Origin of the sequence: Streptococcus sp. 3613 (genome assembly GCF_013277375.1) — a bacterium.
Taxonomy (GTDB): domain Bacteria; phylum Bacillota; class Bacilli; order Lactobacillales; family Streptococcaceae; genus Streptococcus; species Streptococcus pseudopneumoniae.
The window spans coordinates 1-57,671 of record NZ_VMMV01000040.1 but is presented as its reverse complement, the minus strand read 5'-3'; the positions used below and the strand labels follow the sequence as shown (position 1 = coordinate 57,671).

The window sequence follows — 57,671 nt, the reverse complement described above, 5'->3', positions numbered from 1 at the left end:
GAAGTTAGTGCTTCTTCAACACCAGTCAGCTTGCCATCAAAACGATATTATCCAATTCCCGATTCGTATAACGTAACATCGCAACCATCTACTCCTACTCAGCCAGACCAAGGAGCTACTGAGACTCCAACAGCTCCATCTGAGCCAGCTCCACAACCGTCTCAACCAACTGCTTCGGGTCAACCTGCAAGTCCTGCTCCAGCTCCGACTCAAGCACCTAGAGCGGCAGCAAGTCCTTCAGTTAGCTCAACGAGCACGCAAGCTCCAGCTCAAGAGCAAGTTGACAAGTCTGAACTTCGTGCCTTGACTCAAGAGTTAGACCAACGCTTGAAAGCTTTGGCAACAGTATCTAATCCGAAAATCGATGCAGCCAAGGCGGTCCTCCTAGATGCTCAAAAAGCTCTGGAAGATAGTGCCTTGACAGAGCAAGGTCTACGTACTGCAGTAGAGTCTGTGAAGGCTGCCTTGGACTCTCTCAAAGATGTGAAAGCAAATGCTAGCGACAGCAAGCCTGCACAGGACAAGAAAGATGCCAAACAAGGAACGGAAGATAGTAAGGATTCAGATAAGATGACTGAAACAAACTCAGTTCCAGCAGGAGTGATTGTAGTCGGTCTACTCGCCCTTCTAGGTGTGATTGCCTTCTGGTTGGTTCGCCGTAAGAAAGAGTCAGAAATCCAGCAATTAAGCACGGAATTGACAAAAGTTCTTGGACAGCTAGATGCAGAAAAAGTAGATAAAAAAGTCCTTGCTAAAGCCCAAAACCTTCTCCAAGAAACCCTTGATTTCGTGAAAGAGGAAAATGGCTCAGCAGAGACAGAAGCTAAACTAGTAGAGGAGCTTAAAGTAATCCTTGCCAAACTCAAGTAAAACTTGATTTATGAAATGTCAGATCTAAAAGACATTTTCGTTCACAAAAGCAGCGACGAGTAACCCTTGTCGTTGCTTTTTGGCTATTTTGGGGGATAAGATCCGCCTTGACTAGCAAAAGAAAAGATTGGTCCAGTAGTGCCCGATACGATTTTGCGTAGCAGAAAGCATACAAATGAAATTGAATATAGTAAAATAGGATTAGAAATCTTAAGAAAGTTGGTTCTTTATTGGAAACGATAGTATTTTCAATTTCCGTTTTTTTAGCAGGGGTCTTGTCCTTCTTTTCTCCCTGTATTTTTCCTCTTCTGCCAGTCTATGCTGGGATTTTATTGGATGATCAGGAAAGCGCAAAAAGCTTTTCTTTATTTGGGAGAAAGGTTCTCTGGTCAGGCTTGATTCGAACACTTTGCTTTATCGCAGGTATTTCACTCATTTTCTTTATTCTAGGCTTTGGTGCTGGTTACTTTGGTCATATTCTCTATGCAAATTGGTTTCGATATGTTATGGGAACAATTATTATCATTTTGGGACTTCACCAGATGGAAATTTTTCATTTTAAGAAATTAGAGGTTCAAAAAAGCTTTACTTTTAAGAAATCAGAAGCCAATCGTTATTGGTCAGCCTTTTTACTCGGTATTACCTTTAGCTTTGGTTGGACGCCTTGTATTGGTCCAGTTTTAAGTTCTGTTTTAGCGCTTGCGGCTTCTGGAGGCAATGGAGCTTGGCAAGGTGCTATCTATACTCTTATTTACACTCTGGGGATGGCTCTTCCTTTCTTGGTCTTGGCTCTAGCTTCAGGTCTAGTCATGCCTTATTTTAGTAAAATCAAACGTCATATGATGCTAATGAAGAAAATTGGTGGTTTCCTCATTATTTTAATGGGAATTTTGTTACTATTAGGACAAGTAAATGTTCTAGCTGGAATTTTTGAATAAAGGAGAAAATGATGAAAAAAGTAATGTTTGCTGGCTTAAGTCTCTTGTCATTAGTTGTATTGATAGCCTGTGGTGAGGAAGAAACTAAAAAAACTCAAGCCCCACAACAGCCAAAACAAGAAACGCCTGTACAGCAAATTGCTGTTGGGAAAGATGCTCCAGACTTCACCTTGCAATCCATGGATGGTAAAGAAGTCAAGTTATCTGATTTTAAGGGTAAAAAGGTTTACTTGAAGTTTTGGGCTTCCTGGTGTGGTCCATGTAAGAAAAGTATGCCTGAGTTGATGGAATTAGCTGCAAAACCAGATCGCGATTTTGAAATTCTTACTGTCATTGCACCAGGAATTCAAGGTGAAAAAACTGTTAATCAATTCCCACAATGGTTCCAAGAACAAGGATATAAAGATATCCCAGTTCTTTATGATACTAAAGCAACAACCTTCCAAGCTTATCAAATTCGAAGCATTCCTACAGAATACCTAATTGATAGTCAAGGAAAGATTGGAAAGATTCAATTTGGTGCTATCAGTAATGCGGATGCAGAAGCAGCATTTAAAGAAATGAACTAGAATCGATAAAAATCTGATTACAAGATGTAGTCAGATTTTTTTTTTAGAAAAATATTTTATAAATAGTCACAAATCTCCTATATTTATGGTAAAATAGAATCATCATTTTATTTGGAGAAGAAATATGAATATATTTAGAACAAAGAATGTAAGTTTGGATAAAACGGAGATGCACAGGCATTTGAAGTTATGGGATTTGATTTTGCTGGGTATCGGAGCCATGGTAGGGACAGGCATCTTTACAATTACAGGTACTGCAGCTGCCACACTTGCTGGTCCAGCCCTAGTGATTTCAATCGTCATTTCTGCCTTGTGTGTGGGATTATCAGCCCTCTTTTTTGCAGAATTTGCTTCACGAGTACCTGCTACAGGTGGTGCCTACAGTTATCTCTATGCTATTTTAGGAGAATTCCCAGCCTGGTTGGCTGGTTGGTTAACCATGATGGAGTTCATGACAGCCATATCAGGCGTAGCTTCGGGTTGGGCAGCTTATTTTAAAGGCTTGCTCTCTCAATACGGGATAGCCCTTCCTCAGCCTTTAAATGGTACCTTTAATCCTCAAGCAGGGACATTTGTTGATTTATTGCCTATTCTTGTCTTGGTCTTGGTGACCTCGCTTGTTTTACTCAATGCTAAAGCAGCCTTACGCTTTAATTCTATTCTAGTTATTTTGAAATTCTCGGCTTTAGCTCTCTTTGTTTTAGTAGGAATTTGGCATATCAAACTTGATAATTGGAGTAATTTTGCTCCTTATGGTTTTGGACAAATCTATGGTGCTAGTACTGGTATTATGGCTGGTGCCTCCTTGATGTTCTTCGGTTTTTTGGGATTTGAATCCATCTCTATGGCTGTAGATGAGGTCAAGACTCCTCAAAAAAATATTCCTAGAGGGATTGTCTTATCGCTTTCTATCGTAACCATTCTCTATGCCTTGGTGACGCTTGTTTTGACTGGTGTGGTTCACTATAGTCATTTAAATGTCAATGATGCCGTTGCCTTTGCCCTTCGTAGCGTTGGGATCAGTTGGGCAGCCAACTATGTGTCATTAGTGGCTATCTTGACCTTGATTACAGTTTGTATCTCGATGACCTATGCCCTATCGCGTATGATTTACAGTTTAGCGCGCGATGGCTTAATGCCTGCCGCCTTTAAAGAACTAACGAAGACTAGCAAGGTACCAAAGAATGCTACTATTTTAACAGGTCTAGCTTCAGCAGTAGCAGCAGGAATCTTCCCGCTAGCTAGTATTGCAGCCTTCTTAAACATTTGTACCTTGGCCTACTTAATCATGCTGGCTTACGGCCTGATTCGCTTACGGAAAGAAAAAGGGATGCCAAAAGCTGGGGAATTTAAAACACCCTTGGTACCCCTGTTACCGATTTTATCAATCATCATTTGTTTATCCTTTATGTTACAGTATAATATGGAAACTTGGATTGCTTTCCTAGTTGCCTTGTTAGTAGGAAGTATTATTTACTTCACTTATGGCTATAAGCATTCTACCATAGAAGAATAAAGTAAAAGTCTGTTGAGTTGTTGAAACTCAGCAGATTTTTATATGTGAAAGAAATTTCAAATTTTTTCTAAAAATATCTTGACAGATTAAGTTTTTAGGAGTAGAATGTTTACTAGTTAATTAAACAGTTAAGGAGTTGTTCATGAAGAAACAAAATTTATTTTTAGTCTTGTTAAGTGTCTTTCTTTTATTGCTAGGAGCCTGTAGTCAAAAGGAAAGTCAGACAGGAAAGGGGATGAAAATTGTGACCAGTTTTTATCCTATCTATGCTATGGTTAAGGAAGTATCTGGTGACTTGAATGATGTTCGGATGATTCAGTCAAGTAGTGGGATTCACTCCTTTGAACCTTCGGCAAATGATATCGCAGCCATCTATGATGCAGATGTCTTTGTTTACCATTCACATACGCTCGAATCTTGGGCAGGAAGTTTAGATCCCAATCTAAAAAAATCCAAAGTGAAGGTTTTAGAGGCTTCAGAGGGAATGACTTTAGACCGCGTCCCAGGGCTAGAAGATGTAGAAGCAGGGGATGGAGTTGATGAAAAAACGCTCTATGACCCTCACACTTGGCTAGATCCTGAAAAAGCTGGCGAAGAAGCTCAGATTATCGCTGATAAGCTTTCGGAGGCGGATAGTGAGCATAAAGAAACTTACCAAAAAAATGCGCAAGCCTTTATCAAAAAAGCTCAAGAATTGACTAAGAAATTCCAGCCTAAATTTGAAAAAGCGACTCAGAAAACATTTGTAACACAACATACAGCCTTTTCTTATTTAGCTAAGCGATTTGGACTCAATCAACTTGGTATTGCAGGTATCTCTCTGGAACAAGAACCAAGTCCAAGACAACTAACAGAAATTCAGGAATTTGTTAAAACCTATAAGGTTAAAACGATTTTTACAGAAAGTAACGCTTCTTCAAAAGTAGCTGAAACTCTTGTCAAATCAACAGGTGTAGGTCTTAAAACTCTGAATCCTTTAGAGGCAGACCCACAAAATGACAAGACCTATTTAGAAAATCTTGAAGAAAATATAAGTGTTCTAGCAGAAGAATTAAAGTGAGGAAAAAATGAAAATCAATAAAAAATATCTAGCAGGTTCAGTGGCAGTTCTTGCCCTAAGTGTTTGTTCCTATGAACTTGGTCGTTACCAAGCTGGTCAGGCTAAGAAAGAGTCTAATCGAGTTGCTTATATAGATGGTAATCAGGCTGGTCAAAAGGCAGAGAACTTAACACCAGATGAAGTCAGTAAGAGAGAGGGAATCAATGCTGAACAAATTGTTATCAAGATTACGGATCAAGGTTATGTGACTTCTCATGGAGACCATTATCATTACTATAATGGCAAGGTTCCTTATGATGCCATCATCAGTGAAGAGCTCCTCATGAAAGATTCGAATTATCAGTTGAAGGATTCAGACATTGTCAATGAAATCAAGGGTGGTTATGTCATTAAGGTAAACGGTAAATACTATGTTTACCTTAAAGATGCGGCCCATGCGGATAATATTCGGACAAAAGAAGAGATTAAACGTCAGAAGCAGGAACATAGTAGTAATCACGGTGGCGGTTCAAACAATCAGGCGGTAGTTGCAGCCAGAGCCCAAGGACGTTATACAACGGATGATGGTTATATCTTTAATGCCTCTGATATCATTGAAGATACAGGCGATGCCTATATTGTTCCTCATGGCAATCACTTCCACTATATTCCTAAGAGTGATTTGTCTGCCAGTGAATTAGCTGCTGCCCAAGCCTTCTTATCTGGAAAAGGCGGTCAATTAAGTACGGTTGAATATCGTTCTAGCAGGGGAGAAACAAGATCTAGTGTGAGAACGAGTCCATCTGAAACTCCTCAAAATCTTACAACAACTCCTGAGAGTCAAAATGAGGATTTAGCTAGTCTCCTTCAAGAATTGTACGCTTTGCCACTTAGCCAACGTCATGTGGAGTCTGATGGATTAGTATTTGACCCAGCACAGATTACAAAACGTACTGCAAATGGTGTGGCAGTACCTCACGGAGATCATTTCCATTTCATTCCTTATTCGCAAATGTCTGCCTTGGAAGAAAAATTGGCTCGAAATCTACCAATTGGAGGTCAGCCAGTTCAAAAGCATTCTGATAATACGAAACCAAGCAGTCCTGCGAAACCAAGTTCAGCCATTAAAGCAAACTTTAATCTCAATACGCAGGCACCGAATAGAGCAACTGGAGGAGCCTATACAACGGATGATGGGTATGTCTTTAGTCCAACAGATGTGATTGAAGATACAGGTGACGCTTTTGTTGTACCGCATGGAAATCATTTTCACTATATTCCTAAGAGTGATTTGTCTGCAGGAGAATTGGCTGCAGCCCAAGCCTATTGGAATGGGAAGCAGGGGTCTCGTCCTTCTTCAAGTTCTAGTCATAATGCAAATCCAGCTCAACCAAGCTTGTCAGAGAACCACAATTTGACTGTCACTCCAACTTATCATCAAAATCAAGGGGAAGACATTCCAAGCCTTTTACGTGAATTGTATGCTAAACCCTTATCAGAACGCCATGTAGAATCGGATGGACTAGTATTTGACCCGGCACAAATAACAAATCGTACAGCTAATGGTGTTGCTGTACCGCACGGAGACCATTATCACTTTATCCCTTATTCACAAATGTCACCTTTGGAAGAAAAATTGGCTCGTATGATAGCTATTAAGGGACAAAATGGTGCAGTCTTGCCGGGAATGAATTATTTGAAACCAGCACCAAAACCGCAAGCTCAACCATCAACTGAGAAAAAACAAACTGATTTTACAGTAGAACAGGTTGTTAGAAAAGTTGGGGAAGGATATGTTGTGGAAATTGCTGGTGTCAGTCACTATGTTTTTGCTAAAGACTTGGCTAAGGATAAGATTGATGCTATTGAAAATCTCTTGTCTAAGAAAACTCAAGAGACACATGCTCTAGTTGCTAAAAAAGAAAATGTCGCTTCTCGTGACCAAGAATTTTATGATAAAGCCTACAATCTGTTAACCCAGGCTCATAAAGCCTTGTCTGAAAATAAAGGTCGCGTTTCTGATTTCCAAACTTTAGACAAATTAGCAGAGCGCTTGAATGATGAATCTTCTAATAAAGTAAAATTGGTAGATGATTTATTGGCATTCCTAGCACCAATTACCCATCCAGAGCGACTTGGCAAACCAAATGCTCAAATTGCCTATACAGACGATGAAATTAAATTAGCGAAATTAGCAGGTAAATATACAACAGAGGATGGCTATATCTTTGATGAGCATGATATTGAAAGTGATGAAGGAAATGCCTACGTCACTCCACACTTGAACCATAGCCACTGGATTAAAAAAGACAGCTTATCTGAAGCTGAAAGAGCAGCAGCTCAGGCTTATGCTAAAGAAAAAGGCTTACAAGCTCCAAATTCTACTGAAGCAACAGAAGCAAAACCAGAGGCAACAGGGACAGAAGCTATCTATAACCGCGTAAAAGCTGAGAAAAAGGTACCATTAGAAAAAATACCGAATCATTTACAGTATACTGTAGCTGTACAAAATGGTCACTTTATAATTCCTCACTTTGATCACTATCATAACCTTAAGTTTGCATGGTTTGATGAAGGACTTTACTCAGCTCCTGAAGGCTATACCTTAGAAGATTTATTTGCGACAGTGAAATACTACGTTGAACATCCTGACCAACGTCCTCATTCAGATAATGGTTGGGGTAATGCTAGCGACCATGTTCGTAAAAATAAGGCAGACCAAAACGGTAAACCTGATGAAGATAAGGAACATGATGAAGTAAGTGAGCCAACTCATTCTGAATCTGATGAAAAAGAGAATCACGCTGGTTTAAATCCTTCAGCAGATAATCTTTATAGACCAAGCACTGATGCGGAAGAGACAGAGGAAGAAGCTGAAGATACTACAGATGAGGATGAAGTTCCACAAGTAGAGCGTTCTGTTATTGACGTTAAGATAGCAGAGGCGGAGACCTTGCTAGAAAAAGTAACAGATTCTCGTACTCGCCAAAATGCTATGGAGACATTGTCTGGTCTAAACAGCAGTCTTCTTTTCGGAACGAAAGACAGTAACACTATTTCAGCAGAATTAGATAGGCTCTTGGCTTTGTTAAAAGAGAGTCAACCGACTCCTATATAGTAGTAAAAAGAATGAAGCATATTTTATGGAGAAGTAACCTTTCGTGTTGCTTCTCTTTTTTAGAAGAAAGTAACAGAAACTTGACAGAAGTATAATAGATTGAATCTAGAATAGTACACCTTGACTTCTAAAATATTGTTAGAAATTGATTTGACTGTCCTGATCAATTTGTCCTATTCTTATTTCATTTCTCTATAATTTTAAATAGTAAACTATTTACTGGTTAATTAAATGGTTAAATAAGCGGTTTAGAAAAATTGTTTAACCGAGAAAAAAGAAGTTAAGAAAAAGTTTCATCATTTATTGAAATGAGGGATTTATGAAATTCAGTAAAAAATATATAGCAGCTGGATCAGCTGTTATCGTATCCTTGAGTCTATGTGCCTATGGACAAAACCAGCATCGTTCGCAGGAAAATAAGGACAATAATCGTGTCTCTTATGTGGATGGCAGCCAGTCAAGTCAGAAAAGTGAAAACTTGACACCAGACCAGGTTAGCCAGAAAGAAGGAATTCAGGCTGAGCAAATTGTAATCAAAATTACAGGTCAGGGCTATGTAACGTCACACGGTGACCACTATCATTACTATAATGGGAAAGTTCCTTATGATGACCTCTTTAGTGAAGAACTCTTGATGAAGGATCCAAACTACCAACTTAAAGACGCTGATATTGTCAATGAAGTCAAGGGTGGTTGTATCATCAAGGTCGATGGAAAATATTATGTCTACCTGAAAGATGTAGCTCATGCTGATAATGTTCGAACCAAAGATGAAATCAATCGTCAAAAACAAGAACATGTCAAAGATAAGGAGAAGGTCAGCTCTGATGTTGCTGTAGCAAGGTCTCAGGGACGATATACGACAAATGATGGCTATGTCTTTAATCCAGCTGATATTATCGAAGATACGGGTAATGCTTATATCGTTCCTCATGGAGGTCACTATCACTACATTCCCAAAAGCGATTTATCTGCTAGTGAATTAGCAGCAGCTAAAGCACATCTGGCTGGAAAAAATATGAACCGAGTCAGTTAAGCTATTCTTCAACAGCTAGTGACAATAACACGCAATCTGTAGCAAAAGGATCAACTAGCAAGCCAGCAAATAAATCTGAAAATCTCCAGAGTCTTTTGAAGGAACTCTATGATTCACCTAGCGCCCAACGTTACAGTGAATCAGATGGCTTGGTCTTTGACCCTGCTAAGATTATCAGTCTTACACCAAATGGAGTTGCGATTCCGCATGGCGACCATTACCACTTTATTCCTTACAGCAAGCTTTCTGCCTTAGAAGAAAAGATTGCCAGAATGGTGTCTATCAGTGGAACTGGTTCTACAGTTTCTACAAATGAAGTAGTGTCTAGTCTAGGCAGTCTTTCAAGCAATCCTTCTTCTTTAACGACAAGTAAGGAGCTCTCTTCAGTATCTGATGGTTATATTTTTAATCCAAAAGATATCATTGAAGAAACGGCTATAGCTTATATTGTAAGACATGGTGATCATTTCCATTACATTCCAAAATCAAATCAAATTGGGCAACCGACTCTTCCAAACAATAGTCTAGCAACACCTTCTCCATCTCTTCCAATCAATCCAGGAACTTCACATGAGAAACATGAAGAAGATGGATACGGATTTGATGCTAATCGTATTATCGCTGAAGATGAATCAGGTTTTGTCATGAGTCATGGAGACCACAATCACTACATCAAGGTTCAAACTAAGGGCTATGAAGTAGCCTTGAAAAACAAAATTCCAGCCCTGAAATCCAACTATCAGCCTGGGGCCTTTGATGAGAAAACAGTTTTAGCAAAAGTAGATCAACTTCTTGCTGAAAGTCGAAACGTCTATAAAGACGATCCAATCAAACAAAGACAGATTGAGTTAGTTTTAGGTCAGTTTACTGAAAATATGAAGAAACTAGCAACTAACTAACTCTACAGCAGGTTATCTAAAAACACTTGACCTCTTTGATAAGCAATATATCCATATTGATGAAAGTGTCAAACCTGTTGAAACAAGTGCTTTAGATAAGAAATATCAGGCCTTGATTGATAAAATCAATACGCTAGATACAGATACTTATGGACTTCCTAAGAAAGACCTTCTCGTTCGACTCCAGGAAGCTAAGTTGGCTAAAGATGAGGCTGCTTTAGCAGCGGTTGAATCACAACTTCAAGCTCTTCAAGACTTTAATGACCGTACTGGTGATACAACAGTGGAATACATCAAGTACTTCTATGAGCATGTAAACGATGGTCGTTTAAGTGATGAGCTTCGTAATAAAGTAGCTAATTTGACTTTTACTTTATATCAATCTCAATCCTTCCGTAAGGCTGTGGACTTGAATAAACTGTTCCCAAGCATTTACCAAACAAAACAAGAAGTAGAAGAGGCTTTGAAAAATCAGCCAGCTACTGCAAAAGTAAATGAAACAGTTTTAGATAAAGAAAAAGTTGATAACCAATCTGCTAAGCAAGCGATTTATGAATTTTTGAAAGATCTTTATCCTGATCTTAAAAAAGAAGAATATGTCAATCATGTCAGCAAGGAAGAAGTAGAAAGTCTTTTGAACAAGGCAAATCAACTCTTGGAACAAATCCATGAAGAAGGAATCAGACAATCCTTGGCAGAAGAAGTAGAAAATCTAAAAGCTGCCACAAACAAGGCTGATGCAGACTTGGATGAAGTAAACAGTCAGGTAAAAGATGTTTTGACTCGTATCGCTAGCGCCCTTCAACAAGAAAAGGAAAATGCTGAGCAAGATTCTCAGACACTTGTACTCTATCAAAAACTCTACGATATTCTCATGTCGCTTCACTCTTATTTAGAAAGTAATAATGGTTCTGATGAGGACTTTGATAAAGTGGATGCATTACTAGATCAACTTTCTGCTAAGAGTAAAGACAAAGCAGCTTTACTTGAATTGACAAAAGCTATTCTAGTTTTGAATCACCAAATCCAGTCAAAAGCTAGCGCAAGTGAAGAAACAAGTCCAGCAAGAAATGCTGAAGCAAATGGTGATAACACCAGTGCTGAGAACCAACCAAACGCAACTACAGAATCTAACAGCGAAACTGCTAGCGACGAAAACAAAGCAAGCAACACAAGAGATTCTAAACCTGCTGAATTAACTTCAGAAAAGGGATCAACTGAATCTACAACAAGCACTGGTAATCAAGAAAAAGCAGTAGAATAAACAGAAAGGCGAAGTAGCTGAGCCACCTCGTCTTTTTAGCCTTTATAAGCTACGATGCCAATGATGGTATCAACTGCACGTTCCATAGTCTGAAGGCTAACGTATTCAAAACGTCCGTGCATATTTTCGCCACCTGCAAAGATATTCGGAGTTGGGATTCCCATAAAGGAAATCTTAGAGCCGTCTGTTCCACCCCGGATTGGTTCGATAATAGGCGTGATACCTAGATCTTCCATAACGGCTTTAGCAACGGTAATTGGAGTCATATCTTTTTCAATGACTTCTTTCATATTGTAGTACTGGTCTGTCAAGTTGAGAGTGACACGGTTGCTCCCAAGTTCTTGATTCATCTTATCAGCGATAGATTGCATGGATGCTTTACGCGCTTCAAAGGCATCTTTTTCAAAATCACGAATGATGTAGCTTGCACGCGCCTCCTCAACACTACCTGTCACATCCATTAGATGGTAAAAACCTTGGTAACCTTCAGTTAACTCAGGTCGGTCATTTTCTGGAAGTTGATTATGAAAATCAATTGCTAGCTGAAGGGCATTGACCATCTGCCCTTTGGCAGTACCAGGGTGGACATTACGGCCTTGGAAATGCAATTCAGCACCAGCGGCTGAGAAAGTCTCGTACTGAAGTTCACCTAGTGGACCACCATCAACAGTGTAGGCAAAATCCACATCAAAATCTTCTGCATCAAATTTATTAGCACCAACACCGATTTCCTCATCTGGACCAAAACCAACACGAATCTCACAGTGTTTGATTTCAGGATGAGCAGTCAGATATTCAATAGCTGTCATAATCTCAGCAATACCAGACTTGTCATCAGCACCTAGCAAGGTTGTTCCATCAGTTGTAATGAGCGTTTGGCCTGGATATTTCTCAAGACTCTTGAAGTCGGCTGGATCCAGTTTAAAACCAGAATTTCCAAGTTCAATCACACCACCATCGTAGTTTTCAATTACCTGTGGATTGACTCCTTCAGCATTAAAATCAGCAGTATCCATGTGGGAGATGAAGCCAATCTTACGTGTTAAAGATGGATCATTGGCTGGCAAGGTTCCAATAGCAAAACCATTCGGTAGATAGTAAACATTTTGCAGTCCAACACGTTTCATTTCAGGAATTAGGACATTTGTTGCGAAGTCAACCTGACTCTGTGTACTTGGAGTAGTAGTAGAGTGTTCATCAGAGCGCGTGTTGACCTTAACGTAGGTTAAGAAGCGGTCCAAGAGATTTGGATAAGTCATAAAAAACTCCTTTTGAATTTATTTTTTCCATTGTATCATAGAAAGAAGAGAAAAACAAAAGACAGAAGTTAGGGCAATCTGCTATGTTAGCGTTTACTTATCAGTGGATTCATGATAAAATAAACTTGATAAAAACATCACAAGGAAGCGATTATGAAAAAAGCAATTTTAATGATGACCTTCGGTTCGCCAGAAGAGATTACCTTTGAAGGTGTAGCTGATTTTTTCACAAATATTCGTCGTGGAGTGAGACCTCAAGACCACGAGATTCAGACTCTCTATGATAATTATGTACGAATTGGAGGCACGCCTCTGCAAAAAATTACCCGTCAAGAGGTTGCCTTGGTAGAAGCTAGGCTGGGGAATGAATACAGTGTCTACTTTGCTAATAAGTTTTCCAGTCCCTTTATTCCAGATGTGATCGGTCAAATGGAAGCAGACGGAATTGAACAGTGTATTTGTTTGATTTTGGAGCCTCATTATTCTTTCTACTCTGTCATGGGCTATGAAAAATTTTTAGAAAGCAAACAAATTCAATTTTTGGTCATTAAGGACTGGTATCAGGAAGAAGCACTTTTAAACTATTGGGCAGATGAAATTGCTAAAATTTTAAAAGAAGAAGTAAAGCAGGATAGCTTTAAAGTCATCTTTTCAGCCCATAGTGTGCCCATTTTTGCCTTGGATTTTGGAGATCCTTATATCGATCAAATTTTCGAAAATAGCAAGTTAGTTGCTGAAAAACTAGGTTTGAGTTCCGATCAATATACAAATACCTGGCAAAGTGAGAGTGATATTGGGATTCCATGGATTAAGCCAGATGTTTTGGAGTATCTCAGAGAACAGACAGAACATCCAGACCATTATATTTTTGTTCCAATCAGCTTTATCAGTGAGCACATTGAAGTCTTGTTTGATAATGATGTGGAATGTTATGACTTGTGTCAGGAATTTGGGGTAAACTACCATCGTCCACCAATGCCAAATACAGATTCTCGCTTGATTGATGCCTTGGTCAATACAGTTAGAGCCAATGAACATCAAGAGTTTAAGGAATTTCTCCCAGAAGAAGAGACCTTTGATGAGTTAGTTCCTTCAGACGAGACGAAAAACATTTTGGCTGAATCTCAAGATTTACAAATGCCGGAATTTGTGAAAAAACTGATTGAGAAAAAAGGGCGGGAGAATGTTAAGATGCCTTATCTTATCAAGAAGATGCTAGAAAAAGCAGGCAAGTTGCCCAAAGAGTAAAGAAAAAGGATTTAGCTTTGTGCTAGATCCTTTTAATCGATTATTTTTTCTCAAGAAGGGCTTTGATTTCTTGAAGGACTTCCAATTCGGTTGGTTTTTTTTCGTCAGTTTTTTCTTCCTTTATACCAGTCAGTTTCTGTGCTTTTTCAATACCCTTGATAATAAAGAAGAGGGCGGTACCCACAAAGATAAAATTGATAATAGCACTTAAAAAGTTACCATAGCCGACTCCATGCCAAGAAAGTTGAGCGATACGTTCGACTTTAGCAGCTTTCAAAGCGGGATTTAAAATAAGAGGAGTGATAATGTCGTTTACAAGTGAAGTAACGATAGCACCAAAAGCAGAGGCAATGACAACACCGACAGCAAGGTCAATAACATTTCCTCGAAGCAAGAACGATTTTAGATTTTTTAACATACTGTTTTCCTTTCAATGTTTCGTGTTTCATTGTATCCTAAATCATTATAGAAGGCAATTAAAAGGCTCATAAATGGAGCATTATTTTCTAAAAATATAGATCTTGCTCAAGATATAATTGATGATAATAATGAGTATTTGTGCAATTATTGTTTCAATTGCATTTACCTTATCAGGATTTTCGTTTACAAATTGCCCTATGATATGAGGGAATTGAGTTACAAAGAGAAAAGTTAAAAACAAGTCTAACAGAAAAGTAGAAAGGCGGGCAAGAAAAAATTTCACTAAACGGATAAGCCGATTCTTCCTTGCTTGCTTAAATACAAGCCTATCATTTGTGATAAAGGCAAATAGGATACCAAATATATTTGCCAAGGCCGTAGCAAGGAGTTCTTTATGGGTTAATTGATAAATGACTAATCTGGATAGAATGGAAACAAGAGTCGTCGCTATACCAAAAAAGAGATAGGCTAAGATTTCATTGTTAAGAAATTTTTGAATACAAATTTTCATGTTTTTAGTATAGCATAAAGCAGGCTATTGTGCTATACTAGTAAGGTTGATTGAATCAACCCTTGGTGCTTAGCTTCTTTCACCAAGCATATTACACGCGGGAAACCGCCAAAGGAGAAAACATGAAAAAATTAACTATTCGTGATGTTGCAGATATTGCAATTGTTGCTGCTATCTATGTCGTTTTAACTGTCACACCACCCCTAAATGCCATCAGCTATGGTGCTTATCAGTTTCGTATTTCAGAAATGATGAACTTTATGGCTTTTTACAATCCCAAGTACATCATCGGAGTTACTATCGGTTGTATGATTGCTAATTTCTTTAGCTTCGGACTACTAGATGTCTTTGTTGGTGGCGGATCAACCTTGGTATTCCTCAGTTTAGGTGTTTGGCTTTTTGCAAAATATAGCAAGGATTACCTCTTTAACGGATTGATTCGAAAAGATCATTTCTTCTTTTCAATCCTCTTTTCAATTTCCATGTTTACCATCGCTGCAGAGTTAAATATTGTAGCAGAATTACCATTTTTCCTTACTTGGTTTACAACAGGAATTGGTGAATTTGCCTCATTGATTATTGGAGCGATTATCATTGGTAAAATTGGTCGTCGAATCGATTTAAGCAAATAGAACAGGACAAGCTAGGTAGCCTTTACCTGGCTTTTTCTTATGGAAAATTTCTAAGAAAACTTGACAAGTTTTTCTGATTATAGTATACTTACTTAAGTAAGCTGATTTAGCTCAGTTGGCAGAGCGCATCCATGGTAAGGATGAGGTCGCCGGTTCAATCCCGGCAATTAGCATGATATGTATAGGGAAACTCTTGAATACGAGAGTTTTTTGTTATACTCGATCGAAAAAATTTCTTATTGACAAAATCAAGTATCTCTAGTAATATAGAATATGCGATGAGTCGATAGGTAGTCTTCGGACTACTATTGAGCATAAGGAGGTCATAACGCAGGAGCGGACCTTGATGAGTTGTGTGAACCTGCTCATCACATGAAGATGCCTCTTAGTCCCTAGTCTAACGACTGGGGATTTTTATTTTCCAAAAAATGATGAAAAAGCTTTGCAATTCATGGAAAAAGTAGTATAATACTTCTATTATAGAAATTTTTAGAAAATTCCGAAAGAGGTTATTTATGGGATATACAGTTGCTGTAGTCGGCGCGACAGGTGCTGTCGGTGCTCAGATGATAAAAATGTTGGAAGAATCAACACTTCCAATCGATAAAATTCGTTTACTTGCTTCTGCACGTTCAGCAGGCAAGACTTTGAAATTTAAAGATCAAGATATTACGATTGAAGAAACGACTGAAACAGCTTTTGAAGGAGTTGATATTGCTCTCTTTTCAGCAGGTGGTTCTACATCAGCTAAGTATGCACCATACGCAGTGAAAGCTGGAGCGGTAGTAGTAGATAATACATCTTACTTCCGTCAAAATCCAGACGTTCCTTTGGTTGTTCCAGAGGTCAATGCTCACGCACTTGATGCCCACAATGGGATCATTGCCTGCCCTAACTGTTCAACAATTCAAATGATGGTGGCTCTTGAGCCAGTTCGCCAAAAATGGGGCTTGGACCGTATCATTGTTTCAACTTACCAAGCAGTTTCAGGTGCTGGTATGGGAGCAATTCTTGAGACACAACGTGAACTTCGTGAAGTCTTGAATGATGGTGTAACCCCACGTGATTTGCATGCCGAAATCTTGCCTTCAGGTGGTGACAAGAAACATTATCCTATCGCCTTCAATGCTCTTCCACAAATTGATGTCTTCACTGACAATGATTACACTTATGAAGAGATGAAGATGACTAAGGAAACTAAGAAAATTATGGAAGATGATAGTATTGCCGTTTCAGCAACATGTGTTCGTATTCCAGTCTTATCAGCTCACTCTGAGTCTGTTTATATCGAAACAAAAGAAGTGGCTCCAATCGAAGAAGTCAAAGCAGCTATCGCAGCCTTCCCGGGTGCTGTTCTTGAAGATGATGTAGCTCATCAAATTTATCCTCAAGCTATCAATGCAGTTGGTTCGCGTGATACCTTTGTTGGTCGTATCCGTAAAGACTTGGATGCTGAAAAAGGAATCCACATGTGGGTTGTTTCAGACAACCTGCTCAAAGGTGCTGCTTGGAACTCAGTTCAGATTGCTGAAACTCTTCATGAACGTGGCTTGGTTCGTCCAACAGCTGAATTGAAATTTGAATTAAAATAGTCATATCGTTTAGGAGTTCAGATGAACTCCTTCTTTGAAATAGAGAGGTGTTTTCATGTCTTATCAAGATTTAAAAGAGTGTAAAATCATCACAGCCTTTATTACCCCCTTCCATCAGGATGGTTCCATCAACTTTGATGCTATTCCAGCCTTGATTGAGCATTTATTGGATCATCATACGGATGGAATTCTTCTCGCAGGGACGACTGCTGAGAGTCCAACTTTGACCCACGATGAAGAGTTGGAACTCTTTGAGGCAGTTCAAAAAGTTGTCAATGGACGCGTTCCTTTGATTGCGGGTGTTGGTACCAATGATACGCGTGACTCTATCGAGTTTGTCAAAGAAGTCGCGGAATTCGGCGGTTTTGCTGCTGGACTTGCTATTGTGCCTTACTACAACAAACCTTCTCAAGAAGGAATGTATCAGCATTTTAAAGCCATTGCAGATGCTTCTGACCTACCAATTATTATCTATAACATTCCAGGGCGTGTAGTTGTCGAATTGACTCCAGAAACCATGCTTCGCTTAGCTGACCATCCAAATATTATTGGTGTCAAAGAATGTACCAGCTTGGCCAATATGGCTTACTTGATTGAGCACAAGCCAGAAGAGTTCTTGATTTATACAGGTGAGGATGGAGATGCTTTCCATGCCATGAACCTTGGTGCGGATGGGGTTATTTCTGTTGCCTCTCATACAAATGGGGATGAGATGCACGAAATGTTTACTGCCATTGCAAAAAGCGATATGAAGAAAGCCGCAGCTATTCAACGTAAATTCATTCCTAAGGTCAATGCCCTCTTCTCTTATCCAAGTCCTGCTCCTGTCAAGGCAGTTCTTAACTATATGGGATTTGCAGCTGGACCAACTCGTCTACCTCTTGTTCCAGCACCAGAAGAAGATGCCAAACGCATTATCAAGGTTGTTGTAGATGGCGACTACGAAGCGACTAAGGCAACTGTAACAGGTGTCTTAAGACCAGATTACTAATAAGACAATAAAATCCATGACCGCAATAACGAGCATGGATTTTTCTTATTTTCCTAAACAGAATTGGCTAAAGAGTTGGGTGATGAGTTCATCTGGAGCAGCATCTCCAGTGATTTCTCCGAGGATTTCCCAAGTACGAGTCAAGTCAACTTGAAGCAAGTCAACTGGCATCCCTAGTTCAAGACCTTGGTTAACAGCTTGTAGGCTTTCAACTGCTTTTTCAATCAGGGAAATGTGACGAGCATTTGACAGGTAGGTTGCGTCTTGCTCAACCAAACCAGCATTTTCAAAGAAGAGGTTGTTGATTCTCTCTTCAATCTTATCGATATTTTGATTTTTAAGGACTGAAATGCGAATGACATCTTCTGGAAGTTCAGAGGTTTCAATAACTTCTGGCAGGTCAGTTTTGTTAAGGAGAATAATTCGGTTGGTTTCTTGGCTGATTTCTAGGAGTTGGCGGTCTTGGGCGGTTAGTGGTTCACTAGCATTTAACACTAGTAGTACTAGGTCAGCTTCCTTGAGGGCTTTTTTCGAACGCTCGACACCGATTTGTTCAACGATATCATCCGTTTCACGAATACCAGCTGTGTCAATCAATTTTAGGGGAACACCGTTGATGTTGACGTATTCTTCAATGACATCACGTGTCGTACCAGCAATATCGGTTACGATTGCCTTATCTTCACGTAAGAGGTTGTTGAGAAGGCTTGATTTCCCAACGTTGGGGCGTCCGATGATGGCAGTGGAAATTCCTTCACGAAGGATTTTACCGCGACGGGCTGTTCTAAGGAGATTGGTTAGTAATTGTTCAAACTCCATTGTCTTTTCTCGGACCACAGCAGTAGTCGCTTCTTCAACATCGTCATACTCAGGATAGTCGATATTGACCTCGACTTGGGCAAGTGTGTTAAGGATTTCTTGACGGATATTGTTAATAAGGTCAGAAAGTGAGCCGTCTAATTGTTTAACTGCAATGTTCATAGCCTTGTCTGTCTTAGCACGGATGATGTCCATAACGGCTTCAGCCTGAGTCAAGTCAACACGTCCATTTAGGAAGGCACGTTTGGTAAATTCACCAGGTTCTGCCAACCGAGCTCCTTCACGGATAGCTAGCTGGAGAATCTCATTGGTCACCGCAATCCCACCGTGAGTGTTAATCTCGATAATATCTTCACGAGTGAAGGTTTTTGGAGACTTCATGGCTCCAACCATAACCTCGTCCATGACCTTACCATTTTGAGGGTCAACGATGTGACCGTAGTTAAGTGTATGGCTAGCAACCTGACTCAAGTATTTTCCTTTAAAAATCTTTTGCGCAATAGCAAAACTTTCTGTTCCGCTCAAGCGGACAATACCAATAGCCCCTTCACCTAGTGGAGTAGAGATAGCAGCGATGGTATCAAATTCTCGTGTAATCATAATGTTTCCTTTAATCAATAACTCTTTTCTTGGAAATTTTTCCAAGTCTCTTTTCAAATTGTAACAAATTTGAACTATTTCTTCAATGGATGCTACTTGGAGATTGAAAAAGCCTAAGCAATTCTGCTTAAGCTAGCTTATTTAGTACGCATTTCCCCTTGTGGGAAGTAAGTTCCTTCTGGCATGTCGTTGATGATGACATGGACAGCAGATTGAGGGGCTCCAGTGTTGCGGACAACTGCTTCCGTTACTTCCTTAGCAAGAGCTTTCTTTTGCTCGAGCGTGCGTCCTTCAAATAAATCGATGCGTACAAATGGCATAATAGCTTCCTCCACTAGTTTTGATTTCTTCCATTTTACCACATTTTGCCGTTTAAAGCTTCAGAAAATTATGATATACTAGAATGTAGCAAAAATTTAGAAATGGACGTGAAGCAAGAAACATGGCACAGTTGTATTATCGTTATGGGACCATGAACTCTGGTAAAACGATTGAGATTCTCAAAGTGGCCTATAACTACGAGGAGCAAGGAAAAGGTGTTGTCATTATGACCTCGGCTCTGGATACGCGTGACGGTGTTGGCTATGTGTCGAGTCGAATTGGCATGAAACGCCCTGCCCTTGCGATTGAGGAAACAACGGATATCTTTGGCTATATCCGAGACCTACCAGAAAAACCTTATTGTGTTTTGGTCGATGAAGCCCAGTTTCTTAAACGCCACCATGTTTACGACCTAGCTCGTGTTGTGGACGAGTTAGACATACCCGTCATGGCTTTTGGCTTGAAAAATGACTTTCGCAATGAATTGTTCGAAGGTTCCAAATATCTCTTGCTTTTAGCAGACAAGATTGACGAAATCAAGACCATCTGTCAGTATTGCAAGAAAAAGGCGACCATGGTGTTGCGAACACAGGATGGACTGCCCGTTTACGATGGAGAACAGATCCAGATTGGTGGTAATGAAACCTATATCTCGGTTTGCCGTAAACATTATTTTGCCCCTGAAATCAATAAGGAGAATGAAGAAAAATGAACATCTATGATCAACTACAAGCTGTAGAAGACCGTTATGAAGAACTAGGAGAATTGCTGAGTGACCCTGATGTCGTTTCAGACACCAAGCGTTTTATGGAGCTTTCAAAAGAAGAAGCTTCCAATCGTGACACCGTAATAGCCTACCGTGAGTATAAACAAGTCCTTCAAAATATCGTCGATGCCGAAGAGATGATTAAGGAATCAGGCGGAGATGCGGACTTGGAAGAAATGGCCAAGCAAGAACTCAAAGATGCCAAGGCTGAAAAAGAAGAATATGAAGAAAAACTGAAAATTTTGCTCCTTCCAAAGGATCCAAACGATGACAAGAATATCATCCTTGAAATCCGTGGAGCAGCTGGTGGAGACGAAGCGGCACTTTTCGCTGGAGATTTGCTAACTATGTACCAAAAGTATGCGGAAGCCCAAGGTTGGCGCTTTGAAGTCATGGAAGCCTCTATGAACGGTGTCGGTGGTTTTAAAGAAGTGGTTGCTATGGTTTCTGGTCAGTCGGTTTACTCTAAACTCAAGTACGAATCAGGTGCCCACCGTGTGCAACGTGTCCCTGTGACAGAAAGCCAAGGCCGTGTTCATACTTCGACAGCGACAGTTCTTGTTATGCCAGAAGTTGAAGAGGTTGAATACGACATTGATCCAAAAGACCTTCGTGTCGACATCTATCACGCCTCTGGTGCTGGTGGACAGAACGTCAACAAGGTTGCGACAGCCGTTCGTATCGTTCACTTGCCAACCAATATTAAAGTTGAGATGCAGGAAGAACGTACCCAGCAGAAGAACCGTGAGAAAGCCATGAAAATCATCCGTGCGCGTGTTGCTGACCACTTTGCACAAATTGCTCAGGATGAACAAGACGCTGAGCGTAAATCAACAATCGGTACTGGTGACCGTTCAGAACGTATTCGTACTTATAACTTCCCACAAAACCGTGTCACAGACCACCGTATCGGCTTGACTCTCCAAAAACTAGATACTATTTTGTCTGGTAAATTGGATGAGGTTGTGGATGCTTTGGTGCTCTATGACCAAACACAAAAATTAGAAGAATTAAATAAATAATGATATTAGCTCAATTATTTTCAGATTTTGAAGAAGAGTTGATAAGACAAGGAGAGGAAGCTGAAAGCCTCTCTTTTGTCTATCGTGGCCTGAAAAATCTTCCTTTCACAGATTTTGTTTTTGCCCTCCAGAAAGAGGTAACAGAGGAAGAAAAACAATTTGTAAAAGGAATTTTTCAACAGTTAGTAGATCATAAACCAGCACAGTATATCATCGGACAGGCAGATTTTTATGGAATGCAGTTAAAAGTTGATGAGCGGGTTTTGATTCCCCGTCCAGAGACAGAGGAATTAGTCGAGCTTATCCTGGCTGAAAATTCTGAAGAAAATCTTAAGGTCCTAGATATCGGGACAGGTAGTGGAGCTATTGCTCTCGCTCTAGCAAAAAATAGACCAGATTGGTCAGTGACAGCAGCAGATATTTCCCAAGATGCTTTAGATTTAGCTAACGAAAATGCTAAAAATCAAAATCTTCAAATATTTTTAAAAAAATCTGACTGTTTTACAGAAATTTCTGAAAAATATGATATAATTGTTTCCAATCCACCCTATATCTCTCGTGAAGATGAGTCAGAGGTTGGCTTGAATGTTTTGCATTCGGAGCCTCATCTAGCTCTCTTTGCAGACGAGGATGGCCTAGCTATTTACCGTAGAATTGCGGAAGATGCAAAAGACTATCTCAAAGATGGTGGTAAGATTTACCTTGAAATTGGATACAAGCAAGGTCAAAGTGTTCCTGAACTTTTTAGGAAGCATCTTCCTGAAAAACGTGTAAGAACGCTTAAGGATCAATTTGGTCAAGATAGGATGGTTGTGGTTGATGATGGACAGGATTAGGCAAGAGTTGGAAAAGGGTGGAGCTGTTGTTCTGCCTACAGAGACTGTTTATGGTCTTTTTGCCAAGGCTCTAGACGAAAAAGCAGTTAATCATGTATACCAGATTAAACGTCGTCCCAGAGACAAGGCACTCAATCTCAATATTGCCTCTTTAGAGGATATCTTGCACTTTTCAAAGAATCAGCCAACTTATCTTCAAAAACTTGTAGAGACCTTTTTACCAGGTCCCTTGACCATTATTCTCGAAGCTAATGACCGAGTTCCCTATTGGGTCAATTCGGGTCTCGCAACGGTGGGATTTCGGATGCCTAGTCATCCCATCACGCTTGATTTGATTAGAGAGACGGGACCCTTGATTGGGCCGTCTGCCAATATTTCAGGTCAGTCAAGTGGTGTAACCTTTGAACAAATTCTGAAGGATTTTGACCAAGAGGTTTTGGGTCTAGAAGACGATGCTTTTCTAACTGGACAGGATTCGACTATTTTGGACTTGTCTGGAGACAAGGTGAAAATCTTACGCCAAGGGGCCATTAAGCGAGAAGATATTCTTGCTCAGTTGCCAGAGATTTCTTTTGAGGAGGAATGAGATGCTAAGAGATTTAAGAGAAACTGATGTGAACGCTATATGTGAGATCAACCAAGAGGCTTTGGGTTATTCTTTTAGTCCAGAGGACACGGCTAGTCAATTTGCTAGACTATCTCAGGATTCCCATCATTTCCTACTTGGCTATGAGAATGAAGCTAGTCATGCCTTGCTTGGATATGTCCACGCTGAGGTCTATGAATCACTTTATTCTAAAGCAGGATTTAATATTTTAGCTTTAGCAGTTTCACCTCAAGCGCAAGGTCAAGGTATTGGTAAAAGCTTATTACAAGGGTTGGAAGAAGAAGCAAAAAGACGTGGTTATGGGTTTATCCGCTTAAACTCTGCCGATCATCGTCTGGGTGCTCATGCATTTTATGAAAAAGTTGGTTATACTTGTGATAAAATGCAGAAACGGTTTATTCGCATCTTTTAGTTTGATTTTCTAATAAGAAAATTAAACTAATGGACTAGTCACACAATAAAAGGAGAAGACCTATGATTTTTGACAAAGATGATTTTAAAGCATACGATGCTGATCTCTGGAATGCTATTGCCAAAGAAGAAGAACGCCAACAGAATAATATCGAGTTGATTGCTTCGGAAAACGTAGTTTCCAAGGCTGTTATGGCAGCTCAAGGGTCTATCTTGACAAACAAATATGCCGAGGGTTACCCAGGCCGCCGTTATTATGGTGGAACGGATGTGGTAGACGTGGTAGAGACTCTTGCTATTGAACGCGCAAAAGAAATTTTCGGTGCAAAATTTGCTAATGTCCAACCTCACTCAGGAAGCCAAGCCAACTGTGCGGCTTACATGGCCTTGATTGAGCCAGGTGATACCGTTATGGGGATGGATTTAGCAGCAGGTGGACACTTGACCCACGGAGCTCCAGTTAGCTTCTCAGGTCAAACCTACAACTTTGTTTCTTATAGTGTAGATCCTGAAACGGAATTATTGGACTTTGATGCTATATTGAAGCAAGCCCAAGAAGTAAAACCAAAATTGATCGTAGCAGGTGCTTCAGCCTATTCTCAAATTATCGACTTTTCAAAATTCCGTGAAATTGCAGATGCCGTTGGTGCTAAGCTCATGGTAGATATGGCTCATATCGCTGGTTTGGTTGCGGCTGGCCTTCATCCAAGCCCAGTACCATACGCTCACATCACGACAACAACGACCCACAAAACCCTTCGTGGACCTCGTGGTGGTTTGATTTTGACCAATGACGAAGAACTTGCTAAAAAAATCAATTCAGCTATTTTCCCAGGTATTCAGGGCGGTCCTTTAGAGCATGTTGTGGCGGCTAAGGCAGTTTCCTTCAAAGAAGTTTTGGATCCAGCCTTCAAGGAATATGCTGCCAATGTAATTAAGAACAGCAAGGCTATGGCAGATGTCTTCTTGCAAGATTCTGATTTCCGTATCATTTCTGGAGGAACAGAAAACCACCTCTTCCTAGTGGATGTGACTAAGGTTGTTGAAAACGGAAAAGTTGCTCAAAACTTGCTGGATGAAGTCAATATTACCCTAAATAAAAACTCAATCCCTTACGAAACCTTGTCACCATTCAAGACAAGTGGGATTCGTATCGGAGCAGCAGCTATTACTGCACGTGGATTTGGTGAAGAAGAAAGTCGCAAAGTGGCTGAACTTATTATTAAAACCCTTAAGAATGCAGAAAATGAAGCTGTCTTAGAAGAAGTGAGAAGTGCAGTTAAAGAATTAACAGATGCCTTCCCATTATACGAGGACTAAAATTTTTATGGATATTTATATTAAGAAAGCTATTATCCATCAGTTTAGCCCGGATGATACCGAGCTGTTTCTAGCGGATAAGTTTCTCAATATCACTCCAAAAATCGAAGAATACTTGCGTAAAAAAATTGAACGTGTGTATTCAGATGAAGCTAAGACTGGGATTTTCGAAGAAGAAAATCCCTTCTTCAATCACATCACAGACGATTTGTTGGAGACATCAGTAACACTGGCTAATCTCTGGAAAGAGGAGTTCAGTATTTCCGAAAATCTCAAGACCAATGACTTGATTTTTGTGCAATTTTCTAAAGAAGGTGTGAAACATTTCGCTTTCTTGAGAATTGCCCTGCGTGAGACCTTGACTCACCTCGGAGGAGAAGTTGATAATCCAATCAAGCTGACTCAGAATAACCTGCCTGGATTTGGAACAGGGGCTGATGAGGCCTTGGTAGTCAATCTTCAGAGCCGCAAGTACCATCTGATTGAAAAACGAATCAAGTACAACGGGACTTTTTTGAACTATTTTTCAGATAATCTTCTTACTGTCGCTCCTAAGATTTCACCCAAGAAATCTATCAAAGAACTAGAAAAAACAGCCCAGAGAATTGCTGAATCTTTTAACACAGATGATTTTCAATTTCAATCCAAGGTCAAATCAGCTATTTTCAACAACCTAGAAGAAAGCAATGAATTGTCACCTGAGAAATTGGCTAATGACCTTTTTGACAACAATCTGACGGCTCGTCTAAGCTTTATTGACCAAGTCAAAGAAGCCGTACCAGAACCTGTTCAATTTGATGAAATTGATGCCAGTCGCCAATTAAAGAAATTTGAAAACCAAAAACTCTCCTTGTCAAATGGAATTGAGCTCATCGTTCCCAATAACGTCTATCAAGACGCCGAGTCTGTTGAGTTTATCCAAAATGATAATGGAACCTACTCTATCTTAATCAAAAATATCGAGGATATCCAAAGTAAATAATGTTTAAACGAATTCGAAGAGTGCTTGTACTAGCAGTCTTCCTTTTTGCTGGATATAAAGCTTACCGCGTTCACCAAGATGTTAAGCAAGTTATGACCTATCAACCCATGGTGCGAGAAATCTTGAGTGAAAAAGACACACCAGCAAACGAAGAGCTTGTGCTCGCTATGATTTATACTGAAACAAAAGGAAAAGAAGGCGATGTCATGCAGTCTAGTGAGTCTGCAAGTGGCTCAACCAATACCATCAATGATAACGCCTCTAGCATTCGGCAAGGCGTTCAAACTCTGACAGACAATCTCTATCTGGCGCAGAAGCAGGGGGTAGATGTCTGGACGGCTGTTCAAGCCTATAATTTTGGTCCTGCCTATATCGATTTTATCGCCCAAAATGGTAAGGAAAATACCTTGGCTCTGGCCAAACAGTACTCTCGTGAGACTGTTGCTCCCTTGCTTGGCAATACCACTGGAAAGACTTATAGTTATATTCACCCCATTTCCATTTTTCATGGAGCCGAACTCTATGTAAATGGAGGAAACTATTACTATTCTAGACAGGTGCAACTCAACCTTTACATCATCAAATGTTTCACTCTCTTTTCAACATCTGGCTAGTTCAGGTGTTTTTGTTATAAGTTTTCTTTAAGATAGATATATTACTCTAGAAAGGTAAAGGAGGAAATTCCCTATGAGAAAGAAACTCTTTCTGACTAGTGCTGCGGTCTTGTGGGCAGTAACAGCTATGAATAGTGCCCATGCAGCAACAGATGTGCAAAAAGTCATTGATGAAACCTATGTCCAACCTGAATATGTCCTAGGCTCTTCATTATCTGAAGACCAAAAAAATCAAACCCTTAAAAAACTAGGCTACAATGCCTCAACAGACACCAAAGAACTCAAGACCATGACACCTGATGTCTATTCTAAAATCATGAATGTGGCCAATGACTCTAGTTTACAGTTGTATTCATCAGCCAAGATTCAAAAACTAGGTGATAAGTCGCCACTTGAGGTCAAGATTGAAACACCAGAAAACATCACTAAGGTGACGCAGGATATGTACCGAAATGCAGCAGTAACTCTGGGTGTGGAACACGCCAAAATCACTGTAGCAGCACCCATTCCAGTTACAGGTGAGAGTGCCTTAGCAGGGATTTATTATTCGCTAGAAGCTAATGGAGCCAAGGTGCCGCAAGCCAACAAAGACTTGGCTCAAGAAGAGCTAAAGGCTTTGTCAGATATCAATGCTGAAAACAAGGACAAGTCAGGCTATGATGCTAATAAATTAAACGTTGCCCTAGCTGATATCAAGTCAGGACTCGCCAAAGCTAAAGAAAGTAAGGGAAATCTGACAGAGGAAGATGTCCGCAAAATCGTTGAAGATACCTTAAAAAATTATAAACTTGATCAGGTGATAACAGGAAACCAGATCAATATCATCATCAATTTTGCTTTAAATCTCTCAAAGAGTGATATCCTCAGCAATGCAGATTTCACTAAAACCCTAAATGACCTTAAACAAAGTATTGTTTCACAAGCTGGCGACAGTTTTAAAAATATCAACCTTAACTTTGATGCTGATAAGGCGCTAGAAGAAGGTGGTAACTTCTTAAGCTCCCTCTGGCAAGCCATTGTCAACTTCTTCAAGAGTTTTGGTTCTTAAGAAATTTCATGGTATAATAGATGGTAACCGTAACGTTGCCGTCTTTTTTGTCGGCCAATAGAAAGAGAAGAGAATGTTAAAGAAAAATGATATTGTAGAAGTTGAAATTGTTGACTTGACCCATGAAGGTGCAGGAGTGGCCAAGGTGGATGGTTTGGTCTTTTTTGTAGAGAATGCTTTACCGAGTGAAAAAATTCTCATGCGAGTTCTCAAGGTCAATAAAAAGATTGGTTTTGGAAAAGTAGAAGAATACCTTGTCCAATCACCACACCGTAATCAAGATCTAGATTTGGCTTACCTGCGTTCAGGAATCGCGGATTTAGGTCATCTTGCCTATCCAGAACAGGTCAAGTTTAAAACCAAGCAAGTCAAGGACAGTCTTTACAAGATTGCTGGAATTGCTGATGTAGAGGTTGCTGAAACTTTAGGTATGGAAAATCCAGTCAAGTACCGCAATAAGGCACAGGTCCCTGTCCGTAGAGTGAATGGTATCTTGGAAACAGGATTTTTCCGTAAGAATTCCCACGACCTCATGCCTCTAGAAGATTTCTTTATCCAAGATCCTGTGATTGACGAGCTAGTAGTAGCCCTACGTGATTTGCTCCGTCGTTATGATTTGAAACCTTATGATGAAAAGGAACAAGCTGGCTTGATTCGTAATCTTGTGGTGCGTCGCGGACACTATTCAGGTCAAATTATGGTTATTTTGGTAACAACTCGTCCCAAAGTTTTTCGTGTGGAGCAATTGATTGAACAAGTCATCAAGCAGTTTCCAGAGATTGTATCTGTTATGCAAAATATCAACGACCAGAACACTAATGCGATTTTTGGTAAGGAATGGCGCACCCTTTATGGACAAGACTTTATCACTGACCAGATGTTGGGAAATGACTACCAAATCGCTGGACCAGCATTTTACCAAGTCAATACTGAAATGGCTGAAAAACTTTATCAAACAGCCATTGACTTTGCTGAATTAAAAGAAGATGATGTGGTTATTGATGCCTATTCTGGTATCGGGACGATTGGCCTCTCTGTTGCGAAACACGTCAAGGAAGTCTATGGTGTCGAAGTGATTCCAGAAGCGGTTGAGAATAGCAAGAAGAATGCCCAACTGAACAATATTTCAAACGCCCTCTATGTCTGTGACACAGCTGAAAATGCCATGAAGAATTGGCTCAAAGATGGAATTCAACCAAGCCTTATCCTAGTGGACCCACCAAGAAAAGGACTCACAGAAAGCTTTATCAAGGCAAGTAGCCAAACAGGAGCAGACCGCATTGCCTATATCTCCTGTAATGTTGCTACTATGGCGCGTGATATCAAACTCTACCAAGAATTGGGATATGAATTGAAGAAAGTCCAGCCGGTAGATCTTTTTCCTCAGACGCACCATGTCGAATGTGTAAGCTTGTTGGAGAAACGTAGTTAATCCTTAAAAGGTTCCCCAAACCTTTTGAGTTCCGCAGACTTACCATGTTGAGGCAGTATCACTGCTTGTACAAGCTGAGGTATCAGCGAAGTAGAAGTAGATGCTCCATCTATGGGATAGGACTCGTAGAATGAAGAGGAAAACCGACGAAATGATATGGTAAGTCCGAAACGCTCAGTGTGTAAGCTTGTTGCTAAAAGCGTAAAAACCTTTGAACGAAAGGAATAATAGACTTCCTGCGAAACAAAATACAATACAATAAAACTATGGATGATGAAGCAAGTAAACAATTAAGCGATAGCCGTTTTAAGAGCCTTGTAGGTGTTCAGTTCAGCGCACGACATTTAAAGAGATGTTAGTTGTGTTAAAAACAGCTTATCAACGTAAACGCGCAAAAGTGGACGAAAACCCAAATTAAGCCTAGACGGTCTCCTGGTCTCCTCATGCTAACTATTCAATACATGCGAGAATAGAGCACTTATGAACAAATTGCGGCTGATTTTGGCATTCACGAAAGCAACTTAATCCGTCGGAGCCAATGGGTTGAAGCAACTCTTATTCAAAATAGTTTTACGATTTCAAATTCTGCCTTAATTCTGTAAAAATAGTAAAATTCGAAGGATTGTGAAGGATTGTAAGGTAAGAGTTTTTTTCTTTCTGAAAAAATGGTATAATAGCAATCAAAACTAGAAAATAAAACGGAATTTGGAACAGATTTGTCTGTATCCTAGTAGAGTGGTGATACTATGAAGATTAGTAAGAGGCACTTATTAAATTATTCCATCTTGATTCCCTACTTGCTTTTATCTATTTTGGGCTTGATTGTGGTCTATTCGACCACCAGTGCTATTTTAATCGAAGAAGGCAAGAGCGCCTTGCAATTGGTTCGAAATCAAGGAATCTTTTGGATTGTTAGTTTAATACTGATTGCCTTAATTTATAAATTAAGACTAGATTTTTTGAGAAATGAGCGACTAATCATTTTAGTTATCTTGATAGAAATGGTTTTATTGTTCTTGGCTCGTTTTATTGGTATTTCCGTAAACGGGGCATACGGTTGGATTTCGGTTGCAGGAGTAACTATTCAGCCAGCTGAGTACTTGAAAATCATTATTATTTGGTATTTGGCTCACCGATTCTCCAAACAGCAAGAAGAAATAGCTATTTATGATTTTCAAGTTTTGACTCAAAATCAATGGCTTCCCCGTGCTTTTAATGATTGGCGATTCGTTCTCCTAGTTCTGATTGGAAGTTTGGGAATTTTCCCTGATTTAGGGAATGCGACTATTTTAGTCTTGGTTTCCTTGATTATGTATACAGTTAGTGGAATCGCTTATCGCTGGTTTTCAACCATTCTGGCGCTCGTATCTGCCGCTTCTGTCTTTGTCTTGACCACTATCAGCCTAATCGGTGTTGAGACCTTTTCAAAAATTCCAGTATTTGGCTATGTGGCCAAGCGCTTTAGTGCCTTTTTTAATCCTTTTGCCGATCGTGCTGATGCGGGTCACCAGTTAGCTAATTCTTATTTTGCCATGGTCAATGGCGGTTGGTTTGGTCTAGGTCTTGGAAACTCGATTGAAAAACGAGGTTATTTACCAGAAGCTCATACAGACTTTGTCTTTTCTATCGTGATTGAAGAATTTGGCTTTGTTGGTGCTAGTCTTATTTTAGCTCTCTTGTTTTTCATGATTCTGCGAATTATCTTGGTCGGTATCCGAGCGGAGAATCCTTTTAATGCCATGGTTGCACTCGGTGTCGGAGGGATGATGTTGGTTCAGGTATTTGTCAATATCGGAGGGATTTCGGGCTTGATTCCATCTACAGGAGTGACTTTCCCCTTCTTATCCCAGGGTGGAAATAGTCTTCTAGTCTTATCAGTGGCAGTGGCCTTTGTCTTAAATATTGATGCCAGTGAAAAACGCGCTAAGTTGTACCGAGAATTGGAAAATCAACAAATGAACCTTCTGTGAAGTAGAATAAAGAAAGGATAGTCTATGTCTCTTCAAAAATTAGAAAATTATAGTAATAAAAGTGTTGTGCAAGAAGAAGTATTGATTCTAACAGAATTGCTGGAAGATATTACTAAAAATATGCTTGCCCCAGAGACCTTTGAAAAAATCATGCAGTTGAAAGAATTATCAACTCAAGAAGATTATCAAGGTCTAAACCGTCTAGTGACTAGCTTATCAAATGATGAAATGGTCTATATTTCACGCTATTTTTCAATCTTACCTCTTTTGATTAATATTTCAGAGGATGTGGATTTAGCTTATGAAATCAATCATCAAAATAATATTGATCAGGACTATTTAGGTAAATTATCTACAACGATCAAAATGGTTGCTGAAAAAGAAAATGCCGTTGAAATTCTTGAACACTTGAATGTTGTCCCTGTTTTGACAGCTCATCCAACACAAGTGCAACGAAAAAGTATGTTGGATTTAACAAATCATATTCATAGTCTTTTGCGTAAATACCGTGATGTTAAGTTGGGGTTGATCAATAAAGAAAAATGGCACAATGATTTGCGCCGTTATATCGAAATTATCATGCAGACAGACATGATTCGTGAGAAAAAATTAAAAGTGACTAACGAAATCACGAATGCTATGGAATATTACAACAGCTCCTTTTTGAAAGCTCTACCTCACTTGACGACGGAGTATAAGCGCTTAGCGCAAGCGCATGGTCTGGATTTAAAACAGGCTAAACCAATCACCATGGGTATGTGGATTGGTGGAGACCGTGATGGTAATCCCTTTGTTACAGCAGAGACCTTGAAACAGTCTGCACTCACTCAGTGTGAAGTCATCATGAACTACTATGATGAAAAGATTTACCAACTTTATCGTGAATTTTCTCTTTCAACTAGTATTGTCAACGTCAGCAAGCAAGTCAGAGAAATGGCTCGTCAATCCAAGGATAACTCGATTTACCGTGAAAAAGAGCTTTACCGTCGTGCCTTGTTTGATATTCAGTCAAAAATCCAAGCAACTAAAACCTATCTGATTGAGGATAAGGAAGTTGGGACTTGTTATGAAACCGCCAATGATTTCTACAAGGATTTGATTGCCATTCGAGATTCTCTACTGGAAAATAAGGGCGAGTCCTTGATTTCAGGTGATTTTGTGGAATTATTGCAGGCAGTAGAGATATTTGGTTTTTACCTAGCATCAATTGATATGCGACAAGACTCTAGCGTCTATGAAGCCTGTGTGGCAGAACTCTTGAAATCAGCAGGAATTCATTCTCGTTATAGCGAGTTAAGCGAAGAAGAAAAGTGTGACCTTCTCTTGAAAGAGTTAGAAGAAGATCCCCGAATTCTTTCTGCGACTCACGCAGAAAAATCAGAATTATTAGCAAAAGAACTAGCTATTTTTAAGACGGCTCGTGTTTTGAAAGATAAGTTGGGAGATGATGTCATCCGCCAGACCATCATTTCGCACGCTACTAGCCTTTCTGATATGCTAGAATTAGCTATTCTATTAAAAGAAGTAGGACTGGTGGATACGGAAAGGGCGCGTGTTCAGATTGTTCCCCTTTTTGAAACAATTGAAGACTTGGATCATTCAGAGGAAACAATGAGAAAATATCTTTCTCTTAGCCTTGCCAAAAAATGGATTGCCTCACGAAATAACTACCAAGAAATCATGCTTGGCTACTCTGACAGTAATAAAGATGGTGGTTACTTGTCATCATGTTGGACCCTCTACAAGGCTCAACAACAATTGACTGCTATTGGAGATGAATTTGGCGTTAAGGTTACCTTTTTCCATGGTCGTGGTGGTACTGTCGGTCGTGGTGGTGGACCAACCTATGAAGCCATCACATCTCAACCGCTCAAGTCTATCAAGGATCGTATCCGCTTGACGGAGCAGGGTGAAGTAATTGGGAATAAATACGGTAACAAAGACGCCGCTTACTATAACCTTGAAATGCTAGTATCGGCAGCTATTAATCGTATGATTACTCAGAAAAAGAGCGATACCAATACCTCAAATCGTTATGAAGCCATTATGGATCAAGTAGTGGACCGTAGTTACGATATCTACCGTGATTTGGTCTTTGGTAATGAGCATTTCTATGATTATTTCTTCGAGTCAAGTCCAATCAAGGCTATTTCAAGTTTTAATATTGGTTCTCGTCCAGCCGCTCGTAAGACGATTACTGAAATCGGTGGTTTGCGTGCCATCCCTTGGGTATTCTCATGGTCACAGAGTCGTGTTATGTTCCCTGGATGGTACGGGGTTGGTTCGAGCTTCAAGGAATTTATCGATAAAAATCCAGAGAATATTGCTATCTTACGAGATATGTACCAAAATTGGCCTTTCTTCCAATCGCTTCTTTCAAATGTTGATATGGTCTTGTCAAAATCAAATATGAATATTGCTTTTGAATATGCTAAACTTTGTGAAGACGAGCAAGTTAAGGCCATCTATGAGACTATTTTAAATGAATGGCAAGTTACTAAGAACGTTATCTTGGCTATTGAAGGACATGACGAACTCTTAGCTGACAATCCATATCTAAAAGCTAGTCTGGATTACCGTATGCCTTACTTTAATATTCTCAACTATATTCAGTTAGAGTTGATTAAACGCCAACGTCGTGGAGAATTGTCCAGTGATCAAGAACGATTGATTCATATCACCATCAACGGAATTGCAACAGGATTGCGTAATTCAGGCTAATCATTTTCAAAAGTGAAGATGAAAAAAATTCTAATAGACTATTGACAAGTAGTTTAAAAATGATATAATTTAACCATTCAGAAAAGTAATCGTACAAACTTTCAAGAGAGTCTGTGGTAGCTGAAAACAGATAAGTGGCGATGATGAAAATTGGGCTGAATGTTATTTAGAATTTGAAATCATAAAAATTCGGTGAGCACACCTTACAGTGCATCTCGTTATTGCGAGACAGAGCGATAGGGAAATTCCCTATAATTGAGGTGGTACCGCGCATCGACGTCCTCACACAAGTTTTTTGTGTGAGGATTTTTTTGATGGAGGTTAGTATGGAAAGAAAACGATGGCGTCGCTTGTTTATACTCAATGAAAATCAAAGTACAAACTAGGAAGCTAGCCNNGACGAAGTCAGTAACCATAGCTACGGCAAGGTGAAGCTGACGTGGTTTGAAGAGATTTTCGAAGAGTATTAGATAAGTGAAGTATTTTAAAGGAATTAAAAAGGAGAAATAGAATGAAAAATAAACGTTTAATTGGAATTATCGCTGCATTAGCAGTCTTAGTAGCAGGAAGCTTGATTTACTCTTCAATGAATAAATCAGAAGCTCAGAATAATAAGGATGAGAAGAAAATAGCCAAGATTGGTGTGCTTCAATTTGTGAGCCATCCATCCCTTGATTTGATTTATAAAGGGATTCAAGACGGACTTGCAGAAGAAGGATATAAAGATGATCAAGTTAAAATCGATTTTATGAACTCAGAAGGTGACCAAAGTAAGGTTGCGACAATGAGTAAACAATTGGTTGCAAATGGGAATGATCTTGTGGTTGGTATCGCAACACCAGCTGCTCAAGGTTTGGCTAGTGCCACAAAAGACCTACCGGTTATCATGGCTGCTATTACAGACCCAATTGGTGCTAACTTGGTTAAAGATTTGAAAAGACCAGGTGGCAACGTTACAGGGGTATCTGACCACAATCCAGCTCAACAACAAGTTGAACTCATCAAGACCCTGACACCGAATGTGAAAACAATCGGAGCTCTTTACTCAAGTAGCGAAGACAATTCAAAAACACAGGTCGAAGAATTTAAGGCTTATGCTGAAAAAGCAGGTCTGACAGTGGAAACATTTGCAGTTCCTTCAACAAATGAAATTGCCTCAACTGTCACTGTTATGACTAGCAAGGTAGATGCTATTTGGGTTCCAATTGATAACACCATTGCATCAGGATTTCCAACGGTTGTCTCTAGCAATCAAAGTTCTAAGAAACCAATTTATCCAAGTGCGGCAGCTATGGTAGAAGTAGGTGGTTTGGCATCCGTTGTAGTTGACCAACATGACCTTGGTGTGGCAACTGGAAAAATGATTGCGCAAGTTCTGAAAGGTGCAAAACCAGCTGATACCCCAGTCAATGTCTTTTCAACTGGTAAGTCAGTGATTAATAAAAAAATAGCACAAGAACTAGGTATTACTATTCCTGAGTCTGTTCTCAAAGAAGCAGGACAAGTCATCGAATAAATAAGGTAGGGAGGAGGAGACTCTTCCCATTTTTTAAAAAGATGAATATAGAAAGGATTAAATAAAATATGATTGTTTCCATTATTTCTCAAGGATTTGTTTGGGCTATTCTAGGTCTGGGAATCTTTATGACATTTAGGATTTTAAACTTTCCAGATATGACAACAGAAGGTTCCTTCCCTCTTGGGGGAGCTGTTGCTGTCACTCTGATAACCAAAGGCGTGAACCCTTTTTTAGCGACACTGCTTGCTGTAGGAGCAGGTTGTTTGGCTGGAATGGTGGCAGGACTTCTTTATACAAAAGGGAAGATTCCAACCTTGCTCTCAGGGATTTTGGTGATGACTTCCTGTCACTCTATCATGCTCTTGATTATGGGACGTGCAAATTTAGGCTTGCTTGGAACCAAGCAAATTCAGGATGTTTTGCCTTTTGATTCGGATTTGAATCAACTTTTGACAGGTCTTATCTTTGTCAGTCTTGTCATTGCTCTCATGCTCTTTTTCTTGGACACCAAACTCGGACAAGCCTATATTGCTACAGGTGACAATCCTGATATGGCTAGAAGTTTCGGGATTCATACTGGACGCATGGAGCTCATGGGCTTGGTCTTATCAAATGGTGTGATTGCCCTTGCAGGCGCTCTCATTGCCCAGCAAGAAGGGTATGCTGATGTATCTCGAGGAATCGGGGTTATCGTTGTGGGGCTTGCAAGTTTGATTATTGGAGAAGTTATTTTCAAGAGTTTGAGTTTGGCAGAACGTCTGGTTACCATCGTTGTAGGTTCTATCGCTTATCAATTCTTAGTGTGGGCGGTTATTGCGCTTGGCTTTAATACAAGTTACCTTCGTTTGTACAGCGCCGTGATTTTAGCAGTCTGCCTCATGATTCCAACATTTAAGCAAACCATCTTGAAAGGAGCCAAGTTAAGCAAATGACAGCAATTGTAGAATTAAAAAATGCAACCAAAATCGTTAAAAATGGCTTTGATGAAGAAAAGATTATTTTAAATGATGTTTCCTTAGAAATTTTTGAACGGGACTTTATCACGATTTTGGGCGGAAATGGTGCTGGGAAATCAACCCTTTTTAACACCATTGCAGGAACCTTGTCCTTAACCAGTGGAACCATCCGTATTTTAGGTGAGGATGTTACCAAGTTTTCACCAGAGAAGCGCGCTAAGTATCTGTCTCGAGTCTTCCAAGATCCAAAGATGGGAACAGCTCCTCGTATGACAGTGGCAGAGAATCTCTTGATTGCCAAGTTTCGTGGTGAAAAGCGTGGATTGTTACCAAGACGTCTGGCTAGCTATAAGGATGAGTTTCAGGCTACAATTGAAAAAGTAGGAAATGGTCTTGAGAAGCATTTGAATACACCGATTGAGTTTTTATCAGGTGGTCAAAGACAAGCCTTGAGTCTCTTGATGGCAACCTTGAAGCGTCCTGAATTACTCTTGTTAGACGAGCATACTGCAGCTCTTGATCCAAAGACCAGTGTTTCCCTTATGGAATTGACAGATGAATTTGTCAAGAAAAATCAGCTGACAGCGCTTATGATTACCCACCATATGGAAGATGCTCTCAAATATGGCAATCGCTTGATTGTCATGAAAGAAGGACGGATTATCCAAGATTTGAATCAAGAAGAAAAAGCAAAAATGAAAATCTCTGATTATTATCAACTCTTTGAATAAAGTAGGGAAAATGAGTGAAATGGTTTACTTTTTTTCTGAAATAAAGTATACTATATAAAGTAAACTATGATAACATGGAGGTATTGTGTATGGTTGACAAACAAGTCATTGAAGAAATCAAAAACAATGCCAATATTGTGGAAGTCATAGGAGATGTGATTTCTTTACAAAAGGCAGGACGGAACTATCTAGGGCTCTGTCCTTTTCATGGTGAAAAAACACCTTCTTTCAACGTTGTAGAGGATAAGCAGTTTTACCACTGTTTTGGTTGTGGCCGATCTGGTGATGTCTTTAAGTTCATAGAGGAGTACCAAGGGGTTCCCTTTATAGAGGCTGTCCAAATCTTAGGTCAGCGTGTTGGAATTGAGGTTGAAAAACCGCTTTATAGTGAACAGAATCCAGCTTCACCCTACCAAGCTCTTTATGATATGCACGAAGATGCAGCCAAATTTTATCATGCTATTCTCATGACCACGACCATGGGGGAGGAAGCCAGAAATTACCTCTATCAGCGAGGTTTGACAGATGAAGTGCTCAAACATTTTCGGATTGGTTTAGCACCTCCAGAACGCAACTATCTCTATCAACGTTTGTCTGGTCAGTATCGTGATGAGGATTTTCTAGATTCAGGGCTATTTTACCTATCGGATGCAAATCAATTTGTAGACACCTTTCACAATCGGATTATGTTTCCCCTGACAAATGACCAGGGAAAGGTCATTGCCTTTTCAGGTCGTATCTGGCAGAAAACGGATTCACAAACTTCTAAGTATAAAAATAGCCGATCGACTGCAATTTTTAACAAAAGTTACGAATTATATCATATGGATAGGGCAAAAAAATCTTCTGGAAAAGCCAGTGAGATTTACCTCATGGAAGGGTTCATGGATGTCATTGCAGCCTATCGGGCTGGAATCGAAAATGCTGTCGCATCTATGGGAACAGCCTTGAGTCGTGAGCATGTTGAGCATCTGAAAAGGTTAACCAAGAAGTTAGTTCTGGTATACGATGGCGATAAGGCTGGGCAAGCTGCGACATTGAAAGCGCTGGACGAAATTGGTGATATACCTGTGCAAATCGTCAGCATGCCTGATAACTTGGATCCGGATGAGTATCTACAAAAAAATGGTCCAGAAGAATTGGCCTATCTATTAACGAAAACTCGTATTAGTCCGATTGAGTTCTACATTCACCAGTACAAGCCTGAAAATAGTGAAAATCTACAGGCTCAGATTGAGTTTATTGAAAAAATAGCTCCCTTGATTGTTCAAGAAAAGTCTATCACTGCTCAAAATAGCTATATTCATATTTTAGCTGACAGTCTGGCATCCTTTGATTATGCTCAGATTGAGCAGATTGTTAATGAGAGTCGTCAGGCGCAAAGGCAGAATCGCATGGAAGGAATTTCCAGACCGACGCCAATCACCATGCCTGTCACCAAGCAGTTATCCGCTATTATGAGGGCAGAAGCCCATCTACTTTATCGAATGATGGAATCCCCTCTTGTTTTGAACGATTACCGCTTGCGAGAAGATTTTGCATTTGATACACCTGGATTTCAGGTCTTATATGACTTGCTTGGACAGTATGGCAATCTTCCTCCAGAAGTTCTAGCAGAACAGACAGAGGAAGCTGAAAGAGCTTGGTACCAAGTCTTAGCTCAGGATTTACCATCTGAGATGTCACCTCAGGAACTTAGTGAAGTAGAAATGACTCGAAACAAGGCTCTCTTGAATCAGGATAATATGAGAATCAAAAAGAAGGTGCAGGAAGCTAGCCATGTAGGAGATACCGACACAGCCTTAGAAGAATTGGAACGTTTAATTTCACAAAAGAGAAGAATGGAGTAATAATGGCAACAAAACAAAAAGAAGTAACAACATTTGACGTACAAGTAGCAGAATTTATCCGTAATCATAAGCAAAAAGGGACAGCAACAGATGATGAAATCAATGCTAGTCTTGTCGTTCCTTTTACCTTGGACGCTGATGGGATTGAAGATCTCTTGCAACGGATTCAAGATGCAGGAATTTCTATCACAGATAATGAAGGAAATCCAAGTGCGCGTGTTCTTAGCAATGAAGAAGAACCAGAACTCAGCGATGAGGACTTGATTGGGTCAACTTCTGCTAAGGTTAATGACCCTGTCCGTATGTATTTGAAAGAAATCGGGGTCGTTCCTCTCTTGACCAATGAAGAGGAAAAAGAGTTAGCACTGGCTGTTGAAGCGGGTGACATCGAAGCTAAACAACGCCTTGCGGAAGCCAACCTTCGTTTGGTTGTTTCTATTGCCAAACGCTATGTCGGTCGTGGTATGCAGTTCCTTGACTTGATTCAAGAAGGAAATATGGGTTTGATGAAGGCGGTTGACAAGTTTGATTATTCTAAAGGATTCAAGTTCTCAACTTACGCAACTTGGTGGATTCGTCAGGCTATCACTCGTGCTATTGCGGACCAAGCTCGTACCATCCGTATCCCAGTTCACATGGTTGAAACCATCAATAAATTGGTTCGTGAACAGCGTAACCTCCTTCAAGAATTAGGTCAAGATCCAACACCTGAGCAAATCGCTGAACGTATGGATATGACTCCTGATAAGGTTCGTGAAATCTTGAAGATTGCTCAAGAACCAGTATCTCTTGAAACACCAATCGGTGAAGAGGATGATAGCCACCTTGGAGACTTTATCGAAGATGAAGTGATTGAAAATCCAGTGGACTATACAACTCGTATCGTCTTGCGTGAGCAGTTGGATGAGGTCTTGGATACTCTTACAGACCGTGAAGAAAATGTTCTGCGTCTACGTTTTGGACTAGATGATGGAAAAATGCGTACCCTTGAAGATGTGGGTAAAGTCTTTAACGTGACTCGTGAGCGTATCCGTCAGATTGAAGCCAAGGCTTTGAGAAAACTACGCCAACCAAGTCGTAGCAAACCGCTTCGTGATTTTATTGAAGACTAAGAGTGAGGAAAATATGGCTTATACAGAAGAGCAAATTGAAAATATCAAAACACGAATTTTATCAGCCTTGGAAGAAGTTATTGACCCTGAGTTGGGAATCGATATTGTCAATCTTGGTTTGATTTATGAGATTCGTTTTGACGGCGACACAGGGCAAACAGAGATTGATATGACGTTGACAACTATGGGTTGTCCCCTAGCAGACCTTTTGACGGATCAGATTTATGATGCTATGACAGAGGTTCCAGAAGTAACGGATACTGAGGTCAAATTGGTTTGGTATCCAGCCTGGACCGTTGAAAAAATGAGTCGCTATGCACGCATTGCCCTAGGCATTAAGTAAACATATAATAGCATGTGAGAGATTATTGGAAAAGCGAGGAAATTTCCCCTCTTTTCCTCTAGTCTCTCCTTTCTTTTGCTGATTTTATTCAAAGAAAATGATATAATAGTAGTTATGGAAAGAAAGAAATTACGCATCAATATGTTGAGTTCAAGTGAGAAAGTAGCAGGACAAGGAGTTTCAGGTGCTTACCGTGAATTAGTTCGTCTTCTTCACCGTGATGCCAAGGATCAATTGATTGTTACAGAAAATCTTCCAATAGAGGCAGATGTGACTCACTTTCATACCATTGATTTCCCCTATTATTTATCAACATTTCAAAAGAAACGCTCAGGGAGAAAAATTGGCTATGTGCATTTCTTACCTGATACACTTGAGGGAAGTTTAAAAATTCCATTTTTCTTAAAGGGAATTGTTAAACTCTATGTATTTTCTTTTTACAACCGGATGGAGCACTTGGTTGTGGTCAATCCGATGTTTATTGAGGATTTGGTGGCAGCTGGTATTCCACGTGAAAAAGTGACATATATCCCTAACTTTGTCAACAAGGAAAAATGGCATCCTCTACCACAAGAAGAGATAGTGAGACTGCGAACAGAGCTAGGTCTTAGTGAAAATCAGTTTATCGTAGTAGGTGCTGGTCAAGTTCAGAAACGCAAAGGGATTGATGATTTTATCCGTCTGGCTGAGGAATTGCCTCAGATTACCTTTATCTGGGCTGGTGGTTTCTCTTTTGGTGGTATGACAGATGGTTATGAACGCTATAAGAAAATGATGGAAAATCCCCCTAAAAATTTGATTTTTCCAGGTATCGTGTCGCCAGAGCGGATGCGCGAATTGTATGCCCTAGCGAATCTTTTCTTGTTACCTAGTTATAATGAGCTCTTTCCGATGACGATTTTAGAGGCTGCCAGTTGTGAAGCTCCTATTATGTTGCGTGATTTGGATCTTTATAAGGTGATTTTAGAGGGAAATTATCGGGCGACAGCAGATAGAGAAGAGATGAAAGAAGCTATTCTGGAATATCAAGCAAATCCTGCTGCCTTAAAAGACCTCAAAGAAAAGGCTAAGAATATTTCTAGAGAGTATTCTGAAGAGCATCTGTTACAAATCTGGTTGGACTTTTATGAGAAACAAGCCGCTTTAGGGAGAAAGTAAAAAGTGAGGTAATCTATGCGAATTGGTTTATTTACAGATACCTATTTTCCTCAGGTTTCAGGTGTTGCGACCAGTATTCGAACTTTGAAAACAGAACTTGAAAAGCAGGGACATGCTGTTTTTATCTTTACGACAACAGATAAGGATGTCAATCGTTATGAAGATTGGCAAATTATCCGCATTCCAAGTGTTCCTTTTTTTGCTTTTAAGGATCGTCGCTTTGCCTATCGAGGTTTTAGCAAGGCGCTTGAAATTGCTAAACAATATCAACTTGATATTATCCATACTCAGACAGAATTTTCTCTTGGCTTGTTGGGGATTTGGATTGCGCGTGAATTGAAGATTCCAGTCATCCATACCTATCACACCCAATACGAAGACTATGTGCATTATATTGCTAAGGGGATGTTGATTCGTCCTAGTATGGTCAAGTATCTGGTTAGAGGTTTTTTGCATGATGTGGATGGGGTGATTTGCCCGAGTGAGATTGTCCATGATTTGCTATCTGACTATAAGGTTAAGGTTGAAAAACGTGTCATTCCAACTGGGATTGAATTAGCCAAGTTTGAGCGTCCGGAAATCAAGCAGGAAAATTTGAAAGAACTACGTAGTAAATTAGGGATTCAAGATGATGACCAGATGTTGCTGAGTCTTTCCAGAATTTCCTATGAAAAAAATATTCAAGCAGTACTAGTAGCCTTTGTAGAAGTTCTGAAAGAAGAAGACAAGGTTAAACTGGTAGTTGCTGGGGATGGCCCTTATCTGGATGACCTCAAAGAGCAAGCTCAGAAACTAGAGATTCAAGACTCCGTCATCTTTACAGGCATGATTGCTCCTAGTGAGACAGCGCTCTACTATAAGGCGGCGGATTTCTTCATCTCGGCATCGACAAGTGAGACCCAAGGTTTGACCTACTTGGAAAGCTTAGCCAGTGGGACGCCTGTCATTGCTCACGGAAATCCTTATCTGGACAATCTCATCAATGACAAAATGTTTGGAACCTTGTACTATGGAGAACATGACTTGGCTGGTGCTATTTTGGAAGCCCTGATTGCAACGCCGGACATGAATGAGCATACCTTATCAGAGAAATTGTACGAGATTTCAGCTGAGAACTTTGGGAAACGAGTGCATGAGTTTTATCTGGATGCCATTATTTCAAATAACTTCCAGAAAGATTTGGCTAAAGATGATACGGTTAGTCAGCGTATCTTTAAGACAGTTTTGTATCTTCCGCAACAGGTGGTTGCTGTACCGGTAAAAGGATCAAGACGAATGCTAAAGGCATCAAAAACACAGCTGATTAGCATGAGAGATTATTGGAAAGACCGTGAAGAATAGAAAGAGGACAAGCTATGAATAAACGATTAATGAGAAGTGGTCGTGACAAAAAGATTGCTGGTGTTTGTGCCGGGGTGTCCCATTATCTAGATATGGATCCAACTATTGTTCGAATCATTTGGGGTGTCCTTGCTTGCTGTTACGGAGCTGGAATTGTAGCTTATATCATTTTATGGATTATTGCACCAGTAGCAACTGACTATTGAAAACTAGCTGAATTCATGCTAAGATAATAGAAAATAGAATGTAACGAAGGAGATAAAAATGGCATTTGGAGATAATGGAAAACGTAAAAAAACGATGTTTGAGAAATTAACCTTGCTTATCGTGCTTATCATGTTAGTAGCAAGTATTTTGGGTATTTTTGCAACTGCAATTGGTGCCCTCAGTAATCTATAAAAAGATTCAAGAAAATTTTGTGACTGGGATTTCCCAGCCCTTTTTTAAAGTGAGAAGAAAAAATGAGTATGTTTTTAGATACAGCCAAGATTAAGGTCAAGGCTGGTAATGGTGGTGATGGCATGGTTGCCTTTCGCCGTGAAAAATATGTCCCTAATGGCGGTCCTTGGGGTGGTGATGGTGGACGTGGAGGTAATGTGGTTTTCGTTGTAGACGAAGGACTACGTACCCTCATGGATTTCCGCTACAATCGTCATTTCAAGGCTGATTCTGGTGAAAAAGGAATGACCAAAGGAATGCATGGACGTGGTGCTGAGGACCTTATAGTTCGAGTACCACAAGGTACGACTGTTCGTGATGCAGAGACTGGCAAGGTCTTGACAGATTTGATTGAACATGGACAAGAATTTATCGTTGTCCACGGAGGTCGTGGTGGTCGTGGAAATATCCGCTTTGCAACACCAAAAAATCCTGCACCTGAAATCTCTGAAAATGGGGAACCAGGTCAGGAACGTGAGTTACAATTGGAACTAAAAATCTTGGCAGATGTTGGTTTAGTAGGATTCCCATCTGTAGGGAAATCAACACTTTTAAGTGTTATCACATCGGCTAAACCTAAAATTGGTGCCTACCACTTTACGACCATTGTGCCAAATCTAGGTATGGTTCGCACCCAATCAGGTGAATCCTTTGCAGTAGCCGATTTGCCAGGTTTGATTGAAGGGGCTAGTCAAGGTGTTGGTTTGGGAACTCAGTTCCTCCGTCACATTGAGCGTACCCGTGTCATCCTTCATATTATTGATATGTCAGCTAGCGAAGGACGTGATCCTTATGAGGATTATCTTGCCATTAACAAGGAGTTAGAGTCATACAATCTTCGTCTCATGGAGCGTCCACAGATTATCGTAGCCAATAAGATGGATATGCCTGAGAGTCAAGAAAATCTTAAAGAATTTAAGAAAAAATTGGCTGAAAACTACGATGAATTTGAAGAGTTACCAGCTATCTTCCCAATATCTGGTTTGACCAAGCAAGGTCTGGCTACGCTTTTGGATGCTACAGCTGAATTGTTAGACAAGACACCAGAATTCTTGCTTTACGACGAGTCCGATATGGAAGAAGAAGCTTACTATGGATTTGACGAGGAAGAGAAAGCCTTTGAAATTAGCCGTGATGACGATGCGACATGGGTACTTTCCGGTGAAAAACTGATGAAACTCTTTAATATGACCAACTTTGATCGTGACGAATCAGTCATGAAATTTGCCCGTCAATTACGTGGTATGGGGGTTGATGAAGCCCTTCGTGCGCGTGGTGCTAAGGATGGGGATTTGGTCCGCATTGGTAAATTTGAATTTGAATTTGTAGACTAGGAGACTAGTATGGGAGATAAACCGATATCTTTCCGAGATGCGGATGGCAATTTTGTTTCCGCCGCAGATGTTTGGAATGAAAAGAAATTGGAAGAACTATTTAATCGTCTCAATCCAAATCGTGCTCTGAGATTGGCACGAACTAAAAAAGACAATCCATCTCAGTAAAGAAGCTAAAAAATCCCGTGCCTCATCAGACACGGGATTTTGTGGTACAACGGGCATGTATAGCAAACTGAATCTGGAATAGCACAGGATATCTTCTAAAATATTGTTATCAATTGATTTGAATTTTAAAATTAAATTGTTTGATTCTTATTTCACTTTGTTATAGTATATCTGATGTCAAAGTTCTCGGCGAGTCAAATAGCGATTCCCAAGCCTGACTATCGTGAGGTAGCGGGTTAAAACGGTCTGGGGATAGACCGTTTTAAGTCTGTCGCTGGAAATAAGAATCGTCAGAGGAAGGGATAGCGAAATCGTGGCTCTACGAACAGGAACGTGATAGTAAGGTGTATATAGTGGATAAGGGGGCTCAGAACTCTAAATTCCAAAAAGGTAGTACATAAAGCACGAGAGTAATTGAATTCGTACTAAGATTTCCTATTTTCACTGTAACCTTTTAACGTCCTCATATCTTGTATAAACGAGGATAGATGTACGACTTATCCCGTGAGGTCTATCACTATAAAGAGAAAACGACAGATAGAAGTGATCCTGAGTCACGGTTATCTTTAAAATAGATTGTCTGATAGGATGCTAGCCTGAAAACGTCTTGTTCATGAAATATAGGACGGTATGTATAAAACGCTTCTGTGAACTGAGAGAAGGGGGAGAAGTTCTTTCTAAAGTTTAGTTGAACAGCCGTATTCCGATACTTAGATAAGGGAGCTAGTCTTAGCTCCTACTCGATTTCAGGGGACAAAAAAGGGGTAATAGCGCTTCGAGAAAGATTATACTCAAAATCTCTTCAAACCACGTCAGCGTCGCCTTGCCGTATATATATGTTACTGACTTCNNCCTGCGGCTAGCTTCCTAATCTGCTCTTTGGTTTTCATTGAGTATCAGTGACTAACTCATCAACTCTGATTTATCCAATAAAATTGAAAAGGATGGAAAAAAGGTTGCATTTATGATATAATTTATTTTAAAGACCTTATTAGAAATCTTGAGAGAGTATTGAAAACTTAGAATGAGAAAAATTGTTATCAATGGTGGATTACCACTACAAGGTGAAATCACTATTAGTGGTGCTAAAAATAGTGTTGTGGCCTTAATTCCGGCTATTATCTTGGCTGATGATGTGGTGACTTTGGATTGCGTTCCAGATATTTCGGATGTAGCCAGTCTTGTCGAAATTATGGAATTGATGGGAGCTACTGTTAAGCGTTATGACGATGTCTTGGAGATTGATCCAAGAGGTGTTCAAAATATTCCAATGCCTTATGGGAAAATCAATAGTCTTCGTGCATCTTATTATTTTTATGGAAGTCTTTTAGGTCGCTTTGGTGAAGCCACAGTTGGCTTGCCTGGAGGATGTGACCTTGGTCCTCGTCCGATTGACCTACACCTTAAGGCTTTTGAAGCTATGGGTGCCACTGTTAGCTACGAGGGAGATAACATGAAGTTATCTGCTAAAGATACAGGACTTCATGGTACAAGTATTTACATGGATACGGTTAGTGTAGGAGCAACGATTAATACGATGATTGCTGCGGTTAAAGCAAATGGTCGTACTATTATTGAAAATGCAGCCCGTGAACCTGAAATTATTGATGTAGCTACCCTCTTGAATAATATGGGTGCCCATATCCGTGGGGCAGGAACCAATATCATCATTATTGATGGTGTCGAAAGATTACATGGGACACGTCATCAGGTGATTCCAGACCGCATTGAAGCTGGAACATATATTTCCTTAGCTGCTGCAGTTGGTAAAGGAATTCGTATCAATAATGTTCTTTACGAACACCTAGAAGGATTTATTGCTAAGTTGGAAGAAATGGGAGTGAGAATGACTGTATCTGAAGACAGCATTTTTGTCGAGGAACAGTCTAATTTGAAAGCAATCAATATTAAGACGGCTCCTTACCCAAGCTTTGCAACTGATTTGCAACAACCGATTACCCCACTTTTACTAAGAGCGAATGGTCGTGGTACAATTGTCGATACGATTTACGAAAAACGTGTAAATCATGTTTTTGAACTAGTAAAGATGGATGCGAACATTTCGACAACAAATGGTCATATTTTGTACACGGGTGGACGTAGTTTACGTGGAGCCAGTGTTAAAGCAACTGACCTGAGAGCAGGTGCAGCTTTAGTTATTGCTGGTTTGATGGCCGAGGGACAAACTGAAATTATCAATGTCGAGTTTATCTTACGTGGTTATTCTGATATTATCGAAAAATTACGTAATCTAGGAGCGGATATTAGACTTGTTGAGTATTAAACCGTAGAGGTGTTTATGAATATTTGGACCAAATTAGCAATGTTTTCTTTTTTTGAAACGGATCGCTTGTATTTGCGTCCTTTCTTTTTTAGTGATAATCAGGACTTCCACGAGGTAGCTTCAAATCCAGAAAATCTTCAATTTATTTTCCCAACGCAGGCAAGTCTGGAAGAAAGTCAGTATGCACTTGCCAATTACTTTATGAAGTCCCCTTTGGGAGTGTGGGCAATTTGTGACCAGAAAAATCAACAAATGATTGGTTCTATTAAGTTTGAAAAGTTAGATGAAATTAAAAAAGAAGCAGAACTTGGCTATTTTTTGAGAAAAGATGCTTGGTCGCAAGGATTTATGACAGAGGTTGTTAGAAAAATTTGTCAACTTTCTTTTGAAGAATTTGGCTTAAAACAATTATCCATCATTACCCACCTTGAAAATGAAGCTAGTCAACGGGTTGCCCTTAAGTCTGGATTTCGATTGATTCGTCAGTTTAAGGGAAGTGATCGCTACACAAGGAAAATGCGAGATTATCTTGAGTTTCGCTTTGTAAAGGGAGAAGTTAATGAGTAAACACCAAGAAATTCTAAGCTATTTGGAAGAATTACCCGTTGGTAAAAGGGTCAGTGTTCGTAGTATTTCAAATCATCTGGGAGTCAGTGATGGAACTGCCTATCGGGCCATTAAAGAAGCTGAAAACCGTGGAATTGTGGAGACCCGTCCTAGAAGTGGAACAATCCGCGTCAAATCCCAGAAAGTTGCGATTGAAAGATTAACTTTTGCTGAAATTGCAGAAGTGACTTCTTCTGAGGTTCTGGCTGGGCAAGAAGGTTTAGATAGAGAATTTAGTAAGTTTTCAATTGGTGCCATGACTGAACAAAATATTCTGTCCTACCTTCACGATGGGGGGCTCTTGATTGTCGGAGACCGAACCCGTATCCAATTACTAGCGCTGGAAAATGAAAATGCCGTTTTGGTTACAGGTGGTTTTCATGTTCATGATGATGTGCTTAAACTGGCAAATCAAAAAGGGATTCCTGTTCTAAGAAGCAAGCATGACACTTTCACTGTTGCGACTATGATCAATAAAGCCTTGTCAAATGTCCAAATCAAGACTGATATTTTGACAGTTGAGAAGCTTTATCGTCCAAGTCATGAGTATGGTTTTCTGAGAGAGACAGACACCGTTAAAGATTATTTGTACTTGGTACGCAAGAATCGTAGCAGTCGTTTTCCTGTTATCAATCAACATCAGGTTGTTGTTGGCATTGTAACCATGAGAGATGCTGGTGATAAGTCACCAAGTACCACAATTGACAAGGTCATGTCTCGTAGTTTATTTTTAGTTGGATTATCGACAAATATTGCCAATGTGAGTCAACGGATGATTGCTGAAGACTTTGAAATGGTACCGGTTGTTCGGAATAATCAAACCTTGCTTGGAGTTGTGACACGACGAGATGTCATGGAGAAGATGAGTCGTTCCCAAGTTTCTGCTCTACCAACTTTTTCTGAGCAGATTGGTCAAAAACTCGCTTATCACCATGATGAAGTCGTCATTACAGTGGAACCCTTTATGCTTGAGAAAAACGGTGTTTTGGCTAATGGTGTATTAGCGGAGATACTGACTCACATGACCCAAGATTTAGTTGTGAATAGTGGTCGCAATCTCATTATCGAGCAGATGCTCATCTACTTTTTGCAGGCTGTTCAGATAGATGATACACTGCGCATTCAAGCACGCATTATCCACCATACTAGACGGTCAGCTATTATTGATTACGATATTTATCATGGTCATCAGATTGTTTCAAAAGCAAATGTAACCGTTAAAATTAATTAGAAACTAGGAGAAAAAATGATAACATTAAAATCAGCTCGTGAAATCGAAGCTATGGATAAGGCCGGTGATTTTTTAGCAAGTATCCATATTGGCTTGCGTGATTTGATTAAGCCTGGCGTAGATATGTGGGAAGTTGAAGAATACGTTCGCCGTCGTTGTAAGGAAGAAAATTTCCTTCCGCTTCAGATTGGAGTTGACGGTGCCATGATGGACTATCCTTATGCTACCTGTTGCTCTCTTAATGATGAAGTAGCTCATGCTTTCCCTCGTCACTATATCTTGAAAGATGGTGATTTGCTCAAGGTTGACATGGTTTTGGGAGGTCCAATTGCTAAGTCTGATTTGAATGTCTCAAAATTAAACTTCAACAATGTTGAGCAAATGAAGAAATACACTCAGAGCTATTCTGGTGGTTTAGCAGACTCTTGTTGGGCTTATGCTGTAGGTACACCGTCCGAAGAAGTGAAAAACTTGATGGATGTAACTAAAGAAGCAATGTATAAGGGGATTGAGCAAGCTGTTATTGGGAACCGTATTGGTGATATTGGTGCAGCCATTCAAGAATACGCTGAAAGTCGTGGTTACGGTGTAGTGCGTGATTTGGTTGGTCATGGTGTTGGCCCAACCATGCACGAAGAACCAATGGTTCCTAACTATGGTATTGCTGGTCGTGGACTTCGTCTCCGTGAAGGAATGGTCTTGACTATTGAACCAATGATTAATACAGGTGACTGGGAAATCGATACAGATATGAAAACCGGTTGGGCGCATAAGACCATTGACGGTGGATTGTCATGTCAGTATGAACACCAATTTGTCATTACGAAAGATGGACCTGTTATCTTGACTAGCCAAGGTGAAGAAGGAACTTATTAATAAAAATTGAAAAGACTACTGGAAGTTTATTTTGATAAAAAATCCAGTAGATCTTTTCATAATAAAACGCATTGTATCAAGTGTTAGGGGCTGATATCATGCGTTTTTCTGACTTTAAGATTTTTTCCAACTCTGTTTGTAACCACATCATAACAGAGGGTCTAGGATTCAGGGCTCTCCTCCTATATACTATTAGTAAAGCAAAACTAGGGGAGAATATTTTAGTGTCGCAATCTATTGTTCCTGTAGAGGTTTTACGATATCGTTGTTTTGGTTTTAAAAAGAGAAATGGAATTCTGTTTAACGTTCGTATTGCCAATCTTAAATTTACCTTTTTTTATATTGATGTATTGAGCTAGTTCATGAAAAAATTAAGTGAAAAAGTCGAGTGTTTTAGAAACCTACAGTGTAGTATTCTAGTTTCAATCCGCTATATTTTGCTACTCCCCGTAAAGTTTCTATTTTCCCTGATTTCTGATATAATAGAAATATTGACTTCAAGAGTAAGGAAGAGAAGATGAACGCATTATTAAATGGAATGAATGACCGTCAGGCTGAGGCGGTGCAAACGACAGAAGGTCCCTTGTTGATTATGGCGGGGGCTGGCTCTGGAAAGACCCGAGTTTTGACCCACCGTATCGCTTATTTAATCGATGAAAAGCTGGTCAATCCTTGGAATATCTTGGCTATTACCTTCACTAACAAGGCTGCGCGTGAGATGAAAGAGCGTGCTTATAGCCTCAATCCAGCCACTCAGGACTGTCTGATTGCGACCTTCCACTCCATGTGTGTGCGTATTCTGCGTCGTGATGCAGACCATATTGGCTACAACCGCAATTTTACTATTGTAGATCCTGGTGAACAGCGAACTCTTATGAAACGCATTCTTAAGCAGTTAAACTTGGATCCGAAAAAATGGAATGAACGGAGCATCTTAGGAACTATTTCCAATGCTAAGAATGATCTGATTGATGATGTTGCCTATGCTGCCCAAGCTGGAGATATGTACACGCAAATTGTGGCCCAGTGTTATACAGCCTATCAGAAAGAACTGCGTCAGTCGGAGTCGGTTGACTTTGATGATTTGATTATGCTGACCCTGCGTCTCTTTGATCAAAATCCTGATGTCTTGACCTACTACCAGCAGAAATTTCAGTACATCCATGTTGATGAGTACCAAGATACCAACCATGCCCAGTATCAATTGGTCAAACTCTTGGCTTCCCGTTTTAAAAATATCTGTGTGGTTGGAGATGCGGACCAGTCTATCTACGGTTGGCGTGGTGCGGATATGCAGAATATCTTGGATTTCGAGAAAGATTATCCCCAAGCCAAGGTGGTTTTGTTGGAGGAGAATTACCGTTCCACTAAAACAATTCTCCAAGCGGCTAATGAGGTTATCAAAAATAATAAAAATCGCCGTCCCAAGAATCTCTGGACTCAAAATGCTGATGGGGAGCAAATCGTTTACTATCGTGCCGATGATGAGCTAGATGAGGCTGTATTTGTAGCCAGAACCATCGATGAACTTAGTCGCAGTCAAAACTTCCTTCACAAGGATTTTGCAGTTCTCTATCGGACTAATGCCCAGTCTCGTACTATTGAGGAAGCCCTGCTCAAGTCAAACATTCCTTATACCATGGTTGGTGGAACCAAGTTCTACAGCCGTAAGGAAATCCGCGATATTATCGCTTATCTTAATCTTATTGCTAATTTGAGTGACAATATCAGTTTTGAGCGTATTATCAACGAACCAAAACGTGGAATTGGGCCAGGTACTGTTGAGAAAATTCGTGACTTTGCAAATATGCAAAACATGTCTATGCTAGATGCTTCAGCCAATATCATGTTGTCTGGTATCAAGGGTAAAGTAGCCCAGTCTATCTGGGATTTTGCAAATATGATGTTAGATTTGCGAGAGCAACTGGACCACTTAAGCATTACTGAGTTGGTTGAGTCCGTCCTAGAAAAAACAGGTTATGTCGATATTCTTAACGCCCAAGCGACCTTAGAAAGCAAGGCTCGTGTAGAAAACATCGAGGAGTTCCTCTCTGTGACGAAAAACTTTGATGACACCTCTGATGGGCCAGAAGAAGAAACTGGTCTGGATAAACTGAGTCGTTTTTTAAATGACTTGGCCTTGATTGCGGACACAGATTCAGGTAGTCAGGAGACATCAGAAGTGACCTTGATGACCCTGCATGCTGCCAAAGGTCTCGAGTTTCCAGTTGTCTTTTTGATTGGGATGGAAGAAAATGTCTTTCCACTTAGTCGTGCAGCTGAGGATCAAGATGAATTGGAAGAAGAGCGTCGTCTAGCCTATGTAGGAATTACGCGTGCAGAGAAAATTCTCTATCTGACCAATGCCAACTCACGCCTGCTTTTTGGTCGTACCAACTACAACCGTCCCACTCGTTTTATTAACGAAATCAGTTCAGACTTACTTGAGTATCAAGGTCTGGCTCGTCCAGCAAATACAAGCTTTAAAGCATCATATAGTAGTGGTGGCCTTGCCTTCGGTCAAGGTATGAGTTTGGCGCAGGCCCTCCAAGACCGTAAACGCAGTGCTGCTCCAAAAACTATCCAGTCAAGCGGTCTTCCATTTGGTCCATTTACAGCTGGAGCAAAATCAGCTTCTAGCGAGACGAATTGGTCCATTGGTGACATTGCCCTCCACAAGAAATGGGGAGAGGGAACTGTTCTGGAAGTTTCAGGTAGTGGTGCTACGCAGGAATTGAAAATCAATTTCCCGGAAGTAGGTTTGAAAAAACTTTTAGCCAGTGTGGCTCCAATTGAGAAAAAAATCTAATTTTCCATCCTTCTCACGAATAATAAAGTGAGGAGGATTTTTATGTATAGTATTTCATTCCAAGAAGATTCACTATTACCAAGAGAAAGACTGGCCAAGGAAGGAGTTGAAGCGCTCAGTAATCAAGAGTTGCTAGCTATTTTACTCAGGACAGGGACACGTCAGGCTAGCGTTTTTGAAATTGCCCAGAAAGTCTTGAGCAATCTTTCAAGCCTAACGGATTTGAAAAAAATGACCCTGCAGGAATTGCAGAGCCTATCTGGTATCGGGCGCGTTAAGGCCATAGAATTACAAGCAATGATTGAACTGGGGCATCGTATTCACAAGCATGAGACCCTTGAGATGGAGAGTATTCTCAGCAGTCAAAAGTTGGCCAAGAAGATGCAGCAGGAATTGGGGGATAAAAAACAAGAGCACCTGGTGGCGCTCTATCTCAATACTCAAAATCAAATCATTCATCAACAGACCATTTTTATCGGTTCTGCAACTCGTAGTATCGCTGAGCCGCGAGAGATTCTTCACTATGCTATCAAGCATATGGCGACTTCTCTCATCTTGGTTCACAATCATCCTTCGGGAGCGGTAGCGCCTAGCCAAAATGATGATCATGTCACTAAAATTGTTAAAGAAGCCTGCGACCTGATGGGGATTGTCCTCTTGGACCATTTGATTGTCTCACAATCTAGTTACTTTAGTTACCGTGAAAAGACAGATTTAATCTAAAGTTCATTAACAACATAGTCAAAGAGGTTTTTATCTTTGGGGCGATTTTCAAATAGAAATTCTGGGTGCCATTGGACACCGAGAAAGGCAACATCATCCGTACTCATGACAGCTTCAATAATACCATCTTTAGGATCATGAGCCGCAATCTTTAAATTTGGTGCTAAATCCTTGATACTCTGGTGATGGAAGGAGTTGATATGGGAGATTTCTCCATAGATTTCTCGGAGAACAGTATCAGGTTCTGTCACCAAGCGTTGAGTTGTGTACTCGGCAGAACAATTCTGCCAATGATCTTCGATATCTTGGTACAGAGTTCCGCCCATGGCAACGTTAAAAAGCTGAGTCCCACGACAGACGGAGAAAATAGGCTTTTTCTGTTTGATAGCTTCCTTGATGAGGGCTAGTTCGAATATATCTCTTTGAAGGTGGTAGTCATCGCTATCAATGGTTTTTGGTTCACCATAGAATTTTGGATCAACATTTTGCCCACCTGTCAAGATGAGCTTGTCAATCATACTGATATAGTGGCAGGACATTTCTTGATCACCAATCGGTAGGATGATGGGAATCCCTCCAGCGTCTTTAACGCCTTCCACAAAGCCTTTTGCTGCGTAGCTCATCATGATGTCATCATCTGGATGAGTTTTTTCGTTTCCTGTTATCCCAATAACTGGTTTTTTCATAAAATGATTTTCGCTTTCTAATCCTCTTTTCGCATGAAGTAGAGGAGGGTTTGGAGTTCACTTGTTAAATCGACATACTGAACGACCACATCTTTTGGTAAATGCAGATGGACTGGTGAAAAACTAAGAATTCCTTTCACACCAGCATCCACCAAGAGATTAGCAACCTCTTGTGACTTAACACTGGGAACGGTCAGGATAGCAGTCTTGACATCGGCATCCTTGATTTTATCCTTGATTTGAGAAATTCCGTAAATGGGAATCCCGTCAGGAGTTTGGGTACCGACTTCAGGATGGTCATCCAGGTCAAATGCCATGATAATCTTCATCTTGTTACGCTCATGAAAGCGGTAGTGGAGAAGGGCATGGCCCATATTTCCAATACCAACCAGCATGACATTGGTAATAGAGTTATCATTGAGCAAATCGGCAAAAAATGTCATGAGTTTTTTGACATCATAGCCAAAACCACGACGACCAAGTTCACCAAAATAGGAAAAATCACGACGTACGGTCGCTGAATCAATACCGATAGCCTCTGCAATTTGTTTAGAGTTGGCACGTTCAATCTTTTCTGCATGAAATCTCTTAAAAATTCGATAGTAGAGAGAGAGTCTTTTCGCTGTAGCTTTTGGAATAGCAAACTGTTTATCTTTCACAAAATCACAACCTTTCTATTCTTCTATTTTATAGAAACATTGTGAAAAAATCAACAAAAACAAGAAAAAACTAAGAAAAATCTTAGTTTTGATGTAAAAAATCTGTATGTGATAGAAAACGGTAGAGGTCTCCGACCAGACCCTGATAAATTTTCTGGCTATTAAAAGTCAGAGAAGTTACATAAAGTGTATCTGGCAGGGTCACACATCCTGACAAAGCCAGCATGAGAGCTTCATAATCCTCATACTTGAGTGTACGCTCTACATGATAGCTGTCCTTATAGGTCAATTCAAACATATGGGACCTATCTTTCTGATTTTGTAAAGACACCACGTTCTACCAAGCTATCCATGAGGAAGTAGAATTTTTCCTGATGAATGTGGTGGTCTTCTGATTTGAAAATATCAACTAGACGAAGACCAAACTTGTCAGTGATATTGATTTTAGCCCCTGTAAGTTCCTTGTTAATGATGATTTTGAGTTGGAAGCCTTCACCGCTGTTTGGCACTTTTTCCAAAAGGCGAGTCAATTCATAGTTACCAACCTTAGTCTCAAAAAAGGTGTTATCTTTGAGGGTGAATTTTTTAACAGAAGGGCTAAGAGTGTAGTCGTAACGACAATTTTTTAACTGAATGGTTTTTTCAAATGCCATATGGCTAACCTCCGATAATTTCTTTTAAGGTTTTTGCGAGGGTTTGTAGGTCTTCAACAGTATTTTGTGGCGACAAACTGATACGAACGGATTCCTTCAAGCGTTCTGAATTTGCCCCGTACATGGCTTCAAGAACATGGCTGGATTGGACAATGCCTGCCGTACAGGCTGAGCCAGTAGAGATAGAAATTCCAGCCAAATCTAGCCGAAGGAGTAAAAGGTCATTTTTCTGATCAAGAAATCCAATATTGAGAACATAAGGGAGATGATGTTGTCCTCTATTCACGTAATACTGAATTCCTTCTAGCTCTGCAAGAAAGGCAGTTTCTAGATTTTGTACATGTTGGAAATGTTCTTCCTGTTTTTCTAGGTCTTCTTTTAGGGCTGCAACCATACCCACGATGGCAGCTAAATTTTCAGTTCCTGCACGTTTTTTCTGTTCTTGGTCTCCACCATGTAGATAGGAATCAAAATCCATGCTAGATGCGTAGAGAAAGCCGATTCCCTTAGGACCATGGAATTTATGGGCAGAAGCAGTGAGAAAATCAATGCCCAATTCTTCTGGATGAATAGGGATTTTACCAATAGCCTGAACTGCATCGACATGATAGGCGGCTGGGTGTTGCTTGAGTATTTGGCCAATTTCAGCAATGGGCAGTAGGTTTCCAGTCTCATTATTGGCAAACATGGTAGAAACTAAAATCGTATCGTCACGTAAGGCCTCTTGAATTTGCTGGGCGGTGATTTCTTGATTTTCTGGCTGGATAATGGTTGCTTCAAACCCAAAGTGTTGAACCAAGTAATCAATTGTTTCAAGGACAGCATGGTGCTCAATAGCAGTTGTGATAATATGTTTTCCTTGTTCTTGGTGACGAAGGCAGTAACCAATGATAGCAGTATTGTTGCCTTCTGTCCCACCAGAAGTGAAAAAGATATGTTGAGGTTTTGTCCCCAGTAACTGAGCTAGCTCCTGACGGGCTTCTCGCAATAGTTTGCCAGCTTGACGACCATGACCATGAATACTAGAAGGATTTCCATAGGTTTCTTGCATAACCTCGGTCATAGCTGAAATAGCAACTGCTGACATAGGAGTCGTTGCAGCATTGTCCAAATAAATCAAAGAATCACCTTATTTCTTTTTGTTGTAGGCAAAGAGTGGGCTGACTGGTTTTCTTTCGTGGATACGGACGATAGCATCACCAATTAACTCACTAGCAGTGATGTAGCATACGTTTTTAGGAGTTTTTTCTTTTGTTGCTACTGAATCAGTCACAAGAATTTCTTTAATATTAGTATTGTCAAGAAGTTCAGCAGCTCCTTCGACGAAGAGGCCGTGGCTAGAAACAGCATAAATTTCTGTAGCTCCTTCACGTTCAACGATTTTAGCAGCTTCAGAGAAGGTACGTCCTGTATTTAAAATATCATCAATCAAGATAGCTTTCTTACCTTCAACATCACCAATGATATAACCTTCGTTGCGAGTTGCATCGTCTTGAGGATAGTCGATAATGGCGATAGGAGCGTCAAGATATTCAGCCAAGCTACGCGCACGTTTGACACCTGAATTTTTAGGGCTAACGACAACAACATCTGAACCGAGTAGTCCCTTATCGCAGTAATGTTTTGCAAATAGGGGGACAGTGAAAAGATTATCCACTGGAATATCAAAGAAACCTTGAACCTGAACGGCATGCAAATCAAGAGTCAGGATACGATCAACCCCAGCCTTAACCAGCATATTGGCAACTAGTTTTGCTGTAAGTGGCTCACGAGGACAAGCAATGCGGTCTTGACGTGCATAGCCAAAATATGGAAGGACAACGTTGATACTGTGGGCACTTGCACGCACACAAGCGTCGACCATGATCAACAATTCCATTAGGTGGTTGTTGACAGGGAAACTTGTTGATTGGATGATGTAAACATCATAACCACGGACACTTTCTTCGATATTCACTTGGATTTCTCCGTCTGAAAATTGACGTGACGATAGTTTTCCAAGTGGGACACCAACAGCTTCAGCAATTTTCTGTGCAATCTCTTGGTTAGAGTTGAGTGCGAAAAGTTTCATGTTTTTTCTATCTGACATTATAGACCGTCCTCTGTAAACTTTTTAAATCCTAGTGATATTTATCTTACATATATGAACTAGAACCTGTGTATTTTTATCTTTTCTATTTTACCAAAAAATGGAGATTATTTCAGCTATTTTTCATGCTTTTGACAAATCGAACCAATTTTGAAGGAGCTTTTTGATAGGAAATCTGATTTTCCTCTAAAAATTGCTGGAAATCCTGTTTGCCTTGCTCATGATTTTCCACTTCAAGCTCTAATTCATAATCTGTCATATCAAAGTACTGACTTTCATCCAGTGCCATGAGGCCAATAGCTGTTTGCATTTCATAGCGAAGTGTTGTTAGACAACCAAGAACCTGCCATTCACTAGTTTGGATACCATGTTTCGCCAATTCATCCAATACTATCCCTTGAGGAAATTCTTTCTTGCTCAGATAGTTTTCAGCATCTTTTAGTTGCAATTTTTGATTGTATTCCATGTTTCCAACACTCTGCGGGACTTTGAGTGTCAATTCTGCCCAGTCTTCAAAAGTTCGAATGCGCATAGCAACTTTCTTTTCTCGCAGCTCAAAATCAGGTGTGTCGATGTAGTAATTTTTTTGAAGAACAGGAGTGACACCTGTGAACTGGTCTTTTAGACGATCATACTCATCTTTTTTCAATAGTGTTTTCAATTCAATTTCTAAATGTTTCATTTTTCTTACCTTTTCTTTATCGTTGAAAGCGGATTATGGTATAAATAGTACA

The 57,671-nt window shown here is 40.0% G+C and carries 53 protein-coding genes, 1 tRNA gene, 3 pseudogenes, 1 riboswitch and 1 other annotated feature; of the genes and pseudogenes, 45 read left to right on the top strand and 12 right to left on the bottom strand.

What is annotated here, in order from left to right; translation table 11 throughout:
- Nucleotides 1-228: 228 nt before the first annotated feature.
- The 9 genes and pseudogenes from HT708_RS05160 to HT708_RS11795 all read left to right on the top strand — a co-directional run.
- A pseudogene (locus HT708_RS05160) lies at nucleotides 229-426 on the top strand (hypothetical protein); the annotation flags it as partial.
- A gap of 27 nt (nucleotides 427-453) precedes the next feature.
- Nucleotides 454-870 (top strand): transmembrane domain-containing protein, encoded by a 417-nt coding sequence (locus tag HT708_RS05155; protein WP_025170644.1) that lies wholly within the window; start codon nucleotides 454-456, stop codon nucleotides 868-870.
- Nucleotides 871-1,100: 230 nt separating this feature from the next.
- Nucleotides 1,101-1,808: a thiol-disulfide oxidoreductase-associated membrane protein CcdA2 gene (gene ccdA2, locus HT708_RS05150; RefSeq protein ID WP_014017248.1), complete on the top strand. Its 708-nt coding sequence runs from the start codon at nucleotides 1,101-1,103 to the stop codon at nucleotides 1,806-1,808.
- A gap of 11 nt (nucleotides 1,809-1,819) precedes the next feature.
- Nucleotides 1,820-2,377 (top strand): thiol-disulfide oxidoreductase-associated lipoprotein SdbB, encoded by a 558-nt coding sequence (gene sdbB, locus HT708_RS05145; RefSeq protein WP_000757366.1) that lies wholly within the window; start codon nucleotides 1,820-1,822, stop codon nucleotides 2,375-2,377.
- Between the two features lie 124 nt (nucleotides 2,378-2,501).
- Nucleotides 2,502-3,893, top strand: a complete 1,392-nt coding sequence (locus HT708_RS05140; protein WP_001020307.1) for an amino acid permease — start codon at nucleotides 2,502-2,504, stop codon at nucleotides 3,891-3,893.
- Between the two features lie 142 nt (nucleotides 3,894-4,035).
- Nucleotides 4,036-4,953 (top strand): zinc-binding lipoprotein AdcAII, encoded by a 918-nt coding sequence (gene adcAII, locus HT708_RS05135; protein WP_172926071.1) that lies wholly within the window; start codon nucleotides 4,036-4,038, stop codon nucleotides 4,951-4,953.
- Nucleotides 4,954-4,960: 7 nt separating this feature from the next.
- Complete coding sequence (locus HT708_RS05130; RefSeq protein ID WP_000700358.1) at nucleotides 4,961-8,050, top strand: pneumococcal-type histidine triad protein; 3,090 nt, start codon at nucleotides 4,961-4,963, stop codon at nucleotides 8,048-8,050.
- 319 nt (nucleotides 8,051-8,369) lie between these two features.
- Nucleotides 8,370-9,757, top strand: a pseudogene (locus tag HT708_RS11800) (pneumococcal-type histidine triad protein); the annotation flags it as partial.
- Between the two features lie 340 nt (nucleotides 9,758-10,097).
- Complete coding sequence (locus tag HT708_RS11795) at nucleotides 10,098-11,249, top strand: hypothetical protein (RefSeq protein ID WP_007284789.1); 1,152 nt, start codon at nucleotides 10,098-10,100, stop codon at nucleotides 11,247-11,249.
- 35 nt (nucleotides 11,250-11,284) lie between these two features.
- Here the strand turns inward: HT708_RS11795 and pepT are convergent, their stop codons facing one another.
- The gene (pepT, locus tag HT708_RS05120) at nucleotides 11,285-12,508 is read right to left on the bottom strand and encodes a peptidase T (protein ID WP_000222060.1); all 1,224 of its coding nucleotides are present in this window, start codon (nucleotides 12,506-12,508) and stop codon (nucleotides 11,285-11,287) included.
- Between the two features lie 153 nt (nucleotides 12,509-12,661).
- Between pepT and hemH the strand changes: the two genes are divergently transcribed.
- A complete protein-coding gene (hemH, locus tag HT708_RS05115) occupies nucleotides 12,662-13,756 on the top strand; it encodes a ferrochelatase (protein WP_050222852.1) in 1,095 nt (364 codons plus the stop codon).
- A 40-nt stretch (nucleotides 13,757-13,796) separates the two neighbouring features.
- Here hemH and mscL read toward each other — a convergent pair whose 3' ends face one another.
- Nucleotides 13,797-14,174, bottom strand: a complete 378-nt coding sequence (gene mscL, locus HT708_RS05110) for a large conductance mechanosensitive channel protein MscL (protein ID WP_000916792.1) — start codon at nucleotides 14,172-14,174, stop codon at nucleotides 13,797-13,799.
- Nucleotides 14,175-14,255: 81 nt separating this feature from the next.
- Nucleotides 14,256-14,687, bottom strand: coding sequence for a GtrA family protein (locus HT708_RS05105; RefSeq protein WP_172926070.1), 432 nt, complete (start codon nucleotides 14,685-14,687; stop codon nucleotides 14,256-14,258).
- Nucleotides 14,688-14,715: 28 nt separating this feature from the next.
- Nucleotides 14,716-14,812, top strand: a riboswitch (PreQ1 riboswitch).
- Between HT708_RS05105 and HT708_RS05100 the strand changes: the two genes are divergently transcribed.
- The 4 genes from HT708_RS05100 (at nucleotide 14,810) to dapA (ending at nucleotide 17,902) form a co-directional block, all read left to right on the top strand.
- A complete protein-coding gene (locus HT708_RS05100; protein ID WP_000737071.1) occupies nucleotides 14,810-15,319 on the top strand; it encodes a QueT transporter family protein in 510 nt (169 codons plus the stop codon). It overlaps the preceding riboswitch by 3 nt.
- Nucleotides 15,320-15,419: 100 nt before the next feature.
- Nucleotides 15,420-15,492: transfer RNA gene (locus HT708_RS05095), tRNA-Thr, on the top strand.
- A gap of 342 nt (nucleotides 15,493-15,834) precedes the next feature.
- Nucleotides 15,835-16,911 carry an aspartate-semialdehyde dehydrogenase gene (locus HT708_RS05090; RefSeq protein WP_000542464.1) on the top strand — a complete coding sequence of 359 codons (1,077 nt, stop codon included), beginning with the start codon at nucleotides 15,835-15,837 and terminating at the stop codon, nucleotides 16,909-16,911.
- Between the two features lie 55 nt (nucleotides 16,912-16,966).
- Entirely contained in the window at nucleotides 16,967-17,902 is a 936-nt protein-coding gene (dapA, locus tag HT708_RS05085) for a 4-hydroxy-tetrahydrodipicolinate synthase (protein WP_172926069.1), read from the top strand.
- A 45-nt stretch (nucleotides 17,903-17,947) separates the two neighbouring features.
- On the opposite strand, the gene mnmE is transcribed toward dapA, so the two are convergent.
- On the bottom strand, nucleotides 17,948-19,321 hold the full coding sequence (mnmE, locus tag HT708_RS05080) for a tRNA uridine-5-carboxymethylaminomethyl(34) synthesis GTPase MnmE (protein ID WP_000632769.1): 1,374 nt from the start codon (nucleotides 19,319-19,321) through the stop codon (nucleotides 17,948-17,950).
- Nucleotides 19,322-19,458: 137 nt separating this feature from the next.
- Nucleotides 19,459-19,641 (bottom strand): 4-oxalocrotonate tautomerase, encoded by a 183-nt coding sequence (locus HT708_RS05075; RefSeq protein ID WP_001117401.1) that lies wholly within the window; start codon nucleotides 19,639-19,641, stop codon nucleotides 19,459-19,461.
- Between the two features lie 122 nt (nucleotides 19,642-19,763).
- Here HT708_RS05075 and HT708_RS05070 point away from each other — a divergent pair, with 122 nt between their 5' ends.
- From HT708_RS05070 to radC, 31 genes and pseudogenes are all read left to right on the top strand, one after another.
- Complete coding sequence (locus HT708_RS05070) at nucleotides 19,764-20,354, top strand: thymidine kinase (protein ID WP_000068143.1); 591 nt, start codon at nucleotides 19,764-19,766, stop codon at nucleotides 20,352-20,354.
- The gene (gene prfA, locus HT708_RS05065) at nucleotides 20,351-21,430 is read left to right on the top strand and encodes a peptide chain release factor 1 (protein WP_001028801.1); all 1,080 of its coding nucleotides are present in this window, start codon (nucleotides 20,351-20,353) and stop codon (nucleotides 21,428-21,430) included. The genes HT708_RS05070 and prfA overlap by 4 nt, the downstream gene beginning before the upstream one ends.
- Nucleotides 21,430-22,266 carry a peptide chain release factor N(5)-glutamine methyltransferase gene (gene prmC / locus HT708_RS05060; protein WP_000599420.1) on the top strand — a complete coding sequence of 279 codons (837 nt, stop codon included), beginning with the start codon at nucleotides 21,430-21,432 and terminating at the stop codon, nucleotides 22,264-22,266. Before prfA ends, prmC begins: the two co-directional genes overlap by 1 nt.
- On the top strand, nucleotides 22,250-22,852 hold the full coding sequence (locus HT708_RS05055; protein ID WP_000969285.1) for an L-threonylcarbamoyladenylate synthase: 603 nt from the start codon (nucleotides 22,250-22,252) through the stop codon (nucleotides 22,850-22,852). Before prmC ends, HT708_RS05055 begins: the two co-directional genes overlap by 17 nt.
- Nucleotide 22,853: 1 nt before the next feature.
- Nucleotides 22,854-23,285 carry a GNAT family N-acetyltransferase gene (locus tag HT708_RS05050; protein ID WP_000942969.1) on the top strand — a complete coding sequence of 144 codons (432 nt, stop codon included), beginning with the start codon at nucleotides 22,854-22,856 and terminating at the stop codon, nucleotides 23,283-23,285.
- Between the two features lie 62 nt (nucleotides 23,286-23,347).
- A complete protein-coding gene (gene glyA / locus HT708_RS05045; RefSeq protein WP_172926068.1) occupies nucleotides 23,348-24,604 on the top strand; it encodes a serine hydroxymethyltransferase in 1,257 nt (418 codons plus the stop codon).
- Nucleotides 24,605-24,611: 7 nt separating this feature from the next.
- Nucleotides 24,612-25,586: a nucleoid-associated protein gene (locus HT708_RS05040; RefSeq protein WP_172926067.1), complete on the top strand. Its 975-nt coding sequence runs from the start codon at nucleotides 24,612-24,614 to the stop codon at nucleotides 25,584-25,586.
- Entirely contained in the window at nucleotides 25,586-26,200 is a 615-nt protein-coding gene (gene pmp23, locus HT708_RS05035; RefSeq protein WP_004254352.1) for a cell wall hydrolase Pmp23, read from the top strand. The genes HT708_RS05040 and pmp23 overlap by 1 nt, the downstream gene beginning before the upstream one ends.
- A gap of 73 nt (nucleotides 26,201-26,273) precedes the next feature.
- Complete coding sequence (locus tag HT708_RS05030) at nucleotides 26,274-27,248, top strand: DUF1002 domain-containing protein (RefSeq protein WP_172926066.1); 975 nt, start codon at nucleotides 26,274-26,276, stop codon at nucleotides 27,246-27,248.
- Nucleotides 27,249-27,321: 73 nt separating this feature from the next.
- The gene (rlmD, locus tag HT708_RS05025; protein WP_172926065.1) at nucleotides 27,322-28,680 is read left to right on the top strand and encodes a 23S rRNA (uracil(1939)-C(5))-methyltransferase RlmD; all 1,359 of its coding nucleotides are present in this window, start codon (nucleotides 27,322-27,324) and stop codon (nucleotides 28,678-28,680) included.
- Nucleotides 28,681-28,946: 266 nt separating this feature from the next.
- A pseudogene (locus tag HT708_RS05020) lies at nucleotides 28,947-29,273 on the top strand (transposase family protein); the annotation flags it as partial.
- A gap of 153 nt (nucleotides 29,274-29,426) precedes the next feature.
- Nucleotides 29,427-30,650 (top strand): FtsW/RodA/SpoVE family cell cycle protein, encoded by a 1,224-nt coding sequence (locus tag HT708_RS05015; protein WP_054388329.1) that lies wholly within the window; start codon nucleotides 29,427-29,429, stop codon nucleotides 30,648-30,650.
- Nucleotides 30,651-30,674: 24 nt separating this feature from the next.
- On the top strand, nucleotides 30,675-33,371 hold the full coding sequence (ppc, locus tag HT708_RS05010; RefSeq protein WP_054388331.1) for a phosphoenolpyruvate carboxylase: 2,697 nt from the start codon (nucleotides 30,675-30,677) through the stop codon (nucleotides 33,369-33,371).
- Nucleotides 33,372-33,440: 69 nt separating this feature from the next.
- Nucleotides 33,441-33,658, top strand: a binding site (T-box leader).
- Nucleotides 33,659-33,882: 224 nt separating this feature from the next.
- The gene (trpX, locus tag HT708_RS05005) at nucleotides 33,883-34,887 is read left to right on the top strand and encodes a tryptophan ABC transporter substrate-binding protein (RefSeq protein WP_054388335.1); all 1,005 of its coding nucleotides are present in this window, start codon (nucleotides 33,883-33,885) and stop codon (nucleotides 34,885-34,887) included.
- A 68-nt stretch (nucleotides 34,888-34,955) separates the two neighbouring features.
- On the top strand, nucleotides 34,956-35,822 hold the full coding sequence (locus HT708_RS05000) for an ABC transporter permease (RefSeq protein WP_000637230.1): 867 nt from the start codon (nucleotides 34,956-34,958) through the stop codon (nucleotides 35,820-35,822).
- Nucleotides 35,819-36,577: an ABC transporter ATP-binding protein gene (locus tag HT708_RS04995; RefSeq protein WP_138707255.1), complete on the top strand. Its 759-nt coding sequence runs from the start codon at nucleotides 35,819-35,821 to the stop codon at nucleotides 36,575-36,577. Before HT708_RS05000 ends, HT708_RS04995 begins: the two co-directional genes overlap by 4 nt.
- An 89-nt stretch (nucleotides 36,578-36,666) precedes the next feature.
- Nucleotides 36,667-38,427, top strand: coding sequence for a DNA primase (gene dnaG / locus HT708_RS04990; RefSeq protein WP_172926064.1), 1,761 nt, complete (start codon nucleotides 36,667-36,669; stop codon nucleotides 38,425-38,427).
- 2 nt (nucleotides 38,428-38,429) lie between these two features.
- Nucleotides 38,430-39,539: an RNA polymerase sigma factor RpoD gene (gene rpoD, locus HT708_RS04985; RefSeq protein WP_000201906.1), complete on the top strand. Its 1,110-nt coding sequence runs from the start codon at nucleotides 38,430-38,432 to the stop codon at nucleotides 39,537-39,539.
- Nucleotides 39,540-39,552: 13 nt separating this feature from the next.
- Nucleotides 39,553-39,882 (top strand): metal-sulfur cluster assembly factor, encoded by a 330-nt coding sequence (locus HT708_RS04980; protein ID WP_000331925.1) that lies wholly within the window; start codon nucleotides 39,553-39,555, stop codon nucleotides 39,880-39,882.
- 114 nt (nucleotides 39,883-39,996) lie between these two features.
- Nucleotides 39,997-41,040 (top strand): alpha-galactosylglucosyldiacylglycerol synthase, encoded by a 1,044-nt coding sequence (gene cpoA, locus HT708_RS04975; RefSeq protein ID WP_172926063.1) that lies wholly within the window; start codon nucleotides 39,997-39,999, stop codon nucleotides 41,038-41,040.
- A gap of 15 nt (nucleotides 41,041-41,055) precedes the next feature.
- Entirely contained in the window at nucleotides 41,056-42,381 is a 1,326-nt protein-coding gene (locus tag HT708_RS04970) for a glycosyltransferase family 4 protein (protein ID WP_172926062.1), read from the top strand.
- Between the two features lie 29 nt (nucleotides 42,382-42,410).
- On the top strand, nucleotides 42,411-42,587 hold the full coding sequence (locus HT708_RS04965) for a PspC domain-containing protein (RefSeq protein WP_172926075.1): 177 nt from the start codon (nucleotides 42,411-42,413) through the stop codon (nucleotides 42,585-42,587).
- A gap of 58 nt (nucleotides 42,588-42,645) precedes the next feature.
- On the top strand, nucleotides 42,646-42,780 hold the full coding sequence (locus tag HT708_RS04960; RefSeq protein WP_000863852.1) for a DUF4044 domain-containing protein: 135 nt from the start codon (nucleotides 42,646-42,648) through the stop codon (nucleotides 42,778-42,780).
- Between the two features lie 62 nt (nucleotides 42,781-42,842).
- Nucleotides 42,843-44,153: a GTPase ObgE gene (obgE, locus tag HT708_RS04955; RefSeq protein WP_172926061.1), complete on the top strand. Its 1,311-nt coding sequence runs from the start codon at nucleotides 42,843-42,845 to the stop codon at nucleotides 44,151-44,153.
- A 9-nt stretch (nucleotides 44,154-44,162) separates the two neighbouring features.
- On the top strand, nucleotides 44,163-44,321 hold the full coding sequence (locus tag HT708_RS04950) for a hypothetical protein (protein ID WP_007284777.1): 159 nt from the start codon (nucleotides 44,163-44,165) through the stop codon (nucleotides 44,319-44,321).
- Nucleotides 44,322-45,345: 1,024 nt separating this feature from the next.
- A complete protein-coding gene (locus HT708_RS04945; RefSeq protein WP_023940713.1) occupies nucleotides 45,346-46,605 on the top strand; it encodes a UDP-N-acetylglucosamine 1-carboxyvinyltransferase in 1,260 nt (419 codons plus the stop codon).
- 15 nt (nucleotides 46,606-46,620) lie between these two features.
- Entirely contained in the window at nucleotides 46,621-47,172 is a 552-nt protein-coding gene (locus HT708_RS04940; RefSeq protein WP_172926060.1) for a GNAT family N-acetyltransferase, read from the top strand.
- Nucleotides 47,165-48,442 (top strand): CBS-HotDog domain-containing transcription factor SpxR, encoded by a 1,278-nt coding sequence (gene spxR / locus HT708_RS04935; protein WP_172926059.1) that lies wholly within the window; start codon nucleotides 47,165-47,167, stop codon nucleotides 48,440-48,442. Before HT708_RS04940 ends, spxR begins: the two co-directional genes overlap by 8 nt.
- Before the next feature lie 15 nt (nucleotides 48,443-48,457).
- Nucleotides 48,458-49,318 carry a methionyl aminopeptidase gene (locus HT708_RS04930; protein ID WP_000631540.1) on the top strand — a complete coding sequence of 287 codons (861 nt, stop codon included), beginning with the start codon at nucleotides 48,458-48,460 and terminating at the stop codon, nucleotides 49,316-49,318.
- Between the two features lie 517 nt (nucleotides 49,319-49,835).
- Complete coding sequence (gene pcrA / locus HT708_RS04925; protein WP_172926058.1) at nucleotides 49,836-52,127, top strand: DNA helicase PcrA; 2,292 nt, start codon at nucleotides 49,836-49,838, stop codon at nucleotides 52,125-52,127.
- A 42-nt stretch (nucleotides 52,128-52,169) separates the two neighbouring features.
- Nucleotides 52,170-52,850: a DNA repair protein RadC gene (gene radC, locus HT708_RS04920; RefSeq protein WP_166731463.1), complete on the top strand. Its 681-nt coding sequence runs from the start codon at nucleotides 52,170-52,172 to the stop codon at nucleotides 52,848-52,850.
- Here radC and HT708_RS04915 read toward each other — a convergent pair.
- The 7 genes from HT708_RS04915 to HT708_RS04885 all read right to left on the bottom strand — a co-directional run bounded on the left by HT708_RS04915 (nucleotide 52,847) and on the right by HT708_RS04885 (nucleotide 57,619).
- Nucleotides 52,847-53,536 carry a gamma-glutamyl-gamma-aminobutyrate hydrolase family protein gene (locus HT708_RS04915; protein ID WP_166731464.1) on the bottom strand — a complete coding sequence of 230 codons (690 nt, stop codon included), beginning with the start codon at nucleotides 53,534-53,536 and terminating at the stop codon, nucleotides 52,847-52,849. The genes radC and HT708_RS04915 overlap by 4 nt on opposite strands.
- 17 nt (nucleotides 53,537-53,553) lie before the next feature.
- Nucleotides 53,554-54,195: a redox-sensing transcriptional repressor Rex gene (locus HT708_RS04910; RefSeq protein ID WP_000653403.1), complete on the bottom strand. Its 642-nt coding sequence runs from the start codon at nucleotides 54,193-54,195 to the stop codon at nucleotides 53,554-53,556.
- A gap of 82 nt (nucleotides 54,196-54,277) precedes the next feature.
- Complete coding sequence (locus HT708_RS04905) at nucleotides 54,278-54,493, bottom strand: DUF4649 family protein (protein WP_000462493.1); 216 nt, start codon at nucleotides 54,491-54,493, stop codon at nucleotides 54,278-54,280.
- A 7-nt stretch (nucleotides 54,494-54,500) separates the two neighbouring features.
- Nucleotides 54,501-54,848 (bottom strand): DUF1831 domain-containing protein, encoded by a 348-nt coding sequence (locus HT708_RS04900; RefSeq protein WP_000863540.1) that lies wholly within the window; start codon nucleotides 54,846-54,848, stop codon nucleotides 54,501-54,503.
- Nucleotides 54,849-54,852: 4 nt separating this feature from the next.
- Nucleotides 54,853-55,968 carry a cysteine desulfurase family protein gene (locus HT708_RS04895; protein WP_172926057.1) on the bottom strand — a complete coding sequence of 372 codons (1,116 nt, stop codon included), beginning with the start codon at nucleotides 55,966-55,968 and terminating at the stop codon, nucleotides 54,853-54,855.
- A gap of 9 nt (nucleotides 55,969-55,977) precedes the next feature.
- On the bottom strand, nucleotides 55,978-56,937 hold the full coding sequence (locus HT708_RS04890) for a ribose-phosphate diphosphokinase (protein WP_001283810.1): 960 nt from the start codon (nucleotides 56,935-56,937) through the stop codon (nucleotides 55,978-55,980).
- Nucleotides 56,938-57,049: 112 nt separating this feature from the next.
- On the bottom strand, nucleotides 57,050-57,619 hold the full coding sequence (locus tag HT708_RS04885) for a CYTH domain-containing protein (RefSeq protein WP_000681273.1): 570 nt from the start codon (nucleotides 57,617-57,619) through the stop codon (nucleotides 57,050-57,052).
- Nucleotides 57,620-57,671 lie beyond the last annotated feature (52 nt).

Bases quoted from the DNA above. Each gene is read 5' to 3' on its own strand.
- sdbB (WP_000757366.1), top strand. From the start codon at position 1,820: ATGAAAAAAGTAATGTTTGCTGGCTTAAGTCTCTTGTCATTAGTTGTA.
- HT708_RS05140 (WP_001020307.1), top strand. From the start codon at position 2,502: ATGAATATATTTAGAACAAAGAATGTAAGTTTGGATAAAACGGAGATG.
- adcAII (WP_172926071.1), top strand. From the start codon at position 4,036: ATGAAGAAACAAAATTTATTTTTAGTCTTGTTAAGTGTCTTTCTTTTA.
- HT708_RS05130 (WP_000700358.1), top strand. From the start codon at position 4,961: ATGAAAATCAATAAAAAATATCTAGCAGGTTCAGTGGCAGTTCTTGCC.
- pepT (WP_000222060.1), bottom strand. From the start codon at position 12,508: ATGACTTATCCAAATCTCTTGGACCGCTTCTTAACCTACGTTAAGGTC.
- hemH (WP_050222852.1), top strand. From the start codon at position 12,662: ATGAAAAAAGCAATTTTAATGATGACCTTCGGTTCGCCAGAAGAGATT.
- mscL (WP_000916792.1), bottom strand. From the start codon at position 14,174: ATGTTAAAAAATCTAAAATCGTTCTTGCTTCGAGGAAATGTTATTGAC.
- HT708_RS05105 (WP_172926070.1), bottom strand. From the start codon at position 14,687: ATGAAAATTTGTATTCAAAAATTTCTTAACAATGAAATCTTAGCCTAT.
- HT708_RS05100 (WP_000737071.1), top strand. From the start codon at position 14,810: ATGAAAAAATTAACTATTCGTGATGTTGCAGATATTGCAATTGTTGCT.
- HT708_RS05090 (WP_000542464.1), top strand. From the start codon at position 15,835: ATGGGATATACAGTTGCTGTAGTCGGCGCGACAGGTGCTGTCGGTGCT.
- dapA (WP_172926069.1), top strand. From the start codon at position 16,967: ATGTCTTATCAAGATTTAAAAGAGTGTAAAATCATCACAGCCTTTATT.
- mnmE (WP_000632769.1), bottom strand. From the start codon at position 19,321: ATGATTACACGAGAATTTGATACCATCGCTGCTATCTCTACTCCACTA.
- HT708_RS05075 (WP_001117401.1), bottom strand. From the start codon at position 19,641: ATGCCATTTGTACGCATCGATTTATTTGAAGGACGCACGCTCGAGCAA.
- HT708_RS05070 (WP_000068143.1), top strand. From the start codon at position 19,764: ATGGCACAGTTGTATTATCGTTATGGGACCATGAACTCTGGTAAAACG.
- prfA (WP_001028801.1), top strand. From the start codon at position 20,351: ATGAACATCTATGATCAACTACAAGCTGTAGAAGACCGTTATGAAGAA.
- prmC (WP_000599420.1), top strand. From the start codon at position 21,430: ATGATATTAGCTCAATTATTTTCAGATTTTGAAGAAGAGTTGATAAGA.
- HT708_RS05055 (WP_000969285.1), top strand. From the start codon at position 22,250: ATGATGGACAGGATTAGGCAAGAGTTGGAAAAGGGTGGAGCTGTTGTT.
- HT708_RS05050 (WP_000942969.1), top strand. From the start codon at position 22,854: ATGCTAAGAGATTTAAGAGAAACTGATGTGAACGCTATATGTGAGATC.
- glyA (WP_172926068.1), top strand. From the start codon at position 23,348: ATGATTTTTGACAAAGATGATTTTAAAGCATACGATGCTGATCTCTGG.
- HT708_RS05040 (WP_172926067.1), top strand. From the start codon at position 24,612: ATGGATATTTATATTAAGAAAGCTATTATCCATCAGTTTAGCCCGGAT.
- pmp23 (WP_004254352.1), top strand. From the start codon at position 25,586: ATGTTTAAACGAATTCGAAGAGTGCTTGTACTAGCAGTCTTCCTTTTT.
- HT708_RS05030 (WP_172926066.1), top strand. From the start codon at position 26,274: ATGAGAAAGAAACTCTTTCTGACTAGTGCTGCGGTCTTGTGGGCAGTA.
- rlmD (WP_172926065.1), top strand. From the start codon at position 27,322: ATGTTAAAGAAAAATGATATTGTAGAAGTTGAAATTGTTGACTTGACC.
- HT708_RS05015 (WP_054388329.1), top strand. From the start codon at position 29,427: ATGAAGATTAGTAAGAGGCACTTATTAAATTATTCCATCTTGATTCCC.
- ppc (WP_054388331.1), top strand. From the start codon at position 30,675: ATGTCTCTTCAAAAATTAGAAAATTATAGTAATAAAAGTGTTGTGCAA.
- trpX (WP_054388335.1), top strand. From the start codon at position 33,883: ATGAAAAATAAACGTTTAATTGGAATTATCGCTGCATTAGCAGTCTTA.
- HT708_RS05000 (WP_000637230.1), top strand. From the start codon at position 34,956: ATGATTGTTTCCATTATTTCTCAAGGATTTGTTTGGGCTATTCTAGGT.
- HT708_RS04995 (WP_138707255.1), top strand. From the start codon at position 35,819: ATGACAGCAATTGTAGAATTAAAAAATGCAACCAAAATCGTTAAAAAT.
- dnaG (WP_172926064.1), top strand. From the start codon at position 36,667: ATGGTTGACAAACAAGTCATTGAAGAAATCAAAAACAATGCCAATATT.
- rpoD (WP_000201906.1), top strand. From the start codon at position 38,430: ATGGCAACAAAACAAAAAGAAGTAACAACATTTGACGTACAAGTAGCA.
- HT708_RS04980 (WP_000331925.1), top strand. From the start codon at position 39,553: ATGGCTTATACAGAAGAGCAAATTGAAAATATCAAAACACGAATTTTA.
- cpoA (WP_172926063.1), top strand. From the start codon at position 39,997: ATGGAAAGAAAGAAATTACGCATCAATATGTTGAGTTCAAGTGAGAAA.
- HT708_RS04970 (WP_172926062.1), top strand. From the start codon at position 41,056: ATGCGAATTGGTTTATTTACAGATACCTATTTTCCTCAGGTTTCAGGT.
- HT708_RS04965 (WP_172926075.1), top strand. From the start codon at position 42,411: ATGAGAAGTGGTCGTGACAAAAAGATTGCTGGTGTTTGTGCCGGGGTG.
- HT708_RS04960 (WP_000863852.1), top strand. From the start codon at position 42,646: ATGGCATTTGGAGATAATGGAAAACGTAAAAAAACGATGTTTGAGAAA.
- obgE (WP_172926061.1), top strand. From the start codon at position 42,843: ATGAGTATGTTTTTAGATACAGCCAAGATTAAGGTCAAGGCTGGTAAT.
- HT708_RS04950 (WP_007284777.1), top strand. From the start codon at position 44,163: ATGGGAGATAAACCGATATCTTTCCGAGATGCGGATGGCAATTTTGTT.
- HT708_RS04945 (WP_023940713.1), top strand. From the start codon at position 45,346: ATGAGAAAAATTGTTATCAATGGTGGATTACCACTACAAGGTGAAATC.
- HT708_RS04940 (WP_172926060.1), top strand. From the start codon at position 46,621: ATGAATATTTGGACCAAATTAGCAATGTTTTCTTTTTTTGAAACGGAT.
- spxR (WP_172926059.1), top strand. From the start codon at position 47,165: ATGAGTAAACACCAAGAAATTCTAAGCTATTTGGAAGAATTACCCGTT.
- HT708_RS04930 (WP_000631540.1), top strand. From the start codon at position 48,458: ATGATAACATTAAAATCAGCTCGTGAAATCGAAGCTATGGATAAGGCC.
- pcrA (WP_172926058.1), top strand. From the start codon at position 49,836: ATGAACGCATTATTAAATGGAATGAATGACCGTCAGGCTGAGGCGGTG.
- radC (WP_166731463.1), top strand. From the start codon at position 52,170: ATGTATAGTATTTCATTCCAAGAAGATTCACTATTACCAAGAGAAAGA.
- HT708_RS04915 (WP_166731464.1), bottom strand. From the start codon at position 53,536: ATGAAAAAACCAGTTATTGGGATAACAGGAAACGAAAAAACTCATCCA.
- HT708_RS04905 (WP_000462493.1), bottom strand. From the start codon at position 54,493: ATGTTTGAATTGACCTATAAGGACAGCTATCATGTAGAGCGTACACTC.
- HT708_RS04900 (WP_000863540.1), bottom strand. From the start codon at position 54,848: ATGGCATTTGAAAAAACCATTCAGTTAAAAAATTGTCGTTACGACTAC.
- HT708_RS04890 (WP_001283810.1), bottom strand. From the start codon at position 56,937: ATGTCAGATAGAAAAAACATGAAACTTTTCGCACTCAACTCTAACCAA.
- HT708_RS04885 (WP_000681273.1), bottom strand. From the start codon at position 57,619: ATGAAACATTTAGAAATTGAATTGAAAACACTATTGAAAAAAGATGAG.